This is a genomic window from Verrucomicrobiota bacterium (assembly GCA_037139415.1).
Lineage (GTDB): Bacteria > Verrucomicrobiota > Verrucomicrobiia > Limisphaerales > Fontisphaeraceae > JBAXGN01.
The window spans coordinates 1-53,847 of the sequence record JBAXGN010000022.1 but is presented as its reverse complement, the minus strand read 5'-3'; the positions used below and the strand labels follow the sequence as shown (position 1 = coordinate 53,847).

Below are 53,847 nucleotides of genomic sequence, written 5' to 3'. Positions count from 1 at the left end.
TGGAAAGTGTTCTGGAAACTATGGAAAGTGTTCTGGAAACTATGGAAAGTGTTCTGGAAACTATGGAAAGTGTTCTTGAAAATGACCGTCACCAACCCTCAAAAAACCGCAAAAAACCTCAAAAACGGGGGTATGGCGGCAATTGCAGACCCTGCAGCCTGTTTTTGGGGATGCCGGAAACCGCTTCCGCGTTTACTTGGCGGCGCCGGTCTTGGGGGTGGCACCTTCTGCGAAGGCAAAGAGGTGCGTCTGGCTGGAAATGTAGAGCACGCCATTGGCCACCACGGGCGTCGAGTAGAGCGGCGCGCCGAAGTTGACTTCACAGAGCACTTTCTTTTCCTTGCTGGCGGCCAGGATGCAGAGGTCGCCGTCTTCGTCGCCGACATACACCTTGCCATCCGCGACCATGGTGGAGCCCCAGGCATGGGCTTTGAGGTCGTGTACCCAATACACTTTGCCCGTCGCGGCATCGAGGCAATGGACAAATCCGGCGAAGTCCGCCACGAACAGCAGTCCGGTGTCCGGATCAATGGAGACCGTGGAGAGGCAGCGGTGAATCGCCCGGTAATCCCACACGATGCCGCCCTGGGCCTGGTCGCCGGTTTTCGTGGCGTCCACGCAGATCAGCCGGCCCACGCCGTCCCCGTTTTCCGGGTCCTGCCCGATGGAGGCATAGACGCGGTTGTTGTAGAAGACGGGGGTGGCGTTGATTTCGCTGGGGCCTTCGGCGGCGGGATATTTGATGGGCTGCCCGTCCTTCATCTTATATTCGGGCGGGTTGCAATCCACCCACCAAACTTTGCGAAAATACCGGTGGCCATTCTCCTCAACCGGGAGGGCGTCGAACGCGTACAGGACGCCGTCGCCGCCGCCGAAGAACACCAATTGACGGTCGCCGACCTTGCCCGCCGAGGGGGAACTCCATTGCCCGTGAAAGAGGCGTTCGCCGATCAACTCGCGGTCTTCGCCGGCCAGCGCGCCCGTCTTTTTATTGAGCGCAATCAGGCTGGGCACGTACGGCGCCGGGGTGTTGGCGTGCGTCCAATCCTGGCCGTTGGAGGTGCAGGCATAGACAAGGTCGCCGAGCACGAGGACGGAGCAATTGGCCGCGTTGTGCGGCAGCGAGCCGAGTTCGTCGAACATGCTGTATTGCCAAACGATGTCGGCGTCTGCCGGGCCGGGCTCGACTTTGGGTTTGCCGGGGCCGGCCATGTACTGGGCTTCATCCTTGAACGGCCCGACGTTTTCGCGCCCCAGGCCGTCCATCGTCAGGCAGAGCACTTCGCACCGGCTGGAGACCAGATAGACACGGTTGTCGTCAATGGCGGCGGCGCTGAGGATGCCCAAGGCCTCCCAGTCATTCGCCTTGCCGGTGGCCAGCTTGGGTGTAGTCAGTTGCCAGAGATAGTTGCCGGTGGCTTCCTCGAAGCAGAGCAGCAGGCTGCGGTCGCCCGCGTAGCGGTTGTGTCGGGGCGACTCGTTATTGGTGCCGATGAAAACCTTGCCGCCGGCGACGGTGACGTTGCCGTAGCTTTGCGAGCCCAGCTTGGCCGTCCAACGCAGGTTGACGGCGGTGGTGGAATCAAAGCCATCCGAGCCCGGCTTGGGCTTGCCTGGATCAACGCGTGTCGGCAGGCCCTTGGCCGTGGCGTACATGTTGCGCCCGGGATTGGCGCCGCCCCATTGCGGCCAATCCTGCCCCGTCACGCTCAGGCCGAGCCCCGAAATTGCGAGGGCCGCGCCGAGCAACCCGAGTCTGCTGCAAAACATCATGATCCATAGACGATAGAAAATGGGTGGTATTCGCAAGACAATTTCTGTTAGTGTGGCTCCATGAAACACACCTTGGCACTTTTGGCGACGGCGTGGCTCCCTTGGTTGGCGGGGGCGGCGACGGACCCAGCAATCATTGATTCCTGCCAGTACGCCAGCGAGGCGGCGGCGAAGGCGGCGTGGCAACCCATGCGCGGCAGTGCCGCCGTGGCGCCGGGGGAGGCGGGCGGCGAGCGGGGTGTCCGCATGCCCTGCAACTTTACCGGCACCACGATGGAGCGCGCCTCGTGGGACCGCGCGGTCAATGTGGATCTGAGCACCAGCCGCGGCATTCAATTCCAGATTTGGTGCCGCGATACGGCGCCCATCTCCGGTTTCTCTGTGTATTTCCAGAGCGGCGAGGGGTGGTACAGCACCACGTTCTTTCCCGAAACCACCAATGGCTGGAGCACCGTCACGATCGAAAAGGCCGCCGCCCGCAGCGAGGGCAAGCCGGCGGGCTGGAGCAAAATCCGCACACTGCGCATCTCCGCCTGGCACGGCAAGGATGCCAACACGGAGTTCTTCCTGCGTGATATCCGGCGCACGGGCGTGCTGGGCACGGATAGCCTGGTCGCGGTGCTGCGCGCGGATTCCGCCGTGCATGCCGACCGCGCGGAAGCCAAGTCCATCGAGGAATTCAGCGAGCAGATGGCCACCACCTTCCAAGGGCTGGGGTTGCCCAGCGCGATGGTCAGCGATTTGGATGTCACCCTGGAACAGTTGCGCGCGGCCAAGCTGGTGGTGCTGCCGCATAACCCAAGGTTGCCGGACAGCGTGGCGGACGCCCTGGTTCAATATGTGCAGCAGGGTGGCAAGCTGATGGTGTTTTACAGCGTGCCCGCGAAGCTGCTCGCGGTGCTCGGTGTGCAGGCTGGAGCCCATGTCCGGGAACCGTCGCCCGGATATTTCTCGACCATTCGCTTTGCCGCAGATGCGGTGCCCGGCGCGCCGCCGCACGTGGCGCAGCATTCCTGGAATGTGCATAGCTACAAGCCCGTGGCAGGGCAGGGGCGGGTGCTCGCGGATTGGCTGGATGCTCAGGGGAAACCCACGGGGCACGCGGCCATTCTTGGTTCTGCCCATGGCATCGTGATGACGCATGTGCTGTTGCAGGACGGTGGCGCGGCCAAACGGCGCATGCTGCTGGCCATGGCCGGTTCCCTGGTGCCCGAGCTGTGGCAACGGACGGCGGCGAATGCGCTGGCGCAGGCTGGGAATTTTGCGGGATACCAGGGCATGGACGATGCCATCAGTCGGATCACCGCGATCTCCGGCGACCGTGCCGCCGTGAATACCGCGCTGGCGGCGGCGAAGAGTGCGCGCCAGGCCCATGCGCAATTATGCAGCCAGGCCAAGTATGGCGAAGCGCTGGACCAGGCCGAGATCGTCCGGCACTCCCTGCTGGAGGCGTATTGCCGCGCGCAAACGGCGCAGCTAGCGGAGTTCCGCGCCTTCTGGTGCCACAGCGCGTTTGGGGTTAATGGCATGGAATGGGATGAGGCCATCCGCCGCCTGGCGGAGAGCGGTTTCACGGCCATCCTGCCCAACATGCTTTGGGGCGGCTCGGCGTTTTATCCCAGCGACCTGCTGCCGGTTGTTCCCGAGGTGGCGACGCGCGGCGACCAGATCGCGAAATGCCTCGTAGCCTGCCGGAAGTACGGCGTGCAGATTCACGTGTGGAAAGTGAATTGGAACACCGGTCATCACGTGCCGAAGTCGTTCCTCGATAAGATGCGCCAGGAGCAGCGCTTGCAGGCGGATGCCCAGGGCAAAGAGGAACCGTGGCTGTGCCCCTCGCATCCGGAGAATCAAAAGCTGGAGATCGCCACCATGGTGGAAGTTGCGCGCAAGTACCCGGTGGACGGCATTCACTTCGATTACATCCGTTATCCGGACGGCAGCCATTGCTTCTGCGCCGGTTGCCGGGAACGGTTTGAGAAGGTGCTGGGCGCGTCGCTGAAGAACTGGCCGCGCGCCGTGCAGGCGGATGGCGCGCAGCGCGCCCGCTGGCTGGATTGGCGGCGCGAGAACATCACCACGGTGGTCAAGGCCGTGAGCGAACAGGCCCGGCAAATCCGGCCCGGCATCAAGATTTCCGCCGCCGTGTTCCGTCATTGGACGACTGACCGCGACTCCGTCGGGCAGGACTGGAAACTGTGGTGCGACCGCGGCTACGTGGATTTCCTTTGCCCGATGGATTACACGCCCAGCAACACCAGCTTCGAAAACATGGTCCGTCAGCAGGTGGAGTGGGCGGGGAAAGTGCCGATCTATCCCGGCATCGGCATCAGCACCTTCCACCAGATGATGCCGGACCGCGTCATCGAGCAAATCCAGATCAGCCGGAAGAATCATACTGGCGGGTTCACCATCTTTAATTATGGAGAAACCGAGGCGCGGGATCTGATCCCGCTGTTAGGGATGGGAATCACGGCTCCGGCGGGACGCGGGACGCGTTAGCGGAAACCCGAATTCCGAATTCCGAATCCCGAAAGCGGAATTCCCTGTTTCAGCCTGAAAATTTTTCTGCAAAATCGTTTTTCCCACAAAAACACCACAACCATGTGGCTGCGCACCGGCGCTAGTGGTTCAAGGCCGTTGGCTTACGGCTTGAGGATTCGCAAATCAAACAGGCCGCCTGCGGTTTGGCCGGGTTGTCCTCGGAATTTGATCGTGACTTTGGATTGGCCGGCGATGACCGCTGGCGGCAGATCGTATTCGACGTCAAAAAATTCTCCCGGATGCTCGCGATTGAGTTTCTGGGTGGCCAAAAAGGTGCCGTTCACGGTGAGATCAAACGTGCGGACGCCATCATTGCCCCAATAGGTGCAGAGCAGTTTGGCCGGTTGGTCGGGTGTCACCTTCAGATCATACGCAAACCAGCCGCCGTTGAGGGCGTGGCGGTAGGTGCGGCTGGAAAAGGGGCCGGAACTGGTGTTTTCGCCCTTGAGGTTGTGTGCCTTCTCCGAGGTGTCATCGCCAATTTTCACCGAATCCACTGTGCGCGCCGCCCAAGCCTGTGCGCGTCGGGCCTCATTTTCTTCGTCGGTCAGGCGTGCTTGATATTGTTCGGCGGTAAGCATGTCCCAGTAGATGCTGTAGCGTTGCGGCGTCATGGCATAAAAGGCGGTCAGAGTGAGGTCGGACGGACGCCCAACGCCCTTGGTCTGAAAGGTGAGCGGTTTGCCAGGCACGGGTTGCACCCAATCCGTCACCGGGCGATTCTGGGTCAGCAATACCGGGGCGGCCGGTGGTTTGACTTTGAAGAAATCGCTCTGGCTATTGGCGTAGGGCATGGGGGGAACGATTCCGTTGGTGCCCAGTTCACCCGCGAGGACGACCGGCCCGTAGCAGATGGCGGCGCGGGTCGGATTGTCCGGCATGGGTTCGAGCCGCAGCGTCATGGGGAGCTTGACCTCCACCCGATCCCCGCTTTTCCACGTGCGGCGAAGGGTGGCAAAACTGGCGGGTGCGGCTTGATGCGGCACAATCTCGCCGTTCACGGTAATGGTCATGCCGCGCTGCGCCCAGGCCGGGTACCGAATGCGCAGCGCCAGGGTGCAAGGCTGGGCGCACTTGAATTCCAGCCGCGTGGTGTCTTCCTCGGGATAACGGGTTTCCTGGCGCACCACCAGACCCTTGGTCCGCCAGTTGAGTTCGGAGGGAATGAAGAGGTTGACGAAGAGGCCGTCGTTGTCGTGCCAGTAAATACTATCCCCGTATTTGGCGTGGTTCTCGAAGCCGGTGCCGGTGCAGCACCAGCAGGAATCATTGGGGGTGTTGTACGGCATGAACCATGCACCATGAACCGGGATGTGATAGGCCATCAGGCCGGTGCGCGGGTCCTGGCTGGCGAGGATGTGGTTATACAGGGCGCGCTCGTAGTAATCCGCTTGGGCGGCTGATGCATCCCAGGAAAATACCTGGCGGGTGAGCTTGAGCATGTTGTAAGTGTTGCAGCTCTCCGCCGTCCATGGGCTGATGCGGGTGTTGAGTTGATCGGGTGGGCCAAAGTGTTCATGGTCGCTGTTGCCGCCAATAACGTAGCTGTGATGGTTCACCACGCGATCCCAAAAGAATTCCGCGCTGGTATGATAGCGCTCCTCACCGGTGAGTTCATAGAGGCGTGCCAGGCCGATGACTTTGGGGAACTGGGTATTGGCGTGCAGGCCGGACAGTTTGTCTTCCCGGGCGGCTAATGGCTCCAACACGGCTTTATGATAAAGTCGGCGCGCAGTCTGGAGATGCCTCAGGTCACCCGTCAGGGCGTACAAGTTGGCCATGGATTCGTTGATGCCGCCGTGTTCCACGCCCAGCATTTTCTCGACTTGAGCGTCGCTGAGTTTGTCCGTGCGCGTTTTGACCCAGCCGCCGAATTTCCCCGCCACCTCCAGCGCCTGTGAGTTACCGCAAAGCGTATGGGCATCGAGCAGGCCAGCCAGGACTTTGTGCAGGGTATAGTAGGGAGCCCAAACCTTTCCGGTAGTCTCCACCCGATCAAAGTACGTTTCCGGAAAAGCGCTTAAATAGCCGGAGTCACCCAGGGCTGCCTGGCATTTGGCCAGCTCGCGGACCAGCAGGTTCACCCGGTCGTTGAAGCGTTCATCCCCGGTGCTGGCATACATCAGCGCGCAGGCGCTCAGGTAGTGGCCGGTCAAATGACCGCGCAGCTCGGACTTGGGTTTCTCCCAATGGCCCAGCGGTTCGGCGGTGGATGGCAACCCGGCATTGACGCGAAAATTGTGTAGAAATCGGTCGGGATCAAGACTCAGCATGTATTTGCTGTCCCGTTCCATGGCGGTTTTGAACGGGCCGTCAAGCAGGCGCACATCCTGCATGGCAAACGGCGACGCCTTGAAGGATACCACCGGTGCCACTTCACCGGCAAACGCCGATGGTGTCACGGTGCCGAGGGTGGCCAATACGGCTATCAAACCCAATTGTGGCAAACGATGTACCCGCATTAAATGCATCATCATGGCTGCACTATACGGGCGGGCGGAAAACAGTTAAAGTCGCATATTATAGTGACAAGGGATATTCCCGCCGACTTGCCACCCCGCTGGTGTGAATCCCGATCCCGACCGGCTAAAGCCATTTCGCGTCAACCAGAGCGGCCCGAGCCACCGAGCCTGGGGAAGCCAAAGATGGAGCGCGGACCTCCGGTGCGCCGGGGGCGCGGGAGCGGTTCTGGTTATTCAATCAGCGGTGCGAGCGGAAAATTCCAAACCGAGCTGGATGCAGCCCTGGGTGAAATTCCCCAATATCGGCAACTGATTGACAGTATTGGTATATGGTAATATGGTGTTTGCATGTCGAAACGATCCGCACATCCCGTTCTTTCCGATCAGGCGCTTGAACTCATCGCCGCCCGCTTCAAGCTCCTAAGCGAACCGAGCCGTTTGAAACTCATTAACGCCCTCGAAGCCGGTGAGAAGAACGTCACCGAGTTGATGGCCGCCACCGACCTGAACCAGGCCAATGTCTCCCGGCATCTCCAGGCCCTGACCGATGCTGGCATCCTCAGCCGCCGCAAGGAGGGGCTGAAGGTGTTTTACCGGATCGCTGATCCGGGCATCTTTACCCTGTGCGAACACGTGTGTGGCAGCCTGCAAAAACGCCTGGCAGAACATGCGAAGGCGTTTGGTGGTATTTAATCCGAGTGTCTGATGCCTGCCTATGAATCCTGAATCACCACGCCCGCCGCTCATGCCGGGCACGCTGTACCTGGTTGCCACGCCCATTGGCAATCTGGAAGACATCACTTTGCGCGCGTTGCGCGTGCTCAAGGAGTGCGATGTCATCGCCGCCGAGGATACCCGGCACACCGGACGTCTGCTGCAATACTTCGAGATCAGCAAACCCATGTTGAGTTATTTCGCCTTTAACGAGGCCAAACGCAGCGAGGAAATCCTGGCGCGATTGGCCCAGGGCACCAAAGTGGCACTGGTTACTGACGCCGGTTCCCCCGGCATCAGCGATCCCGGCGAGCGGGTGGTGCGCGCCGCGCTCGCGGCCGGGTTCCGCGTGGAATCCGTGCCCGGTGCCTGCGCGCTGGTGGCTGCACTCACTGCCAGCGGCTTGCCGGCGGATGAATTTCACTTTATCGGCTTCCTGCCGCATAAATCCGGTCAGCGCCGCAAGGCCCTCGAAGCCTTGCGTGCCGTGCCGGGAACCTTGATCCTGTACGAGTCGCCGTTCCGGATTGAAAAGCTTTTGGGCGAGTTGCAGTCCATTTATCCCAAGCGGCAGATCGTCCTGGCGCGCGAGCTGACCAAGAAGTTCGAGGAATACCTACGCGGCACCCCGGAGCAATTACTGGCCCAGTCGCAACAGAAACCGCTGAAAGGCGAATTTGTGGTACTGATTGGCGCAGGGGAAGAAGCGGACGCCGAGCCGACAGAAAAACAGGCAGAAACTGACGATGACACGAATTGACAACGGATGGAACAGTAACAGCCTTTGGGTGAAGCACGGTCCTCCCCGTGCTCTTTCATCCGTGCAATCCGTGTAATCCGTGTTCAATTTCAACGCGTGCTTTCGGTAACAAATCCACTGGCAAATTATTCCGGGGTGGTTTACGTTCACCGCGCGTGCGGGAGGCTTGGGCCATCGGTCGAGACCGGCTCTTCCGCGTGTCACAATTGTAATGGAACAACGCGAAAGTAAATTTAAGTTTTTTTACCAGACCGGCTGGATTGCGGTCGCCACGGCGCTCGGTGGCGCGTTCATGTACGCCGTTCACATGGTGGCCAAGGACATGCCGAAATCCGAGTACGGCGTTTTCACCGCGCTGTTGCAGGTGTTGAACCTGATGGGTATTCCCGCCATTGGTTTGCAGAGTGTGTTTGCCCAGCAGGCGGCGTCTGCCGTGGGCGATGCCGCCCACCAGCAATTGGTGGGCACGGTTCGTTCCGTCATGAAGGGCATCTTGTGGATTTGGCTGGTGATGGTAGGCGTGCTGGTGGTGGCGCAACAGTATGTCATTGATTCGCTGCAAGTCGCCAACCCCGCCGCGTTATGGATGACCGCCGTGGTGGGTTTGTTTGCCATGTGGATGCCGATCATGTCGGGTCTGCTGCAAGGCCAGCAATCGTTTTTCTGGTATGGCTTGGTGTCCATCGCGGGTGGCTTTGCGCGATTCCTCGGCGTGGTGATCATTGTGCGTTTGCTGGGCGGTTGGGCGGCGGGTGGCATGACGGCGGTATTGTTCGGCCTCATCATCAGCCTGGGAATTGGCGCCTGGCAGAACCGCGCATGCTGGATAGGGGCGGCACAATCCATCAACTGGCGGGAATGGCTGGGCCGGGTGGTGCCCCTGACATTGGGGGCGGGTGCCACGCTGTTCATGATGAGCGCCGACATGATCTTTGTGCAGAAATACTTCGACCGCAATGAAACCGGCTTTTATGCGGCGGCGGGCATGATCGGACGCGCGTTGGTGTTTTTCACTGCGCCGGTGGCGGCCGTCATGTTCCCCAAAATCGTGCGCCAGGCGGCGACTGGTGAGAAATCCACCGTGCTGTTGCAAGCCTTGGGGGTTACCGCTTTGCTTGGCATGGGGGCCGCTTTATTTTGCACCGTGCTGCCGGAATTTCCTTTGCGTCTGGTGTACGACAAGACGTTTCTTAAAGTGGCGCCGGTGGTGCCCTGGTTTGTGTGGTGTGTGGTGCCGTTGACCGTGGCGAACGTGCTGGTGAACAACCTGCTGGCCCGCAAACAATTCAAGGTGGTGCCCTGGTTGATCCTGCTGGCCGGCGGCTACGCGCTCGCCCTGCAATGGCGCGCTTCCACGGCGGATAAAACCGACTTGATCCATGGTTTCTCGCAAGTCGTGCAAATGCTCGGTCTCTTCAGCCTGGGCATGGTGGCCATCTGCCTCTGGTTTTCATTGAAAAACAAACAAAACTCTGCCGCAGACCAAGCACGCTAAACGGCGGATTCAATCAGCGCAGAAACAGTTCCACCACCCAGTCGGCGTAGCGCAAACCGCGCGCCGCGCGCTTGACATTATGTGGATTATAGGACTAACTTCCGTCATGAAGTCGCTGCTATCGCGTATAACAATCAACCCGGAAATCTGTCATGGGAAGCCGGTGGTGCGCAATCTGCGGTACCCCGTCGAGTCCCTGCTTGAATATATGGCCGCCGGCGACACGATTGACGATTTGTTAAAGGAATTTCCGGATTTGGAACGGGAAGATTTTTTGGCCTGCCTGGAATTCGCAACGCGGTCGCTTCAGGTTAAAAGCCAGCATCTTGTTCTGGCATGATGTTTTTGGTGGAGTTGGATCGCGGCAGCATAAAAATTGTGATCTGAAAACATTTTTTTCATTACCGGTCAATCAGCGCAGAAACAGTTCCACCACCCAGTCGGCGTAGCGCAAACCGCGCGCGGTCAGCCGAAAACCGAGGTCATCCTGTCGCGCATACTCCAGCGATACCAGCCGGCTCATTTCTTCGGTCCAATGCTCTCGTAAATCGAAGCCGGTGACGGCTTGAAACTCATCGAAATACCAGCCTGCCGTCATACGCAGTCCAAAACCCGCAATTTCTCCCGCGCGTGCCAGTGGCGGCAGTTCATCGCGCGATTCGATGGCGCGCCGTCCGCCCGCGAGTTCCTGACAGTAGAGGGTGGTATTGGCATGGTTGCGGGTGCGTACTTGGTCCACAAAACTGCTGGCAGATGGCCCCAGTCCGTAAAACGTCCCTCCCCGCCAGTAATTGACATTGTGCCGGCAGGCGCGGTCGGGAATCCGAAAGCCGCCACCACCGAGATGCCGGGCGAAGTTGGCCACTTCATATTGATGAAACCCATGTTCGGCGGAACGGGTGATTAACTCTTCGTACATATCGCAGGCCCGGTCCTCATCCATGCTGAATTGCTCGGCCTGCAATTGGGCATACAGTGGGGTGTCCTCCTCGTAGATGACTTCGTAGCAACTCAGGTGTTCACTTTGCAGCGCGAGCACTTCATCCAGCGTGCGTCGCCAGATTTCCATGGTCTGACTGGGAATGGCGAACATCAGGTCCACGTTCACATTGTCAAACCCGGCTTTACGGAAAACCTCGAAGGACTGAAACACCATCTCGCGGGCGTGAACGCGCCCCAACCGTTCCAAAAGCTGTTCGTCAAGGGACTGTACGCCCAAGGAAATACGGTTGACGCCGTAATCGCGAAACAGGCGTGCCTTATCCGGGGAAACCGTGGCGGGATTGCATTCCACCGTCCACTCGGCGGCTCCGTGCAAGTCCAGCCGACGCATGGCTTCAAAAATGGTTGTCCATTGCCGCAAGTTCAGCAGGGAAGGGGTGCCGCCGCCAAAATAGACGGTGTCGGGCTGCAATTGCGGGGCCACCAGTTCCAGTTCCCGGGTGAGGGCGGTAACATACTCGTTGATCTGATCGCCTTGCGGGGGAGCGGAGAAAAAGGCGCAATACTCACATTTGTGCGCGCAGAACGGCACATGAACATATAGGCTCCTGACCGGTGGCGGGGAGGAACCGGGCGCTGTGGTGGATGCCGCCGTCACGAGGCGGCCATCCTTTGACGGGTTTGATCAGAACTGGCGGTCATTCGCTTGTACGGTCGGGCGTGGTGCGGGCTTGGCCATAAGCCGTTGTACTTGATTGGCCTTGGGGCCTTTGCCGGAGTCTTCGAGTTCATAGCGCACCTCTTCTCCCTCCTGAAGGGTATGAAACCCTTCGCCTTGGATCGAGGTGTGATGCACGAATACATCTTTGCCCGATTCGTTAACGATAAAACCGTAGCCTCGCCGGTTATCAAACCATTTTACTTTGCCGCTTGCCATAGTGTACTCCGATACTACGGACACGCAGGGCTCATGCATGTGACAAACCACAACCCCGCGTACACAAGGGCGACAAACTGGTTCATGCCAGACCTGCTACATCCAATGCTCTGATATACTATAACGAAACGGTATCACCCCGTCAAGCGGTTCTTACAAGTAATTAATGATGCTGACCACGACGGTGGCGTTTGACGTGCAATTGGGCAGTGATGCGCACCAGCGACGCTTGCACGGCGGCCAGTTCTTCCTCGGAGATTTTCTCTTGGAGACGTCCTTCGGCACGTCGCCTGGCTTCCTCGGCGGCGGCTTCATCAATGGAATCCGCCTCGATCGCCATATCCGTCATGATCGCCACATGTTCGCCGGTGATTTCCACAAAGCCTTCGCCCACGGCGAGCAAATGCTCCTGGCCATTCTTGATCCACGTCAGTTCGCCCGGCTCGATCTGGGTCATCAGCGGCACGTGCATGGGGTAAATCCCCATCTCGCCCTCGACGCCAGGCAGGGTGAGCATTTCCACCTGCTCGGAGCAGATCACGCCTTCCGGCGTCACAATTTCCAATTTAAAGGTGTCTGGCATGGAAATCAGTGCGGATTATTGACGAATTTCGTCAATGCCGCCCTTCATGTAGAAGTTGCCTTCGTTCACATCGTCATGCTTGCCTTCGAGGATTTCCTTGAAGCCGCGCACGGTTTCCGCCACGGGCACCTGTTTGCCCGCATGACCGGTGAACACTTCGGCCACGGAGAACGGCTGGCTGAGGAAACGCTGAATTTTGCGCGCCCGGAACACGGTGAGCTTGTCGTCCGGCGACAATTCATCCATGCCCAAAATGGCGATGATGTCCTGGAGATCCTTGTATCGTTGCAGCACGCGCTGTACGCCGCGGGCCACATCGTAATGTTCCTGTCCCACGATTTCCGGCGCGAGCGCCCGGGAGGTCGAGGACAGGGGATCCACGGCCGGGTAAATGCCCAGTTCCGCAATGGAACGTTCCAGCACGATGGTTGCGTCCAAGTGGGCGAACGTGGTCGCCGGGGCGGGGTCGGTCAAGTCGTCCGCCGGCACATACACCGCCTGGAAGGAGGTGATCGAACCCTTCTTGGTCGAGGTGATGCGCTCCTGGAGGTCGCCCATTTCCGCCGCGAGGGTGGGTTGATAACCCACCGCGCTGGGCGTGCGCCCGAGCAGCGCCGATACTTCCGAGCCCGCTTGCGAGAACCGGAAAATGTTGTCAATGAACAGCAACACGTCCTGGTTCTTCTCATCGCGGAAATACTCGGTGACGGCGAGACCGGAGAGCGCCACGCGCAAACGGGCTCCGGGTGGCTCGTTCATCTGGCCGTACACCAGCGCCACCTTGGATTTTTCGAGATTCTTCTGGTTGATGACGCCCGCCTCGGACATTTCGTGATAGAGGTCGTTGCCTTCACGGGTGCGCTCCCCCACGCCCGCAAACACGGAATAGCCACCGTGCTGCTTGGCGATGTTGTTGATGAGTTCCATGATCACCACGGTCTTGCCGACGCCGGCGCCGCCGAACGCGCCGACCTTGCCGCCTTTAAGGAAGGGGCAGATGAGGTCAATAACCTTGATGCCGGTGGTCAAAATCTGCGGGCTGGTGGATTGATCCATCAGTGGCGGCGCGGCGCGGTGAATGGGATAATACTTTTCCGCCTTGACCGGTCCGCGTTCATCCACGGGCTCGCCCACGACGTTAAAGACGCGGCCCATGACGGCGTCGCCGACGGGCATGGAGATGTAGCTGCCGGTGTCGGTGACTTCGAGGCCGCGTTTGAGCCCCTCGGTGGAGCCCATGGCGACGGCGCGCACCCAGTTGTTGCCGAGGTGCTGTTCGATTTCGAGCGTGAGCTTCTGCTTCTGCCCCCACACGGTGCATTCGACGGTCAGGGCGTTGTAGAGCGCGGGCAGGCTGCCCGCCGGAAACTCGACGTCCACGACCGGACCGATGATTTGAACGATTTTGCCTTTGTTCATGCGTGTTAAAATGTTTGAGGTCAGCCCAACGACATGGCGGCGCTGCTGATTTCCAGCAGTTCCCGGGTGATGTTGGACTGGCGCAATTTGTTGTACTGGAGCGTGAGCGCCTTGATGAGCTGTTTGGCGTTGTCGGTGGCATTTTTCATGGCCACCATGCGTGCGCTGTGCTCGCTTGCCTTGGCTTCCAGCAAATACTGATAAATCTGGTAATTCAAATAGTGCGGCAGAATGCTTTCGAACACCTTTTCCGCCGAGGGTTCAAACATAAATTCCAAGTCGCTCTTGGCGGGTTGAACCTTGGCGATCTCCCCGTGAAAATCGGAGGATACGACCGTCACTGCGCCCGCTGGCAGCAGGGTGTGCGCTTCCGGGCGCTGGTTCAGCGTGCTGATATAATTGGTGAACAACACTTCCACCCGGTCCACCTCGCGTTTGAGGAACAGTTCAGTCGCGAATTTGGCGATGGCTCGGGCTTCGCCAAACAACGGAGTGTCCTTGTACGTGAATTCTCCGACTAGGTTGCGGCGGGTGCGCCCGATGAATTGCGCCCCTTTGCGTCCGGCGGCGATGAATACCGTTTTGGACTGATCGTATTTGGCCAACTCCCGCAGCAGGTTGCCGTTCAGCGCGCCGCAAAGCCCGCGATCACTGGTGACCACAATGACGGCGGTTTTATGCACCGGACGCTCCTCCATGAGCGGATGCTGGAAATCACTGCAATGATGGTTGACCTCGGCCATCACGCGGTTCATCAACTCGGCGTAGGGGCGCCCGGCCAGCGCGGATTGCTGGGCCTTGCGCATCTTGGAGGCCGCCACCATTTGCATGGCTTTGGTGATCTGCGCCGTGTTCTTGACCGACTTGATTCGTCGGCGTATGTCGCGAGTGCTGGGCATGAATCAGCTTAGCGGTAGGTTTGCTTGAATTCGGTGACTGCCGCCTTGAGGTCGGTCACCAGCACATCGCTCATGGCCTTTTCTTTGGCGATCCGGGCGAGCAATTCGCTCTTGCGGTTGGTCAGAGTCTCGGTCAGTTTGAGCTGGAAATCCTTAATTTTTTCCACTGGTACATCATCCATCAGTCCGTTCTGCACCGTCCACAACACCGCCACTTGGACTTCCTCCGGGATGGGGTTGTACTGCCTCTGCTTGAACACTTCAACGATCCGTTTGCCGCGTTCGAGTTGCGCCTGGGTTTTGGCATCGAGGTCCGAACCGAACTGGGCGAACGCCGCCAGTTCACGGTACTGGGCCAGCTCCAGCTTGATGCGGCCAGCTACCTGTTTCATCGCCTTGATCTGCGCGGCGGAACCGACGCGCGAGACCGAGATGCCGACGTTGATTGCTGGGCGCACGCCTTGATAGAATAGGTCGGTTTCCAGGAAGATCTGACCGTCCGTAATCGAAATTACGTTGGTGGGGATGTACGCCGAAACGTCACCCGCCTGGGTTTCAATGATGGGCAGCGCGGTCAACGAACCGTTGCCGTTTTTCTCACTCAGCCGCGCGGAACGTTCGAGCAGGCGGCTATGCAGATAAAACACGTCGCCGGGATAGGCCTCGCGGCCGGAGGGACGCTTGAGCACCAGCGACACTTGACGGTAGGCCACCGCGTGTTTGGACAAATCATCAAAAATGATTAGCGCGTCCATCCCGTTGTCCATGAACCATTCACCCATCGCGCAACCCGCAAACGGCGCGATGTACTGGTTGGTGGCCGAGTCGGAGGCGGCGGCGCACATCACAATGGTGTAGGGCAGGGCACCGTGTTCTTCCAGTGTGGCGATGACCCGGGCAATGTTGGATTGCTTCTGGCCGATGGCCACGTAGATGCTGTACAACGGACGGAAGGCGGGATCGTTCTTCGCTTCCGCCAACTTGTTGAGGCGGGCGTTGTTGATGATGGCGTCCACGCAAACCGTGGTCTTGCCGGTGGAACGGTCGCCAATGATCAATTCGCGCTGGCCGCGCCCGATGGGGATCATCGCGTCCACGCCCATGATGCCGGTCTGCACGGGTTGACTCACCGAGCGGCGCTTGATGATGCCAGGGGCGATCTTCTCGACTGGGTAGGCGACATTGGTCGAGATCGGGCCTTTGCCATCCAGCGGACGCCCCAGCGAATCCACTACCCGGCCCAGCATGGCTTTACCCACGGGGACTTGTAGCAGCTTGCCGGTGGTACGGACTTCCTGGCCTTCCCGGACGCGGGTGTAATCGCCGAGGATGATGGCGCCGACTTCGGTCTCTTCGAGGTTGAGGGCCAGGCCCATGACGCCATCGCCGAAATCAAGCATCTCGTTCAACATCACGTCATCCAGGCCTTCCAATTTGGCCACGCCGTCGCTGACTTCGCGCACGACGCCCACATTTTGACGAGCCGCCGTGGTTTTCAGGCCGGCGATTTGAGCTTCGATCTCTTGGACTAAGTTACTCATAGGGTTCAGAAATTCTCGGTCAATTGGGCCAACCTGGCCCGGATGCTGCCGTCATAGACGTCGCTGCCCACCTTCACCCGCAACCCGCCGATCAATTCCGGGTTGGTGGCAAACGCCAAACTCAGGCCAGGGCCATACACTCGGGTCAGGTTGCCAGTCACGCTGGTTTGCAGGGCAGGGGTGAGCGGAATCGCGCTCTCGACGAGGGCCGTACGGCGTGCGACATCCAGTCGCACCAACCGTTGGAAATGGGTGAGGATGCCATAATAGCCACGCGGCTTTTTGGCAATTACCGCCGTGACCACCTGCCGGACACGCGTCTCATCCAGCAAGCCGTTCACTTTGCAGTCATAAAACAACTGCTTGGCGTCGCGACGGGCTTGTTTGGTAATTTTCATTCAGCGGGCGTGAGCGTCAGGCGGCCAATTGTTTGTTGGTCTCCTCCACGAGACGCTGTTGGTCTTCCGCCGTCAGGATTTTGCTGGTGACCGCGGCCGTGGTTTGGGCCACCAAACGGACCATTTCGCGGCGCAACTCCAGTTTAAGCCGGGCCAGTTCTACATCGTTGGCCTCGCGGGCCTTGACGATGATCTGATTGGCGGTGGCAATGGCCTTTTGAGTCTCCGCCTCCAATACCTTGGCGGCTTGCAGGCGTGCCTCTTCAATCATTTTGTTGGCCGCAGTGTTGGCCTGGGTCAGGACTTCTTGACGGGAGGCCTCGGCCTTGGCCAGTTCCTGTTTGATCTTGTCCGCGTTCTGCAAACTCTCGGCGATGCGCTGCTTGCGATCCGCCAGGGTCGTCAGGATGGGTTTGTACGCAAACCGGTGCAGGCAGAAGGCCACCACCGAGAAACTGATCATTTGCGCGATCAGGTGCGGCCAATCCACGCCAAACTCCCGGGCGGTATCCCCGACTATGTTGGCAAAAAATAAACCGTTCATAAATTAACTCGCTGGATGTGGATGCCCGGCGCGGCGTCCGTAAGGCGCACCGCGCCGGTAACAACGTTCCATCAGTTTACTGCGCCGGCCAGGCCTTGGTGGCCAGGAACAGCGCGTAGAACACAATGGCTTCCGCCAGGGCGATGGCAATAATGGCCAGGGCCAGGACTTTGCCGAACGCGCCGGGATTGCGTCCCACCGCTTCGGATGCCTTGGCACCGATCATACCTACGCCGATGGCTGCGCCCAGCGCCGCCAACCCGACGTGAATATTACCGGCAATTTCGCCTAACATTGGTGTCAACATACTCAGTTTTCCTTTCGCTTTTCCCGGTGCCTCCCGCGTGTGCCACGGTCAAGGCGCCGAAATCGTTATCGGTTAATGACTGCCTTTTTCATGCCCTTCCTCATGCGTACACATCAGCATGGTAAATACCGCCGTCAACAACATGAAGACCAGGGCCTGCACAAATCCCACCAACACTTCCAGAAAATAAAACGGAATCGGAATCAGGCTGCTGCCCAGAAACTGCGCCCAAGCCGGTCCGCCGATCAGGTTCGACATCGCCTCCAGCATGTTTTCACCTCCATAGATGTTGCCGAACAAGCGGAAGGTGAGCGAGACCGGGCGGAACATGATAGAAACCAGCTCCAGCACGCCCACAAACAAAAACACAAAGATCATCAGGAATCCGAGCACGCCCTTCATATCCCCCTTGGGACCGAAAATATGGAGGATGAACCCGACCATGCCATTTTCCTGAATGGACCAGACCAGCCAGAGCGCGAAGAAAAGCAACGCCATGGCCAAGGTCATGTTCAAATCGGCGTTGCCACCGCGCAGCAGCGGGGTGGTCACCTGAAAACCATGCTCGGTGGCATGCCCCCAACCAATGGTGCCAAAACCTGGCAGGAGGCCCAGCCAGTTACAGGAGAGAATGAAAATGAAGATCGTGGCAAAGAACCAGAAGCTTTTTTGGATCATCTTGGGTCCGATGATGCTTTCCAGCAGGTCGTGCAGCGATTCCACCATCCACTCCCAGAAGTTCTGCGCGCCGTCCGGGATTGCCTTCATCTGGCGGGTGGCCCGTTGGGCGAAGAAGATCACCAGCAGCGCCACCACCCAGGTTACCAGCATAGAATTGGAGATAAACGAATCCTGAAGGCGCGGGGCGACGAGCGGCAACCCGTGATGCTCTCCCGTGTGGCTGTCAGGTGCGGCCTTGTCGGTCGCGTGGACCGCCGTGCTCCTGGAGTGCGTGGGGACGCTCGCCGCCGTCCCTTCCCGGTGGGCGGTCGGAGCCGCCGCCAACAGCATTGTCAGCGGCAACAGCAACCAGCAACCGATCATTAGTTTCTTTAAATAACCCATGCTAATTATAAACATTAGGCAACCAAAATTTGTTCACTCACCACACAAGCACGATAAAGTGAAGAGAGAAAATGTCTCATCTCCCGTTTTTGCACAAGTATTTTTTTCTAAATTTGATTGAAAATCCCAGCCGGCGAAAAACGACCAGCGATGCGAATGGAGAAAAGTGCAAAAAAAAGGGAACGGGGCTGGCGCGCGAAGACCTTCAAATTCACGCGAATGACGGCAGCCTGAAACTGTTGGCCGAGGCCATCCGATTGGCGAAGGACGACCACGGGAATGGTCGCGCGAAGGTGAAAATCCGTTAATCCGTTTTTACTTTTTCGCCGTGCGGCGGTCGTTCTTTTTGGTATCAATGTCGAGGATTCGGGTGGCCAGTTCCATGTACGCCTCGTCCATTTGGGTCTGAATTTCTTCTTTGTCCACCCCTTCCTGCTTCAGCGCGGACGCCCAATTGCGTTTGGCATACGTATTCAGGATTTCCTCCTGGGCTTTGCCGCTTTTGGCGGCGATGACCTTGATATAGACCAGGTCGCTGACTTTGTACCGCTTGGTGACCAGCACTTGCTCCACAAACCTCCGTTCGACCTTCACCGATTCGGTCACCGGGTCAATGATGATTTGCATGTCCATTTTTTTGACACAGTCGTCCAAAGCTTCCACAGTGGCGGCGAGGTTCTGGGCGGAGGCACCGAGCGGGAAGAGGACCGCCAAGCCAAGTAATACGAGGATATTCGGCCAGTTGTTCGCGTGTTTCCGTGATATATTTTTCATAGTGACATACGAGGAAGCAAGCGCCATGCCATTTGGTAACAACCGCGATCAGCAAAAAACGACAGCCCGAAAACCACTATTGCTCCCAGCCAACTTTTACTTTAGATTAGGGGCTGGTATGCGAAAATTGCTAATAGCCTTGAACGTTGTCGGTTTGTTGGTTTGGTTGGCGCTGATGTTGGCCAACCGGAGCAGCAAAACGAATTCGACGGCGGCGGTGACGCCGCCGGGCTCGCCCGCCGGGCAGCCAGCCGTTGTTACCACCAAGTCCAATGCCCCGGCCCCAACGCCCACCGAGCTGGCGATGGCCAAAAAGCGGCGCGAGTTTGAACGGTTGTCGGGGCCCGCCTTGCCACTGCAAAGCTACGAGGATCGGCGGGATGAAATTCTGCGGGCGACCATTCCCACCGAACTCAAGGCCGAACAATTTCTCGAAATGGTGCCCCAACTCAAGGGGGAAGAACAGGAGGAGGCGGTGAAACATCTGGCCAATCTGCTCAGTGACGAAATGTTTCCCGCCGCTGCTGGTTTCCTGACCAATGCGGATACGCCGGAGAAAGTGCGGGAGGTATTGATGGCGGATTTGTTGAACCGCAACGAGAAATTGAAGTTGCCGCTGTGCCTGGCCATTGCCCGCACGCCGGACCATCCGCAGGCGGAAGACGCGATGAAGGTCCTGACCACCTATTTTCCGGAGGATTACGGCTCCAACTGGACAGCGTGGGAAACCAATGTTTCCAACCGCCTGACCAATGACTCCCAGTAACGAGCACGGGCACGGGTAAATACCATCATGAATAACCGATACTGTCTTATTTTATGCATCTGCCTGGCAGGTGGCCTGTCACGGCTCTCGGCGGCGGATTATGCCACGAATTTTACGGCCCTGGTGGATGGCTGCGGACGGGGCGCGATCTCATTTACCCCGGCCATTACCAATGGCATGGTTGAAATCGGGCGCAGCTATACCTTAAAAGCCGTTGCGCGCGCTGGATCGGTGTTTTCGCAGTGGGAAATTCTGAGGAACGCGGCGCTCATCACGAACAAAGCTCCATCCTTCGTGCTGTCCGCCAGCAACGCCATGACGGTGCGAGCGATCTTCAAAGACACCACGAAACCCACGCTCACCCTTTCCGCGCCCGTCAATAACTCCCGGCTGACCAATGGTCTGGTGAGCGTGCAGGGCAAGGCGGGCGACGCTAATCTGGCGGGAGTGTATGTGGTGTTGAACGACGGTGTGCCGACGGCGGCGGGGGCGATGAGCAACTGGCAGACCCAGGTAACCGTCAAGCTTGGGACGAATAGCGTGAAAGCTTACAGCGTGGACACCTGCAACAACACCTCCCCAGTCAGCCGCGTGAGTTTTGTCTATGCACCCAAAGCACCTTTGACGGTGACGGTTGGCAGCGGAGGCACCGTGATGCCCAATCTCAACAACACTTGGCAGGAGGTGGGCAAAAGCCTCACGCTCACCGCCAAACCGGCTGCTGGCATGGTGGTCTCCAACTGGACCGATACGGATGGCAACCTGTTGGCCACGGGCAACGCTTGCACGTTGGTGATGGCATCCAACCTGGCGGTAACCGTTTCGTTTGCGCCAAATCCATGGACGCCATTCAAAGGCGATTACCATGGCTTGTTCATGCCGCAACAAGCACCGTTGGATCCCAACAGCACTAACACTTCGTTTCATACCGTCGCGTCCACGAATGCCGGAATGATCAAATTGACGTTGACCACCCAGGGCGCGGTGAGCGGGCAATTGTTGATGATGGGCGGCACCTACCCGTTAAGCGGCGGATTTGGCGCGGATGGGCAGGCAAAGATTTTGGTGCCGCGTACCGGCAAGCCGCCAATTTTGGCGACGCTGGCCTTTGACTTTAACCAAGGGATCATCGCTGGCGGGGTGGCGGAAGCGACCGCATGGGAGTCCGTGGTCAACCTGCAACCCAAACCGGCGGTGGTCAATAGCCCATTGGCCGCCACTTACACGATGGACATTGAGCCGGATCTCAATTTTTCAACCAATCATTTGGGCAGCGGAGCGGCGAGCTTCACCGTCAGCAAAACGGGTACGGTTCAATTGACTGGCACGCTGCCCGATGGCTCCGCGTTCAGTCAGGGGGCGGCTTTGCTGACCAATGGGTGGTGGCCGGTCTTTGCGCCACTGTACGGTGGCAAAGGACTGTTGCTGGGCTGGATGGACCACGCCCAGTGGAACGGCAACTTTTATTGGCAAAAACCTCCCAATGCCAAAGACGCAATTCTGCCTGGTGGGGTGAGCGAAATTACCTACGCCTGGTTTTCGCCGTATTTTCCGCCCGCCCCCAAGACGAGTGTGACCGGTTGGGAGTTGGGAACCATCTGCTTTTTCTTTGGCAACCTGCCCGTCCCGAATGGACCGCGGGAGGCTGATAATGCCTGGACGTATTCAATCCAAGTGACCAACAGCCTGGTACGCGTTCTGGCCGGGCCGACCAATAAACTCACGTTGACGATCAATGCCGCCAGCGGACAGCTTAACGGAACCATCCTCCATCCCGTCACCGGAAAATCCACGCCGTATAAAGGGACCCTTGTGAAATTCGGCACCGATGCCTATGGTGCCGGCTGGTTCCTGGGGCCCAGCGAGTCCGGTGGGGTCAGCATTGATCCTCAATAGTTCGGGAACGTAATCGCCTTTCATGGCTGAAACATTGACGATCATTCACACGGAAGCCTCGGACGGCTGGGGCGGACAGGAAATCCGGATTTTTAGCGAAGCCGGTTGGTTTCGCGAACAAGGTCATCGGGTAATCCTGATCACGCCTGCTCACGCGCAGCTCCAGCAGCGGGCGCGTGAGGCGGGGTTTGAAACCTTCCAACTGTCGTTCACGAAAGCCTCGCAAGCGGGAGATTTCTTTCGTCTGGGGCGCATCCTCCAACAGATGCGTCCGCACGTGCTTGGCACTCATAGTAGCACGGATAGTTGGGTGGGGATGCTGGCTGGACGCCGGCAACGGGTGCCGGTCTTGTTGCGCTACCGCCATGTGAGTACGCCGGTCAAACCCAACTGGCTAAACCGCTTTTTCTACCGCACCCTCTGTCATCACACGTTGACTACAGGGGAATGCATCCGCCAGCCCTTGATCGAAACCCTTGGCGTGGACCCCTTGAAGGTAACTTCCGCGCCCACTGGCATTGAGCCGCCGCCGTTCCCATCTGATCGTGAGACAGCGCGTGTGAGTCTCTGCCAGGAGTTGAAACTGCCGCCAACCAGCCGGTTTGTGGGGTGCGTGGCCGTGCTGCGCAGTTGGAAGGGGCAGGCCCTTTTGATGGACGCCTTTCAAAGTGTGGCGGCGCGTTTTCCCCACCACCATTTGTTGTTGGTGGGCAATGGGCCCGGCTGGCCGGGCTTGAATGAGCACCGTGATTCCCTGACGGTGCGCGAGCGAATACTGTTCACCGGGCACCAGGCTGATCCCTGGCGCTATTTCCGCGCCTTGGACGCTGCGCTTCTGCCCAGCACGAAAAATGAAGGTATCCCGCAATCGCTGTTACAGGCGATGTTTGCCGGTTGTCCGGCGTTGGGCAGTCGTGTGGGCGGAATTCCAGAAATCATCCAGCATAATGCCACCGGCCTGCTATTTGAACCGGCTTCCGCCGAGGCCATCGCGACCGTGTTGGTGCAGGTCTTGAGCCAGCCGGAAGCCGCCCAGGCACGCGCCCTCAAAGCCCTGGAATATGTGCAACAACATCACACCCGGCAGCGCATGGGCGAACAGGTGCTGGCGGTCATCCAGCGGCAACTGGCCTTCAAATTGTAAAAAAGGCCGCATCGGAGGATGCGGCCTTTTGATTGGAATATTTGGCTTCAGGACTGGGCTGGCGGATTTTCCGTCGAAGCCACGACTGGCTCGGCCACCGGTGCCGCTGGAGCTTCAACTATCGGAGCCACCGGTGTTTCGGTTACCACCGCCGTGGGTGAAACCGGGGCGGATTCGGCGGACGGTTGAACGGTTCTCTCCGCGGGCACCGCGGGTGCGGGCGCCGGTTTGGCCTGCGGTTTTGGCTCGGGTTTGACCGGCTTCGGCAGCGGTCGCTTGGCTGTTTCCAAAGTCCCGTTGGCGAACTCAATGACGTGCCCTTGATGAATCAACCAGTGCAGGTCGCTGACCACTTGGGATTGCTCCGGGGTCAACTCCGGCGCGGGTGCGGGAGATGGAGCTGCGCCTTCTGCCGGAGCGGGCGCTGGGACCGGCGGTTTTGCGGAGACGGGGCTGGGAGCCAGGGCTTCGACCAGTTTTTGACGCGTACACTTGGCAGTCGCGTTGATGAAATTGATGATGCTCTTCACGCCGTCGGAAACCGGTTCCAATTCCAGGTCTAGGAAATGCGGACGGGCGACAGATACGTGGGTGATGCTCTTTTCGCGCTTGAAGAATTGCAGGCCGCGCCCTGCAAACAGCGCGCTGAGACCCGCCACCATTTTTAACGGGAACCGTTTTTGCTCTTCCCAGGCGGCGCGCACCAGCCGTTGCATGCCGGGTGAGCGCAACTGGCGAGCAATCACGCCGGAGAGGGTGTACGTCTCTACCGGGCGGATGATATTTGCCAGGTGAGTTTCACGGAAATGCTTTTCCACCGCCTCGCGGTTCGGCAGTTTAAGGGCGTCTGGCACATTGAGGCAGAGGAACTCCGTCTTCCAACTCTGGTCGTCAATCCACTTCTTCACCACCGCTTCATCGCGCACGATTTTCACGCGGCTTTTGAACATGTCAAACGGCATGCGCGAAAACCGCTCGGTGTGCAGTCGGTGCAGGCGCGCCTGGTAGTCGTGGTTGTTCGGTGGCCCCAGAATGATGCCACTCATGCCGCATTGCGCCACAAAGGTATAAACTCCCTTGGGCGGATCGGTGGGGGTGCGGTCCACCTGGTAAAAGGTGTTGAAATGGCGGTCCAGCACGTGGGCCACAGCCTCGTCTTCCGCGAGCCACAGCGTATCATCCAACATGCAGTGAAACATTGGCTGCGCCGGGGTCCCATCCGGCTTCTTGATCACGGTAAACACGAATTGATGCCGCTCCGGCTTTTGCAGCAGCAGTTGGGCGATATCGAACATGGGGTAGGCCCGGCCCGTCACGCGGATTTGCCGTGCCAGCGAGTCAACACCCTTGTCATCCACGCTCACCAACACTTCGAGTTCCGGCAACGGCGTTTCCGGCGGACGGTCCCGGTGCTCAAACCGGTCATCCCGCCGGTCGGGTCCGCCGCCGCCACGGCGGGGTCCGCGATCATCACGAAAATCCCGGCGTCCTTGGGGAGCGCCACTACCGCCCGGGCCACGGGCTTGACCGCGGGGTGGACCACCCGCTCCCGGGCCTCCCGGCCCATCACGGCGGGGTCCGCGATCATTGCGATCCCGCGAGGGGCGTCGCTCCGAGCGCGATTCTTCCCGCCCGGTATAATTTTCGTAACGGTTAGCAGAAGGTGTTTCCGTGGCCCACGCGGGCAGGAACAGCTTCTCCAGATTCAGATCAGCATCGAGACTCATGTTCAACGGCAGGCGATTTTCACCGCCTCGGTATTTTCATTATGTTATTTATGCGCGGCCTTTTCAGGCCCGTGTTGCGCGGCGGAACCGGTCCACCGCAAGGTAAACGGCGCACCCAGCGCGCCGGTGTCACAGGCTCGCCCTGTCACCATGGCAGGGCAAGCCACGGCAGCATGAATAAGGCCAAGGCGGAAAGCAAGCCCCACAATGCGGTTTTTATGAAACCTATTTTTGCGCCTCCTCCGGGGCATCGGCAGATTCCAGCTCCTGTAAATATTCGCGGTGGTTGGAAGTGATCCGCACTGCCAGCGTGCCCGGGTGATCCCCATGGAGCTGGCGGGCGGCCACCTTGATCAGGATGTGGTTCCAACCTTTTTTCAGAGGCAGTCCCGCGAACGTCAGACGGGTCCGATAATCGGCGGGCTCACTGTGGACGGGAGGCAAGGCCTGGCCATTGACCCACATACTGCATTGATCCGCCACATAGCAGAACGTGGTGAGCTGCGGCGCATCCGGGCCGCCGCTCAGCAAGTCATCCAAAGCGCGGGGACTTTTAATCCAGTAACTAAAATACACCGTATAATTGGTTTGCGGCCCTGTTTGGCCGAGTTGGTTGAAGACGAAGCGATCCCGGCTTGGGCACGTCACTGGCTTCCAGGTCAATCCACCCGCTGGCGCGTCTTTTTTTGGGCGGGTGCTGGCGTCGCCCAGAAAGTCTTTGGTCAGGGCGGTCTCCAAATCAGGCCCACCAAACCGGCCAAGGCTCAGTGCGTTGATTAGGGTGCCCTTTTCATCGAAGGCGGCCAGCCCGACGCTGCGCGGCAACCGGAGTTTGACACTCAGGTTGGCGAACAGTTTGCGCCATAGCGCATCCGTGGCTCGGGAACTTATGCGCCAATCCAGGGAGCAAAGCGCCAGTTTTCCCGGTCCTTGCGGATGCACGATCAGCGCCGCGCCGCCCGGTTTGACAAGCTGTTCGTACAAGACCACGGCGGCGCATTTTACGGTCTCGGGCCGGTGATTGAACAGCGACCAATCGGTGTCACTCGCCTGGAGCAGCACCTGGCTTTGCTCCACGAGGGGACCAGCCAGTCCATGTTTGAGGATATGGCGATCCGCCGATTCTTCCGCAAAATAGAGATCGGGCAGATTCAAGCCGGCCATCCATGGATGTTCGCGCGCGCGCTCCAGCGCGGTTGCCCGGCGGGTCGTGAGCTGCACTGGCGCGGGTAATAGATGGTTGACGAATTCGGTATTGGTGCTTTCCTGCCCCAGCATTAGGAGCACTACGCCCCCACGATCCAGCCAGGCATTCACGCTGACTTTGGCGGTTTCGAGCGTGGCGGTTTCCAACCCATCGCCGGCGACAAGGAGCAATCCGGGTGCCGCTGCCGTGTTGGTGAACGGCACCCCCAGCGCTTCCAATCGCCGAAACAGCGCGCTATTGTGATTGCCGAGGAAACCGACCTGTTCCAGCGTTGGCGCGGCGGTGGTTGGGACGGGCGGTTTGTTTTCAGCGCGGCGGCTCCATAGTCCTGGTTGTGGGTTGTCGGCCAGCGCGGCCTTCTGCGCGTCGAACATCGCCAGCGGCTTGTAGAGTGGCAGGGCGGGGTCCCAGCCCGGATTAAGCGTGGTCACATAAGGCGGCAGGCGCTCGGGTTGAATACCGGGCCGGCCCTCCTGGAACGGTTGGGTGAAAAAGACGCCATCCCGTTCATTGGGCAGGCGGGTGAAATCATGGTAGCCGATATTGAGATGCTCGATGCCGAACCAGGCGGTTTCACTGGCCGAGTAATACACCAGGCGCGGACGGGCCATCCGCGTGAGGTTATCAAATACATCCATGGCCAGCGCTTCGTTGCGGCCCGCGTAATTTTTATACGCGCGCTCGCCGTTAAAGGTGGCGAGTTGGGCAGGCGTGGCGTAATACGTGCCGCCGGATTCGCCGACCATCAGTGGCTGGTTGAGACTAGGCAAGCGATCCAACGGGGTACCGAGGCCGAAGTGCTTGCTCCACACTGGCAACGTGCCGCGCAAATCCTCATCGCCATCGCACGAAATCCATTCGCGGGTCGGGTCCAATTTACGGGCACGTGCGCCCAGCTCCGCCAATTGCGCATACCAACGATCCGTATCCTCCCGGGAAACCTGGTTGAGATTGAAGATGCGAAGAGTTCGTTCCCAAAGCTCCAACCGACCACGCTGGGATGATTGCGGTCGCGCAAGACCAGACCGTCGTAATGCTCGGCGAACCGCTGCCAGGCCACCGGGGCCTCGAAGTTCAATTGGATGGAGCTGCCAAACAGCGCGGTTTCGTCCAACACCACCAGCCCCATCTCATCCGCAAGCTCCAGATAATGGCGCGGATGAATCTGGGCGTGCGGGCGCACGGCGTTGCCGCCAAAATCCTTAATCATCTGGTACCACGCCCATACATACCGGCGTGACAGGGTGTATGGCCCGAAGGGATGCAGCAGATCGCCCACCAGTTGGAGCGGACGCCCATTGAGCAACAGGGAATTCCCCGATAACTTGAACTGCCGCCAGCCAAACCGGGTGGACTGGCGATCCAGCGTCTGACCGCCTTGGACCACTGATAATACAGCGGCGTAGAGATTCGGCGCGGCGGGCGACCAGGTTTGCAGCCGACCACCGGCTTTTTCCCGCAACGTCAGCGTTGTCCTGGCACCCGGCGGAAGACTGCGCGCGATCGCGGGCAGCGTCATGGCCGCACCGCCCAGTTTCCATTTCGGTTCGGGAGCGGACAAAATGTCTTTGCCAGCGAGGTTCTGCCACGGAGCAATTTCCCCGCTCACGGTTACCTCCTGCGCGCGGTCACTAGCGTTGCGCAACGTGACTTCCAGTTCCAACGAATCCTGATCCACCAACGGTTTGACAAACACCTCATCCACCCGGACAGACGGCAGCCCCAGCAGGAACACATCCTGCCAAATGCCGGTCAACCGCTCGGTTTCCGATCCGCATGGGTACGGCGCGCGCATCTTGGGATACCGCGCACTTCGCAGATTGAACAGCGCATGAGCGCGCACCCCCACGAGCAACTCGTTCTCCTCTGCCCGCTTGACCAGCCGGGTGATGTCGAGTTCAAACGGGAGGTACTTGTCGAAATGCGTGCCCGCAACCTGGCCGTTGACCAGCACCTGGCATTCGCCGGCCACCGCCTCAAAGCGCAACACGAGGCGGCGATCCCCCCAATCCGCCGGCACTCGGAACGAACGCCGCAACCAGCCCATCTCCACACCGTCCCAAGCGGCGGGATAACTGGGGAAATACAGCGCCCCCGGATCGTAGGGATGCTCCGTGCCTTCACCCGCCGTCCGCCGGCCACCCCACGTGTTCACGTTCCACGGGGACGGAATTTTGATGCGGGTCGAGTCCCAACCGCCGGGGGTGGGCGCGGACAACCCGGGCGGTTCGCCGGTGTCGCGTTTAAAACCCAGCGGCAAGGCGACCGGCTGAAACTGCCAACTGCCGTTCAGACAAAGCTCCCGCCGATACGGCTGTTCCACCGGTTTTACCCAACCATCCGCCGGCGCAAAGTCACGCGTGAATTGCACGGGTTCCGATCCCGCCGCCCAAGCCGGACTGGTCAACCCGGCCAACCCGAGCACGAGGCCCAACCACCAGCGCCAAATTTGCGACGTTGGTTGCCGGTTCCGGTTTCCATAATGCGGCCTTTGAATTAGCGTGAACACCGTGCAACTGTAGCAGTTTTTGATTTTCACGCACGTCCAAAAAACGCCACGCCCGGTTCAGGAGTGGGGGTGAATACCAGATTGTCCATGGGAGGGAATTGCCAGCTAGGCTTCATCAAAGGTGACACCCTGGTGAAGCTCTTGGGCAGTCATAACGTAAGTTTAAAATGAGCGATGGATAAGGAGAAAATTTGGAAACCATGGTCTGGAAAACCAAGCTAAATTTAATCCAGCGCCACCTGCCCATTGGCCACCCGCGCATAATACCCTCCGGGCCGCTGTAATAATTCAGACGGGCTGCCATTTTCAGAAAGACATCCGGCTTCCAATACCAGAATGCGGTCCACCCGGCGGATGGTGGTGAGACGGTGCGCCACCATCAAGGTGGTGCGGTTTTTCATGAGTTCATACAGGCTGGCCACCACCGTGTTTTCACTTTCGGTATCGAGCGCGCTGGTGGGTTCGTCCAGCAGCAGGATGGGGGCGTCCTTGAGGAAGGCGCGGGCAATGTTGATGCGCTGGCGTTCGCCGACGCTCAGGCGCGTGGCGCCGTCCCCCACGCGCGTCAGGTATTGTTGCGGCAACTTCTCAATAAACCCATGCGCATTGGCGGCGCGGGCGGCGGCCTCGATCTCCGCCAGGGTGGCACCCGGTTTGCCGTAAGCGATATTATCCGCGATGGAACTGGGCAGCAAAATCGGCTCTTGCTGCACCACGGCGATTTGCGAGCGCAAATCCCGCAGCTTCAGTTCCCGCAGGTCCACACCCTCCACCTTCACCGCGCCGGATACGGGATCGTAGAAGCGCGGCAGGAGATTCATGAGGGTGCTTTTGCCGACGCCGCTCGGGCCGATGATCGCCGCGCATTCCCCCACGCGCAGTTGAAAGGAAATGTCCCGCAACACGGATTGTCCGGGTTGGTAGCCAAAGGAAACCCGGTCAAACTCCAAGTTGCCCAAGGCGATGACCGGCGGGCGAACGTTGGCCGGGCCAGTTTCCGTGCCGCTGGGGCTCGCCGGTTTGGCCTTGGGGCCGAGCACCCGGCGGGCATCCGGTGCGTCTTTTACATCCTCCGGCGTGTCCAGTAATTCAAAGACGCGCCCGGTCGCGGCGCTGGCGGTGGAAATCGTGGCCCCGACATGCGAGAGTTGATTTAGCGGATCGTACAATTGTGAGAGGTACGCCAGGAATATCCAGAGATCGCCCACGCTTAGCCGGCCTGCCATCACCTGCTTGCTGCCCACCCAGACCGTGGCGGCTGTACCCAGTGAAAACACGATGGTAATGCCCAGCCAGTACAATAACTCCCAGCTATGCTGCGACAGGCGTTGGACCTGGGCGGCGGCGGTTTGCGTCGTGAATACCTCCTGTTCCTGATCCTCCCGCGTGTAACTTTGCACCAAGGGCAGGGTGGCGATGTTCTGCTGCACCAGGGTGGTGACGGCGCTATCCGCCTGTTGGGCGGCGGTGCCGCGCTCGGTCATCTTCTTGCCAAACACTCGGATGGACAACGCCAGCAATGGAATTGTGCCCAGAGCCACCAGCGTCAGCGGCCAATTGATGCGCAGCATCACTACCACCATCATTAACAGCGAGAGCAGCGCGATCAGCGTCGTCACCAACCCTTGCTGAAACAACGTCTGGAACGAATACGTGTCCCACGAGGCGCGGTAAATCAGATCCCCGACTTTGCTGCCCTGGTGGAACCGCATGGATAACCGTTGCAGGCAGGCGAACACCTCATTGCGCACCCTGCACAAGCCGCGCAGCCCGATGCTGATGGCCAGGTAGTTTTGCCCGGCGGAAATCAACCCATGCAGCACGTGTAACACTAGGATGGAGACAACTAAACAGATAAACAACGGGGCCGTGGGATCATGCGGGCGATGCTCAAAGCCCAGGTGCTGGAGCCAGGCCGGCGGCGGCTTGGTGCCGAGGATGGAATCCACGATGATCGCAATCGGCCATGGTTTGAGGAGGTTGGCGCCGATAACCAGCAACAGCAATGCCATCACCGCCGCCAGGCGCGGGGTGTCCGAACGGAAGAACCGCATGGCCCGCCATAAATTTCGCATCGCGGCGGTATTAAAGCGAAGTTTGGCCGCCGAATCCAGTATGAAAGTTTTCCATGGTCACCAGGGTTGGCGTAACCAGACGCTAATCCGTGATGCGAACCGCGTATTCCCGGCGGCAAACCTTGTGCAGGGCGGCCTTGACGATCCAGCCGGATTGCTCCAAGGCCAGTTGGGCTTGTTCACGCGGGCAAGCTTGGAGTTCGCAGAGGATTCGGATGGCGCGGTCGCGCAGTTTGGTGTTTGAAGGGTTCAGGTCCACCATCAGGTTGCCGACCACTTTGCCCAGCTTGACCATGGACAGGGTGGTGAGCATGTTTAAAATCATCTTGGTGGCGGTGCCGGATTTCAAACGGGTCGAACCGGTCAAGACTTCGGGACCGGTGTTGGGGAGAATGCACACGGTGGGCTTTAAGGTGCGCGGAATGTGCAGGTGTGGATTAAAGGCCAGGAGGACGGTTTTGGCACCGCACTTTTTGGCCTCGTTCAACGCGCCCCACACGAAGGGGGTTCGACCACTGGCCGCAATGCCCACCACGACGTCGTGCTGGGAGACCACCCGAAAGGTGATGGCGCGCGCTCCCGCAGTCAGATCATCTTCGGCGCCTTCGACGGATTCCCAAAGCGCAGTTTGGCCGCCGGCGATGATGCCTTGAACCATTTCCGGCGCAGTGCGGAAGGTGGGCGGGCATTCGCTGGCGTCGAGTACACCCAAGCGGCCACTGGTCCCGGCCCCGACATAGAAGAGGCGGCCACCGTGTTTCAGGGCGTGAATGATCAGGCGGATGGCTTGGGTAATCGGCTTGGCTTGGGCCAGAATGGCCATAGGCAATTGGGCGTCTTCGCTGGCCATCAACTGGATGGCCGCGCGGAGCGGCATCCGATCCAGGTGCCGGGAGCGCGGGTGGCGTTCTTCGGTGGGTGATAATCCGGTAGCCACCGGCAGGAGGGGCAGGGCGGCTTTAGTCCGCGCGGAAGCGGCGGCGGGCGGTGCAGGCGATGATTCGGCGAGGGCTTGCTCCGCCAGTTTCACGGCACCCCAGACGCTTTCCTGCCGCAACGGTTCCACGATGGCGAGGGGCATCTGTTTGCGGATGGCGGTTCTGACCCGCATCGCCAGACCGGGTTGCTTGAGCAGCATGCCACCGGTCAGCACAAACCGGGCCCGGGCATTTTTCCACGCGATTCGCCGGGCGCAAGTCATGGCATCGCCCGCTAAAATTCCGGCGGCGTCATTTAAGATCCGGGTGGCAATCGGGTCCTTTTGACTGGCGGCAGTCAGGACCTCCAGGGCGAGTGCGGCGACGTCTTCCTTGCCGGCCCGTTGTGCCCACCCGATCAGTTGCTCCGGCTCATTGAGATTGAGATGCCGTAAAAAACGGGCCCCGAGGCGCGGCCATTGTCCCTGCGAATCAAAGGTAGCAATGACTTGTTTCAAGGCTTGCAAGGCGATGTCGTATCCACTGCCGCGATCGCCCAGAATATGTCCCCATCCGCCGACTTTGACCTCCTTGCCGTCACGGGTACGCCCGTAACAGCAGGAACCGGTGCCGCTTAAGACCAGGACTGTCACGGTGCCAACGGTAGCAGATGATTCGCCGGGCTCGACCGTGGCGAGGGCAGTCTCGAGATCATTGGCGGCGTGGCACGGCACGCCGGGCCAAACCTGGGCCGCGAGCGCGCAAATGCGCGCGCGGTCCTGCGGGGTGCGCGCGCCGGCGAGGCCGAGGCCCAGCGCGTCAGGGCAGGGGAACTGGCCGGCGATTTCCCGGAGGTGAGCAACCCATTGGGCGTCCGTCAGCAGACGCAGGTTACCCGGACCGTTCACGTAGCGTTGTGTGGTCTGGCCGTCATGGAACAGCGCCACCGTGCGGGTGCCGCCGCCTTCAATCCCCAGGAGTTTCATGATCTTATTTCAATGTTTCGGGCGAAAGTGTTCCGCATCATGGCCGGAGCGTCAATCTTTGAAAAACCGCAATAAAAAAGGCACGGTTGCCCGTGCCTGGTAATTCGGTGAGGACAGCGTGGTCCACTATTCCTTTTTCTTGCCGCGCCCCTGGCCTTGGAACATTTGCTGGCGGATTTCTTTCCACTTCGTAATCTGTTCATCGGTCAGGATTTTCTGTTCCTTGATTTTGGCGATGGTATCTTCCGCCAGCTTTAGCATGGCTTCTTTCCGTTGCTCCGGCGTGACATCGCCCTTGGCGCGGAGTTCCTGCATTTTTTCCATCATCTTTTGGCGTTCCTCTTGCAGGACGACCTTGAATTTTTCCTTTTGCTCGTCGGTAAGGCCCAGCTTTTCCATCATTTCCTTCTGGCGCTGCTCCATTTGTGCCCGGCGGTCCACGGCTCCTTCTTTTTTCTGGGCGTCCTGGGCATTGGCCACACTCAGCAGCAAGGAGCCGCAGGTGGCGAATATTGCTAATTCTTTCAGTTTCATGTTCGTATCAAACCTTTCATCAATCACTCTATTATTGTTCGCTCGTCCGGTCCATTCAGACCGGCGTTTCATCAACTATTGCTAATAGACTGTCGGTCGGGGAGTTAGGTTACAACTTAATTTCTCAAGCCATGCTGAGGCGTGTTGAATGAGGGCGGAATCACATGAGTTTGAGTGGTTGTTCGAGGGGGCCACACGAAGGCGGAGTGCGGAACTTTGCAGAAATAGTTTCAGGCAAAAATGGAAAGAAGAAGATAGGAGATGGACAATTTTGAATGGAATAGGGGGCTAGCTAAATCCGAAGTCCGAGGGCCGAAAACCGAAAGAATCCCGAATCCGAAATTCGATGGCAGGCGCGAGGTTTGTGGCCGGTTCGCTTTTCACGTTGAAACGCGGCATTTTTCCAGCCCGGCGGCGGCCAGGGGAGTTGGTGGTTTTCCTCGTGGATTTGGCGTGTTTTCGGACTTCGGATTTCTTTTGGAATTCGTCCTTCGGTTTTCGGAGTTTACTTAGTGCAATTCCAACTGGTCCTTGGCGGGCAGTTTCGGGAATTTCTTGTGCGGCTCGGTCTGGTACCAGTACGCCACGGAGGCAATGTCATCCTGCAACGGCAGGTAACGTCCTCCAGACTGCCAGCCCAGGGCCTGGATGGTGACTTTTAAGTCTTTGCCAAACCGGACCGGGTCGGGAATATGCCAGCGATAGAGGCCAAAGCGCGTTTGCGAATCGTATAACCCATCCGGGCGGATCACCTGCGGCAGGCCGGAGTACGGCGTACAGAATTCCTGGTATTGTTTGGTGGCTTTGTTTTCAAAATTGTACGAGCCGCAGAAGTAATCTTCCGTGCCGGTGCCGCAAATGGTGGGGAATTGCGCGTCGCCATCCAGGAAGAATTTGATTTCGCCTTCGCCCCACCAGCCGGTGCTGTGAACTTCCCAAGCCAGGTAGGTGCCCACGTATTGGCCCGCGCCCTCGACGCCATCCAGAATGGTATATACGCTCTTGAAGGGCAGGGGATCCACCCGCCGGAATTGTGCATGGAAATAGGCCGCGTCCTCCGGCACTTCCGTCAGCGTGTAATTGATCTGATAATAGACGGTCATCTCCTTGTCATCCAAGTTTTCCATGGTGATCCGCGCTTTTTTGTGAAACGGCATCTGCCAATAACAATTGAAGGCGCTGCCGGGATTCACGCAGACGGCCAGCGAATTGAGCGGCGCAAATTTTCCCCAGCCACAGGCGAAGAAGTCGCCCACCGGGCATTCAATGGACGGCTCGGTTTCGTCATCCCAATAGAAGCGGAGGATGGACCAGCGCCAATTGCCCGTGGGCGTCATCCAGATGCTTTGGATGGCACCGGGGCCGGCGATGTCCGCCAGGGTAAAGGTGGTCTTGCCTTTGATGCGCACGGAAGGGGAGACTTTCCACCCTTGCCCGAGGTCCCGCGAGGCGCCAGCGCCGGTGCCCTCGGTGGCCATGCCGCCCATGCCTTTTTCGCCGGTGAAGTTTTCCGGGCTGACCGAGCGGGATTTGGCGTTGGAGAGCCGGTAAAGGTTGCCCATATTCAGGTCCAAACCGTTGAAGGTGGAGGGGGCCGCCGCCAGCCCCGTGACCAGGGTCAGCGCCAATACACTGCCAGGGATGAATGATCTCATAATCGTGTTTTATTTGATTCGTGAACCGATATTAATCCGCCCACACCAAGACTCTCATGGGAACTCCCGCGATCCGCCAAGACCTCAACCTAACGCCGCTCTTTCTCGAACTTCTTCTGATATTTGGCGTACGCTTCGTCCCCCAGAACCTGCCGCAAGGCACCTTCCATCTGCTCTCTCGCCAACATGACCGCCACCGTTTTTTGCTCGGGGGTCAGGTCCTGGTCCTTTTGGATGGCCGCTTCTTCCTGCGCCAGGGAATTGCGCAACTCAACCACCGCACCGGCCACTTTGGGGTCGGCTCCGGTTTCCGCAGTCAGCGCTTTGGCATCCCGGTATGCCGGGTTCTGGTTCTGCTGGAATTCCTGGAAACGTTGCAAGCCGATGACTTGTTTGATGGCCACGGCGGCCTGGTCATCCATCTGATCGGCCACGCGCACCATGCCCTCTGCCGAGGTGTAGCCGCCAAAGAGAAGTTGGCGTTCCACGCCGTCGCGCGCCCGGAAGATGGCGCGGAATTCCTCCGGCGTCACGTTGAGGCCGTGCAATTGATCGCGCAGTTGCTCGCTGATCCGGGAGTTGCGCAGCAAATATTCTTCCAACTGTTCCGGGGTCAGCAACTTTTCCAGTTGAGCCCGGTATTCCCGCCGCATTTTGGCCACTGCCAGCGGGTCTTCCTCCCGGCCGGCTTTATCCCGTTCCTTGAGATGTGCCAGGTAATCCGCTTGCAATTTCTCGAAACCTTCGCGCACGGCGGAGACCACGTTGGCAGGCAACTGCGCCAGAACGGCTCCGGAAAGGTAAGGTTTGGCGAGGGCTTTGTTGACGATGTCCTGATCGGACCCTTGTTCCCAATCGGGGCCGAGTAGTTTGGCCAGCAAAGCGGATTTTTCCTGGTGCAAGGCCTCGAACTGTTGGTTCATGCGCTCCTCGGCCTTCGTGTCCAAGGACGACTGCCACCATTGATCTTGTCTCAGCAACGCAAGTTGGGCGCGTTTCCGGGCGTACACGTGATCCACGTCGGCAATGATGATGTCGCGGATGGTTTCTTCCGGGCAACCGATGGACCGTAAATTGGCGATGTACTGCACGTAATCGTCGGCTTCGATTTGCTTCCAGGAAAGCAGTTGCACATTCAGGCTCATGTTCGTCCGCTGCAAGCGCATCGGCATCCGCATTTGCTGCGTGCGCACCAGGGAAAATTTATTGGTGGTGGGCGGGACGGAGGCAGCATGGTGACCTTGCTGTAACAATAGCAAGAGCAACGCCACATTAATGGCGCCTGACAAAACGAGCAACGCCGTTGACCGCATGACCGGAACGATGCCGCAAACCGGGCGGGAAGCCAATGGAAAATTGAACTTCATTTTCCATTCTTGCCTTATTCCGCCCATCAGGCATAAGCTGGGGCTATGAAAAATACTGAATCTTATTCCATGCCCCGCAGGAGTTTTGTGGCCACCCTTGGGACCCTCGGCGCCTTCTCCATTTTGGGGACTGCCGTTCCCTCGGCTCACGCGGAGCCGCGCAAAGGTCGTCTGAAACAAGCCGTCTGCCGCGGCGTGTTCAGTTCCAAAGCCAAGAAGATGGACCTGGACGCCATGTGCCGCGAGGCGGCCAGGCTTGGCGCGTGGGGGATTGATTTGGTGCAGCCCGGCGATTTCCCCATTTTGAAGCAGCATGGGCTGATTCCCACGATGGTTTCGGGCGGCGGGTCTGGCATTAAGAACGGCATCAACGACCGCAAGAATCATGCCGAGATTGACCGCAAGATGCGCGAGACCATCAAGGCTGCCGCTGACGCTGGCGCACCCAACGTGATCGTGCTCGCAGGAGACCGTCAGGGTCTTACCGACGAACAGGGTATGGAGAACTGCGCGATCTTTCTCAACCAGATCAAGAGCTTTGCCGAGGAACAGAAAATCACCCTTTGCATGGAACTGTTGAACAGCAAGGTGAATCATCCCGGCTACATGTGCGATCACACCGCCTGGGGCGTCCAGCTTTGCAAGCGGGTCAACTCGCCGCGGGTCAAACTGCTTTACGATATTTACCACATGCAGATCATGGAGGGGGATATCATCCGCACCATCCAGCAGAACATTGAGTATATCGGGCATTTCCACACCGCTGGCAATCCGGGGCGGCACGAGTTCGATGAGACTCAGGAAATGAATTACCGCCCCATCTGCAAGGCCATTGCCGACCTGAATTATCAGGGCTTCATCGCCCACGAATACAGCCCCATCAATGAGCCGCTCGAAACGCTCGATAAAATGATGCGGATTTGCGAGGTGTAGGGCTCAATTCACCGGCACGCGCGCCAGGGGCTGAAGGGTGACGGGGCCCAGGAGGCCGGAGGGGACAAGCGGATCGGATTTCTTCCAGAGCCGCCAACTGGTGAAGGTGAAGCGGCCGCTGGGGTTGGGTTTGTCTTCCTGCAACCATTGCGGCCATTCTTTGAGGGTGCCGTTGGCGTTGCGCTGGCTGTCTTCGGGAAGTTGTTCGTCGCCGATCTGGCGGTTGATCCAGAGGTTTACCACTTTGATTTCCAGCACGTTCTCGCCCGGCTTCACGGCGGCGGCGGGGAGGTCCACGCGGTACGGCGGCTTCCAGAGGATGCCCAGATCCTGGCCGTTGAGTTTGACTTCCGCCATGACTTCCACGCGGCCAAGGTCCAGCCGCAGCGCGGAAGTGGTGGCGGCGGGACGCTGGAAGGTGGTGCGGTAGGTGGCCGCGCCGGAGAAGTATTTGACGCCGGTCTCCGCGTGATCGCTCCAGGAAATAAGTTGCGGCAGGGTGATGCGCTCGGGCGCACCCCAACCGGGCGCGAAGCGGACTTCCCACGGCCCCTCCACGGTTTGGACGGGCGGCAGGTCCGGGACTTGCACGGTGGCGGTTTTGCCGCCGGCGCGCGCGATTTCATAAGCGCCCGAATGCGCGGTCTCCAGCCAGAGCTGGCCATCCGGTGCGCGCGTCACATTCACGGCGGGGAGGACGTTGGATTCGGTTTGCCGCTTCATGGTCTGCATGAGCTGATTGACTTCGGCGGCGTCCAATGCGCGGTCTACTTGCTTGAGTTCGCCGAGTTCGCCGTTGAAGGACGCAAGCGGCCGGTCGTGCGGCACGCCGACGCCGGGGTGCACGAGCCACGCGCTTTTCAAGCCTTGGCGGGCGAGTTTCCCGTTCAGGTACAGGCTGGGCACGCGGTCGCGATAGACAATGGCCACGTGCGTCCAGTCGGTGAGCGGCGCGGCGTGAACGAGCAGCGGGGCGAAGTAGCTGTCGCCATGTTCATAGATGGCGACGCCGTTTTGTCCCACGGCAAAGCCGCACCCGGAATGGCCGGGCTCGGGATACACCTCATGACCGGGCGGCGGATAAAGCACGTCGTTGCGCGCTGCGTTCAAGTTGACGACGCCCGCCGCCGCTTCTTTGGGCAGCAACGTATTCATCGCCGGTTTGACCCAGGCGGCCATGGTAAAAGAATTTGTTATGCCCGCATTGTTCCCGCCGGCGGCGGTGGCGGCGGTTCCCGCCGGGGCAATGTCCAGGATAGTTTTGCCGTCGCGTTTGACGGCGGTGATTCCGGCGGGCACGGTGCCGGGCCGAAACACCACGAAGACGGAGCCGCTGGGGTCGAACGATAGGCGCACCCGCGTGCAGCAGTCCTCGGCCTCATACAGCGCGGCAGGTTCCATGCGTCCGGTATCGGGCCACCAGAGTTCCGGGCGCTTGCCGCTGATATGGAACTTGCAGACTTCGTCGAGCGCGCGCGGGAACGGATTGGCCACGAAGTACACGTCCGCATCGCCGATGACGCGGTGAATGTAGCGCAGGCGGCTCTTGGCGGTGAAGTCCGGTTGTTGCCCCATCCAATTCAGCACCTCATCCGGCGTGACGCCGCAGGCGATGTAGCCTTTGCCGTGCTTGCGCTTGGTAACGTTCTTGCCATCGCAATCGCCCCAAAGCTCGGCGGCGAGTTGCTGCACTTCCGCGTCGCACTGCGGGTAGTTGGCCAGGCTGGGGGATTTCACCGGGCGCGGCCCCAGGACGGTGGCGCCGGCCTCGACCAGCTCCCTGATTTTGCGCAGCAGCTTGGGCGTCATGGTCTCCACGGCGGGCAGGACGAGCAGCCGGTAACTCATGCCGTCCGGCAGCACCAATTGGCCGTCGCTCACCTTCATGCGGGTGAGGACCACTTCCGGCGGGCAGCCGTCGAAGTTATAGCCCGGACGCGTGTAGCCGGTGGCCTTGGCGTTGACGGGCGGCGCCCAGCGCTGCGGCGAACGCTCGGGCGCGAGGTAGCAGATATCCGCAACGAACAACCCTTGCTGCAAGAGGAACTGGCAGCGTGCGAGGTACTCGTGCCAGGCGCGGGATTGTTCCCACCAGGTTTGCGAGCGCTCGTAATGCAGCCCCCACGGCCCCATGGACATTCCGGGGCGGCGGTCCGGCCACGGCTGGAGCGCATAGCGATGGAAGACGAAGCGGTTAATCCCTTCGCAGAAAGCCCAGTCGCCGATGTCCTTCACGTTCGCGGGATGCCCCTGCCATTTCTCCTGATCCGTGGCGGTGAACGCCTCTGCGCCGACGATTGGCCGGCCATAGACGTGCGCGGCCGACGCCATCTCCGTGGAACTGTACGCCGCGCCGAAGCGGCCCCACGACCAGAATTCCCCCATCGGCTCATCGGCGCGCCCGGCGTAGGTGAGGTCGTCGCAGGGGACGCCGTCGTACGCCTCGATGGAAAGTCGCATGCCATATTTGTGCGCCAGCTCGCGGAAATGCCCGGCGTAATTGTCCACGAGCAAATCGGAGACCGTCTGCCGCACATCCCAGAGGAACCGCTCGGAAACCTCCAGGCTATCCAGCACGCGCCCGGTGAACACCGGCAGATAGGGCAGGGGATCATACCCGCGCAACCGTTGGAACTCCTCGCGGAAACGCGGCGTCCAATTCTGCGAGCCGACCTCCCAGCTATCAATATGCGTCGAGATCAGCGTCTTGGGCACGCGCGGGCGGCTGTCGCTGATCAGATTGCCCATCAGCCCGTTGAACATGGCCTCGGCGGCCTCCTTGCTGAGCTTGTCGCATTCCAGGCCGCGGCCCGGGAGCGGGGCGGGGTGATTATCCTTGCCGGTTGAGGTATGCCCGACGCGCAGAATCGTCCATTTCCCGGCGGGCACGTCCCATGTCAACTTCCCATCCTTATCCAACTGCGCGGTCAGGTTCTGGACGCGCTCGCTCGCGACGACGGCGGTCTCCGGAAGCGCGGGCCAGGTGGATTGCAGCGGAATCTCCTGCTTCGTGAACGCCGCTTTGCCGCTGATCCCCTCGATGCGGTAACGCGGGCTCAACTCCAGGCCGCTCAGCGTCAGCTTCTCCAACTTCGCATCGGCGCGTGGGCAGTGCAGGCGGTAAAACCGGGCGGAAGTCTCCGGGAACGTGAATTCCACCGCGCCCGCTTTGACATCCAATGCCCGGAGCGTCGTGAACTTACTGCCGTCTTCCGAAGATTGCAGCGCCAGATGCAAGCCCAGCCGCGCCGAACCGGCGACCGACACGCGCAATTCGCGGGCGCGGAACGGCTGGGGGAACTCCACCAGCACCCAGGCGGGCTGCCCGGTCTTGGGCAACGCCAGCGTGATCGCGGCCTTGGGTTTGTCGCTCAACCATTTGCCGGCTTCCTCCGCTTTCAACCCGCTGGCGGTCACTTTTGGCGAGAACTCCCGCATGTGTACCTCATCCCCGGCGGGCGTGGGCAGCGCGAACACTGCAATATCCCGGTAATAATTCGCCACCATGGCGGGCTGCGGCAACACCTCCGCCAGGCGGCGCGGACCTTCCACCGCCAGCTCCGCCACGGTGATCTTCTGCATGGAAAGCTCGGGCGTGATCCACGGACCGCCGCTGCCGCACCAGCCGGCGTCGTTGTTCATATTCACCTCCAGCCCCAGCCGCTCCGCCTCCGCGCAGACGTGCTTGAACAACTCGCGCCAGAGCGGCCCGCCGAAATCCGCCGGACCCTTGGGCGCGCCCTGGTCCACCTCCATGATCAGCACCCCGCCAATGCCGGTGCGCTTCATCGCCTCCAGATCGGCGGTGATTCCGTTGCTGCTGAGATTGCCGCTCAGCCAGAACCAATACACCCAGGGCCGGGCGGCCTCCGGCGGCTGCGCGAACCCGCGCGCCAGCGGGTCCGCCCCCGCCGGGACAGCAGCGACGGCGGCCGCTGCCGGATATGCCAGCAACAAAGCGAAGACCGCCCACAACGACACCCGCGCAGAAGCCTGGCGGCGAAAGCTCCGCCACAGAACCAATCCAATACTTTCCATACGAGCCATATTTTTGTAGCCGCACAACGCCACATCAAGGGCGAGCAGCGCCGCGCGGACCAGCAAAGTTTTCGTCCTGGTTTTCATGCGCCGGATGCTGCTCCGAAATTGCCCCGTTGACCATCAAAAAAAGCGCAACCATAAATGTAGGTGACGAGTCATTGAATTTCTTCGTCGCCAAGAGCCAGAGATTCGTGATGTCAAACTCGACTTCTACATGCTTAATGTTTCCGACGAATGCCATCGAGGAGATTTTACGTTTCAGTTCGTGGATCGCAAAGACGATTCACTGGTATGGCGGGGCAAGTTTGCCAACGGAGAACCAATGCATACAGGATTTGACGATTGAGATCATAACACCTGACAAGTTTATTGGAACAAACAAATCACGGTGAATGATGTCACCAGGGGGGCTGTGCCGCAATTGTTGTCGTGTACACTATTCTGGGATGGCATGGCAGACCGAATGCGAAATTGATGCCACCTCGGAAATGCACTTGTCTTTTGCCGTCAGGTGCGCTTATTTAAAGCCCATGAATCGCCGTCAATTTCTTCAAGTAAGTGGAGTCAGCGCCGCCGGCCTGGCTCTGAGCAAGTTTCCCGCGTTTGCCGCCGAATTCGATGGCGTCAAGAAACGCGTCGGGCTGATTGGCACCGGCTGGTACGGTAAATGCGATCTCTGGCGCCTGTTGCAGGTCGCGCCAGTTGAAGTGGTTTCCCTATGCGATGTGGATAAGCGGATGGTGGCCGAAGCGGCGGATATCGCCGCCGCCAAACAGATCTCCAGGAAGCGTCCGCGCATCTATGGGGATTACCGGGAGATGCTCAAGGAAAAGGATTTGGACATTGTCCTGATTGCCACGCCCGATCATTGGCACGCGCTGCCGGCCATCGCCGCCATCCAAGCGGGCGCTGATCTGTATCTGCAAAAGCCCATCAGCGTGGATGTGGTCGAGGGGCAGTCCATCCTGGCGGCCGCCCGCAAGTACAATCGCGTGGTGCAGGTGGGCACGCAGCGCCGCAGTACGCCCCATCTGATCGAGGCGCGGGATGAATTTATCAAGAGCGGCAAACTCGGCAAGATCGGGCTGGTGGAGATCTACTGTTATTACCGGATGCGCGCCCGGGAAAACCCGCCGGATACCGCGCCGCCGGAGTATCTCGATTACGAGATGTGGACGGGCCCGGCCCCGATGCGGCCCTACAACAAGCTGATCCACCCGCGCAGTTGGCGTGCATATATGGAATACGGCAACGGGATTGTGGGCGACATGTGCATCCACATGCATGATGCCGTGCGCTGGATGATGGGCCTGAGCTGGCCCAAGCGCATCAGTTCCACGGGGGGCATTATGATGGACCGGGAGAGCCGGGCGAACATCTCCGATACGCAGACCGCCACGTTTGATCATGGGGATGTCCAGGTCATCTGGCAGCACCGCACCTGGGGTGATCCGCCCGATCCGAAGTATCCTTGGGGGATGACCTTCTACGGGGAAAAGGGAACGCTGAAAGCCAGCGTGATGAGTTACGACTTTATTCCCTGCAACAAGGATGAACCCTCGGCGCATAAGGACGTCACCTACGAATATGAGCAGTTCCCGGAGGACAAAACGGAAAAAGGACTGGAACGGCATGTGGCCCCGGCAATTCGCGGGCACATGAAAGATTTGCTGCGCTGCACCGACAACCGCGGGCGGCCCGTGGCTGACATTGAGGAAGGGCACATCTCCAGCGCATCGAGCATTCTGGCGAATCTCTCGATGAAGGTAAACCGCACGCTGGCTTGGGACCCGGTCAAACACCAGGTGGTGGGGGACGAGGAGGCCAACCGCCTGCTGCAGCGCCCATACCGTGCGCCGTGGGTACACCCGGATCCAACGCGGGTGTAAAGCCGCTGCCGCTTATTCCATCCAATCCCCCGCGCCGGACATGCCGCCCGGAGTATCGCTGGAGTCGGTGTCCACGCGTGGCTTGATGAGATTGAATTGAAGGGAGCTGAAGGCCGAGGGCTGAAAGCGGGCGGTGCCAAAAACAGGACTGGACCCTACCACCTGGCGTTCATCCCAGCTCTCCAGTTGAACCGTCAGGCGTCCACGCCCGCCAAAGACCAGGCGCACGTCGGTGGGGCGCGGCGGGGTTTTCTCGGTTTTTTCCGAATTGAAATCAATGCGGTAAATCCGTTCGAGGGGAATATCCAGCGTGGCAAACTGGGTGGTGAATTTGAGTTTGCCATCTTTAATGCCGCTGAGGGTGCCGGACACTTTGTCACGGTTGGCCAGATAGACCAGGTCCTCCTTGGCGTTGGAAAGGGCGGTGGTCGCTTCATCAATCACCCCATTCCATTCGGTGACGCGGAGGTTGCTCAAGCGGATCGGGATGGCACTTTGAGATTGGAACAGAATGGCGGTGCCGGCCCCACCGAGTTCCCCGGTATCCATCCATTGCTTGACCAGTTGGTCATCCACCAGCAGCGCGATGGTTTTCTGTTCCCGATTGGTGCGGACGGAAATGCGTGCCTTGCCTTTGGCAGTGATACTGGAGAGTTCAATGCTGCCGAAGTTTTGTCCGCCACCACCGCCGCCTTGCCGGCGGAGGTACACGTTCTTGGCGGCGAATTGCAGAATGTAGGCGTTCCCATTAAACCCCTCTAAAAAGTCGCTGTAAAAATAGAGGCTGAACTGCGGGTAGCGGGAGAAGGCCACGTCAAACTCGATGTTGGACGTGGGGGGCAAATTCACTTGGCGCGCGATGGTGGCACCACTGCCGGTGCTGGCAAAGCAACCGTCCTTAAACTGCCAGACGCCTTGCTGCCGGGAATTGTTGGCGGTGATGACCCGTCCGTTTTGGATCAGGACGCCCCCATTGATGATGATCTGGCCACCGCCGAAGCCGCCACCGAACACCGTGACTGCTCCCGAGCTTTTGGCCAGCCAGCCGTCCAGACTGGTGGGACCTTCATACAGCGTATTGGCGGCATTGGCGCTGATGCGCGCGGTCTGCACCGCGCTGCGGGGAATCAGCAAGCGTCCGGCATACCAGGTTTCCACCGCGAATTTACCATCGTCATACGCTGAAAGGGAACCCGTCAGTTCGTCGCCGTTAGCCAGGCTGAGGGTGCAGTTGACGCGCTCCGGGTGGTTGGTGCGAGGATGGTTCAAGCGGATTTGCGAAATACCGCTCGGGTTGACCGTGAGCACTTGCTTGATGGCCGGGTGCTGCCAGCGCACGCCGTTCTTCAGATCATGCGTCAGGAAGACACCTTTGAGCTGATCGCCGTTCAGAAATTCCAAGTTATCAACCGGCGCGGGCGCAGGCGGTTCGGGTGGCGCATTGGTGGTTTGTGCCGCCATGGGCAGAGCCGAGGCAACCAATAGCGATCCCCCCACCCAGGCGGAAATCCAGGGCGGCGATTGCTGACGATACTGATGCGCAAGCCAGTTCATGGTCGTGTCACGGGGATACTATAGCCTCTGCTGACGTTGTTGTCTCTCCCAAACATTTGGCCGGTTCCATACGATTCCGTGCTTGAACCGCCTGAAACAATTCTGTAACATTCGTCCATGTCGTCGAATCGCAGAGCCTTTCTTCAACACCTTGGCTATGGGGTGGCCGGGTTCACTTTGATTTCCACCTTTTCTGGTTGTCGCTCCACCGGGCGCTCCATCACCCAACGACTCCCGCGCAGCTCGCCCGAGGCGCAAGGGGTATCGTCGCCGGGGGTATTAGCCTTTCTGGCCGCGCTCGCGAAAAGCAAACACGAGTTCCACAGCTTCATGATGGTTCGCCATGGCCAAGTGGTGGCCGAAGGCTGGTGGACACCCTACCAACCGGATTTGACGCACACCCTGTATTCGATGAGCAAGAGTTTCACCTCAACCTCAGTTGGCTTGGCCGTCGCGGAGGGCAGGTTAAAGGTCAGCGACCGGGTCGTGTCCTTTTTCCCGGAGGAATTGCCGGCTACCGTAAGCGATCACCTGGCAGCGTTGCGGGTGAAAGATTTGCTGACCATGTCCGTGGGCCACGCCAAGGACCCCACCAGGACTTTGACGGAGGAGGTAAACTGGGTGAAAGCCTTTCTGGCGTTGCCCATCGCCAACCCTCCAGGCAGCGTTTTTCTTTATAACAGCCTGGCGACGTATATGCAGTCGGCCATCGTGCAAAAGGTCACGGGCCAGCCAATCCTGGAGTATTTGAAGCCGCGTTTATTCGAGCCGCTGGGAATCGAAGGCGTGACATGGGAAATGTGTCCGCGCGGGATCAATACTGGCGGCTGGGGGTTGAATATTCAGACCGAGGGGTTGGCCAAATTTGGGCAACTGCACCTGCAACAAGGCGTCTGGCAGGGGCGGCAGATCTTGCCGGCGCAATGGGTGGAAGAAGCCACCACGTTCAAGATTCAGCAGCCAGTGATTGCGAATCCCAGCCGACCGAAAGAACAGAATGACTGGCAGCAGGGATATTGCTACCAGTTCTGGCGCTGCCAGCATAACGCGTTTCGTGGGGACGGCGCGTATGGGCAATTCACCATCGTCATGCCGGAGCAGGATGCGGTGATTGCCATCACCAGTGAAAGCCCCAACATGCAGGGCGAGTTGGACCTGGTTTGGGAACACCTGCTGCCCGCCATGAAAAACCAAGCGCTGCCACCCGACCCGGCGTCCGCCACGCAATTGCGGCAGACCCTGGCTTCACTGGTCCTGCAACCGCCCCACGGCCAGCCGGTGCCTCCCATCGCCAGCGACATTTCAGGCAAAACGTTCCAGATCGAACCCAACGACCTCCCGGCGCGCAGTGTCACGTTCAATTTTCAACTTGGCGCCTGCCGATTCACCTTGCAGAACGATCAGGGCGACTATTCCATCGTGTGCGGCTTGGAAAACTGGGTGCAAGGGGAAACCGATATGCCCGGAACACCGCCCAAGTTGATTGCCACGGGGCATCTCAAAGGCAAGACCAAGTACAAAGTGGCGGCGGCTGGCGCTTGGAAAGATGCCAACACCTTCGTGATGATCTGGCGTTATAATGAGACCCCGCACCACGATCAGGTGACATGTCGGTTTGAGGGGGATAAAGTCAAAGTGGAATTTTTGAACAGCATCGCCAAAATGAGCGCGAAACCGACGGATAAGCGACCGGTGCTGCAAGGCAAGCTGGCGTAGTGCGCCTTGACACCCTCGCCCGCTTCAACCTCGAATGGCTCACCGATGGCAAGGATGCCTTGAAATAACCATCGCCCAGCGGCTAAACGAACAAGGTGTCGGTGGTTTGGTTATTGGTTGACCCGTTTTTGGCAAACCTCCTCCCAACTAACTCTGCCGTCCTCATTCGTGATCTCGGCATTGCATTGTTCCCATTCCGAAGCCTCGACTCCGGCAATGGCGTGGGCTTGGTCCAAGGCAATAGCCAGTGTGTCATACTGTACCCAATCAATAACAAAGCCATCAAAGCGAAAAAAAACGAGATTAAAAGAATCGCGTTGGTTGCTCGTGGCATGTGTGACGGCAAGCCAATCCACCTCAACGAGCTGCCCGATGTGAATCTCGAACGGTCTGTGCTCGTCTTTAAGTCGAACCCGGCGAATCACGATTTCCTTAATGGGATCGTCCATAATGCAGGTGGTACGGTCCTAACAATATTATTGAACGCCCTTTTCGTTCATGGTTTCCGGTGGCCAGTTGGTTTTCATGGTGCCGACCATCCCTAAAAAGGCCCCTCGGGTCAATTTAATAATCCACCGCCGCGCATTGCGAGGGACGCGCGGCGGTGGTTGGTTGTCGAGCGGTGTTTCCCAGGCTTAGCCCACGTTGATGGTGACGGGCTTGCTCCATTGGCCGACTTGTTGGTCTTTGGCCATGTACACGGCGCGGTAGGTCCACTTGGCGGGCGTGGCCGGGAACGGGGTGGTGTCCAGGTAACCGGCGGTGTTGTCGATCGTCAGCAGGACTTCGCCTTTGCCGTCGCCGCGATCCACGACGATTTTGCATTGGTCCAGGAACGCGCCGTAGTGGCCAAAGTTCCAATGGACGTACACACCGTTGCTGCGCAGGCTCAGTTTGAAGTCCGGCTGCAGGGTGTCGTAATCGGGCGGGGTGATCTCGGAGCCTTCGATGCCCAGGACTTTGCCGATGGCTTCGTTATAGCCGGGATGGTTCGTGATGTTCTGGACCAGGACGCGGAAACGGCCCTTGATATTTAGGTCCACGACGGGCGCGGCGGCGGGGAAGAGCGGCGGGGTCGGCACGGCGGCGGGTGACGGGGTGCCGCCGTCGGACACGAGGTCTTTCCACGTGGTCCATTGTGCGGCACAAGCGCGGGCGACGCTCAACGAGCCCAGCACGTACTCAAAGTAGAGGGTGTCGTTGTGGTGCGCGGTCATTTGCGCGGTCGTGACGCCCAGCGCGGCGGCATGGGCGGCGATGTTGTTGTCGAAGGTGACGAGTTGGTGTAAAAACTCATCACTGTTTTGTTTGATGCGATCTCCTTTAACCATATTTTTATGGGTTGTTTTTTTGTTGGATGGGTTAACGGGCAAAGGGGTCGGGTAAGGCACGTAGCCGGGGTCCCCCGGTTCGAGTTGGTAGCTGGGGTCGCCCCAATAAATATTGGGGTCGTCTGCATGAAAGCCGGAATCGAAATAGACAGTTCTCATAAAAATAGGTCTCAAAGCCGCCAACCGGGCAAAACACGTCCAATTTGCCCCGTTTTGGCAGTTTTTGTTGTAAACTAGCCTTTTTGAACGGGTTATGGGCGTTTACGAACCATTTAATAAGCCCAATAAATGATTTATTGGCCCCAATAAACGGTTTATTGGGCTGGCTGGCGGTGGTATTATGCCCTCTGGCGGTGTTATTGGACCCGGTAAACCGTTTATTATGCCCTGTGCTGGCATTATTTGGCCCTGTGACGGTGGTATTATGCTCTCTGACGGCGTCATTGGACCCAATAAACGGTTTATTATGCCCTGTGCTGGTGGTATTATGTCCTGTGCGACCGTCATTATGTTCTCTGACGGTGTTATTGGACCCAATAAACGGTTTATTATGTCCTGTGGCGGTGGTATTATGTCCTGTACGACCATCATTATGCCCAAAGAATGGTTTGGAGAGCAGCCTGGGAGAGTTAGCGAGCCCAAGGAATGATTTGCCGGGGTGGGTGGATTGGCCCGAGGCACCCACCCGCGCCCGCGCCAGCGTTTGGCGGGGGGCAAGGGAAATGGCGGGGCTCGCGCTTTGCAGCGCGCCGAGTTTCCGGGTCGGAGTTTGCCCGGAATACGCAACCAATGTTTGTAAACGTGCCATCGCGTCTCAATTAGTCAGCCTGCGGATCGCCTGAAGACTACCCTTATCCGCTAATGATGCAATAGAAATTATTAAAAATCTAATCACCGCGCGGACGACCACTTTAACGGCTGGCGTTTGCCCCATAAATCCTGAGGTTTGACGATGTCGGCCGGGGTGAGGATGCCGGTGAAAAAACTGCTTGCATGAATATGCTTTGTGTAGCAAAGTGACTGCATGAAGAATGATTGGGCGATGGAACAATTGCAGACGATTCGGACGTTGATGGAACGTGCCGCCCTGTATCGCCGGGCGCTGGCCCCCATCTACACGCTGACCGGCGGCATTGGGCTGGCGGCTGGCTTGGTGGCCTGGAAATTGCAGTGGGCCGATACCCGGCATTTCGGCCTGTTCTGGCTGGGCGTCAGCGTGGTGTCGCTGGGATTGGCGATGCTCCTTATCCGCCAGCAAGCGCTCAAGGCCGACGAGGTATTCTGGTCGCCACCGACCCGCCGCGTGGCCGCCACGGTCTCACTGCCGTTGTTGCTCGGGGCGGTGATTGGGGTGGCGGCCTGCTTCATGGTGGAAGCGGAAAATGATACGTGGCCGCTGGTGATGATCTGGTTGCTGTTATACGGTTGCGCGCTGAATGCCGCCGGCTTTTTCATGCGGCGGGGCATCCGCCTGTTGGGATGGATTTTCGCGTTTTGCGGATTGGGCGTCATGTTGCTGCCCGCCCTGGCGGATGACCTGGCCCCCGCTTGGCCCAACCTGGTCATGGCCGGCACGTTTGGCGGGCTGCACCTGGCATACGGAATCTACCTGTATTTCACGGAAAAACCGGACAAAACAGCGTGAATCCCGAGCCGTTTTTATTGCTGGATCGCGTGATCCATGAGAAAGGGCGTCTGGCAATCATGTCGCTGCTGGCCGCCACGCCTGAGTTATCCTTCACGGAATTACGCGGCACCCTCCAGATGACCGATGGCAATCTCACCACGCACATCCGCACGCTGCAAGAGGCCGGTTACGTCTCCGTCACCAAGTCGTACGCGCAGAACCGCCCGTTGACCACCTGCGCCCTAACCGCGAACGGCAAAACGGCGTTTGCCACATACCTGAACCTGCTGGAACAAATCATCGCGGCGGCGAAAAACGGGAAATGAAACTATTTTGAACAAAAACGAAGAACCATGGTCATAAGCTTTGTGTTACAAAGTATGAGTAATCATAAGAACAGTCTTGAACCCAACCGGCCACGGCCAACGTTTCGCGGCCCCATCCCTTTCATGCTATGAAAATAATCCGTGCTGCTCATTACGGCATGTGCTTTGGCGTGCGAGACGCCATCACCCTGGCCAAACAACACGCCGCCCAGGCGCCGCTCTCCATTCTGGGCGACCTCGTCCATAATGAAACCGTCCTGAATGATTTGCGCGGACGCGGTGTCCGGATCGTCAATCTGGGAGACGATCTGCCCACGGCGCAGGTGATGATCACCGCGCATGGCACCTCGCAGCGGGTGGTTGGCGCAGTGGTGGCGCGCGGCCACCGGGTGATTGAAGCGACGTGCCCACTGGTGCGGCACGCGCACCTTGCGGTTGCCCAGTTGGTGCGGGAGGGCCATCACCCGGTCATCATCGGCCAGCGCCAGCACGTGGAAGTGCGCGGCATTACCGGAGATCTGGAGGCGTATGATGTCATCCTGACGGAAGCGGATGTGGATGAACTGCGGGAGCGCCCGCGCTTTGGGGTGATCGCGCAGACCACGCAACGGTTGGACCGGGCGCGTTTCCTTGTGGCGATGATCCAACGGCGTTTTCCGCAATCGGAAGTCAAATTTGTGGATACGGTCTGCCGACCCACCAAACAGCGCCAAGGCGCAGCGATGGACCTGGCCCGGCAATGCACCACGGTCATTGTGATCGGCGGTGCGCACAGCAATAACACCCGGGAATTGGTGGCTGCCTGTGAACAATGGTGTCCCCGCGTGCATCATGTCCAAACGGCGCAGGAATTACGGCAGGAGTGGTTCAATCAAGATGATTTAGTGGGCATCACCGCCGGCACTTCAACCCCGGATGAAGTCATAGACGCGGTGGAGATGCAGTTGCACAGTTGGAACCACGATGCAGCGACACCAGCCAGTGTGACGGCTAATCACCATGCGGTTGCGGTCGGCTGACAGCCTAGTTTTTACATCACGTCAGTAAAACGCGCTCACTTAGCGCAACGCCATGGTTTTGTCGTGATGCAAAGCCGAATTATCGGATCAAGCTATGAAAAACATATTCCCAACGCATTGGCAGAGCCTTGCCGAAAGTATATGGAACCGGGTTCCGGAGGATCCATATTATCAACCGCGTCAGCCATTATGGCAACCGTTGGAAATGCGTGAGGCACCCCCATTGCCGGATTGCAGTAATACCGGCCCGATGGTCAAACGGTACGTCCGATTGGTGCAACCCTTTTACCCCAAGGATCCCCACGCCAGTTACGGCAAACATGTGTTAACCCCGTCCCTGGCGCTGACCAGTCTCGCCGCTGCCACGCCGGAGCATTGGCGGGTGGATTGGTGGGACGAAAATTTGCTGCACGGCCCGCCTCCCATGGAGCCGTTGCCCGAAGTGGTGGGGATCACCGTGCATCTCACGTTTGCCGAACGCGCGTGCCAGTTAGCGGCGTGGTATCGCCAGCATGGGGTCAAAGTCATTTTGGGCGGTCTGCATGCCATGGCCTGCCCGGAGGAACTGATGCGGTACGCCGATGCCATTGTGATCGGGGATGGGGTGCGCGCCTGGCCGCAGGTGCTGGCCGATGTGGAGCGGCAAACTCTTCAACCCTGTTACCGCTGCGAGTTCGATGGGGATTATGGGCAGGAACCGGCTCCGCGACGGCAATTGATTTCGCCACATTCCTTCCTCACCCGGGCCAGCCTCATGGCGACGCGCGGATGTCATAACCGGTGCGAATTTTGTTTCCTGTCCACCGGCAACCTGCGGATGCCGTGCCGCGAACGTCCCCCGGAGGACATCGCCCGCCAGCTTGCGGAAAGCGGTGAACCGTATGCGGCATTTCTGGACAATAATCTCGGGGCCAAGCGTGGCTATCTACGGCAACTGTGCCGCGAATTGAAGCCACTTGGGAAAATCTGGAGCGCGGCGATTTCCCTGGATGTAAGCGATGATCACGCGCTCGTTCGCGAAATGTCGCTGGCGGGTTGCACAGGTGTGTTTGTGGGGTTTGAATCACTATCCGATGAAAACCTGATTGGCGCCCGCAAACGAACACCACGGGTGGCAGATTACGCGCGACGCATTCAGATCTTTCATGATCAGGGCATTCAGGTGAACGGCAGTTTCGTACTGGGATTTGATGGAGATCGGAAGGATGTCTTCCAGACCACCGCACAATGGATTGAACAGAACCGGTTGGAGTGCGCCACCTTTCATATCCTGACTCCGTATCCCGGGACACCATTGTTTCGGCAGATGGAAACCTCCGGGCGGCTGCGGCATCGCAATTGGAATTTATACGACACGGCGCATGCGGTATTTTATCCCAAGCACATGACGCCGGAAGAATTGGAGTTGGGGTACGACTGGTTGTATCGCCGGTTATTTTCCCCGGCCAGCATTTGGCGTCGGCGTCCCCGTCACGCGTCCGCGATTGCGCCATACTTGGCCATGTCGCTGCTCTATAAGCGGAGTAACCGTTTGTGGCACTTCTTAATCAAACATGACTTGGTTCATGCCGTCTGGTCACCGCTGGTGCACTGGAGTCGTCGTCGCCATTTGGCGTTTCGCCGACGTTTGGAAGCCCAACCCGTTCACTTGCCAGTCGCGAATCCCGCTCCGGCTGTGATTTCCGCCGGAGTGTAGCCATTGATCTTAATATCCGGTTTCCACCAGGCGATAGAAGCGAGATGTCTGCACGGCTTTGGCATCTTCGATGGACAACGTGGATGAGGTTGCCAGGCGAGGGATGCCCAGTGGCAGCCAGACAGGCGGTGTCAGGCTTTCCGTGTATTGGACCTGGTACGTTTTGCCGGGCTCCGTGGTGAAGGTAAGTGTGATCCGGGTGCTCGCACTGGTCGTCGTCAGGGAGATTGGTTGCGCAAGGCGGGACGCCGGTTTGGGGGGTGGCTTCACGGTCAGAATGGCCGTGGCACTTTGCACCCAGCCGACCAGGTTGGTCACCCGCAAATCGTACTTGCCCGCCTGATTGGTTTGGATGCCGGTGATAACCAGGCTAGCGTTGGTTTCTCCCGTCAGGGGTAGGCCATCTTTGCGCCACTGGCATATCAATGGATCAGAGCCGGTCACCAGTGCCATCAAGGTCACGTTGGTTCCCGCCAGGATGGTTTGGTTTTTTGGTTGGGTGATGATGGCCGGCTTTTGATGCACCAGCAACTGCGTGACCGCGCTGGTGGCGGAGCCGACGAGATTGGTCACCACGACCGAATATCCGGCGGATTTGTTCGTGGTGATGGCCGCAAGGCTCATGGTAGCGGCAGCTTGTCCGCGGATCGGGACCCCGTTCGAGAGCCATTGGTATTTCAATGGTGCGGTGCCGGTGGCGAGCACTTTGAATGTCACCGTAGTACCGGCGGCCACCGGTTGGTTGCTGGCCGACAGGGTGACTTGCGTAATCACCGGCGGAATCTGGACCGCGAGGCTGGCTGGCAAGCTTAATGCATTCCCCACCGCGTTCGTGATGCGCACGCTGTATTTGGCCGCATCAGCCGCTTGCAGGTTGGTCAGGGTTAGCACGGGCAGGGTGGCCCCGGGAATGACAGCAGTGTTTTTCAACCACTGATAGAGGAACGGTGCCGAACCGCCCAGGCCAACCGTGAACGTCGCAGTGCCTCCTTGAACCGCCACCAGGTTCTTTGGTTGGATCAGCATGGTCGGTTTTAATAGCACATTCAAGGTGGCAACCTGGCTGGTCACGGTGCCCACGGCGTTACTAATCATCACGGTGTAATTGCCTGACTTATTGGTACTGCTGGCTATGACGGTCAGGTTGGACAGGGTTTGGCCGGTGAGGTTCAAGCCATTGAATTGCCACTGGAACCGTAATGGCGCATTTCCCGAAGCGCGGACGCTGAACTTGGCGGTTGTTCCCAGCAGCACAGATTGATTGGAAGGTTGCAGGGTAATGACGGGTTCGCCGATAAGGGTCAGATGGGCCAGGTCACTGGTGGCTACACCGTATGGATTGGTGACCACCACGTAATAGTCACCCGACTGGAAGACTTGTACCCGGTTCAGGGTCAAGGAGGAATTGGTTGCGCCAGACAACAAGGCACCTTGATTGAAATACCATTGGAACGATAGCGGATCGGAACCAGTGGCATTGACTTGGAATACGACGTTTGAACCGGCAGTCACTGTTTGGCTGACGGGTTGGCTCGTGATTTCGGGTGGGGGCGTGATTATAGTCAGATGAGCCAAATCACTGGTGGCTACACCGTATGGATTGGTAACTACCACGTAATAGTCACCCGACTGGAAGACTTGTATCCGACTAAGGGTCAAGGAGGAATTGGTCGCGCCAGACAACAAGGCACCTTGATTGAAATACCATTGGTACGATAGTGGATCGGAACCAGTGGCATTGACTTGGAATACGACGTTTGAACCGGCAGTCACTG

At 59.1% G+C, this 53,847-nt stretch carries 42 protein-coding genes; 16 read left to right on the top strand and 26 right to left on the bottom strand.

Features of this window, described 5'->3' with window-relative positions; translation table 11 throughout:
- Positions 1-192: 192 nt before the first annotated feature.
- On the bottom strand, positions 193-1,809 hold the full coding sequence (locus WCO56_05985) for a PQQ-binding-like beta-propeller repeat protein (protein MEI7729098.1): 1,617 nt from the start codon (positions 1,807-1,809) through the stop codon (positions 193-195).
- A 24-nt stretch (positions 1,810-1,833) separates the two neighbouring features.
- Between WCO56_05985 and WCO56_05980 the strand changes: the two genes are divergently transcribed.
- On the top strand, positions 1,834-4,275 hold the full coding sequence (locus WCO56_05980) for a family 10 glycosylhydrolase (GenBank protein ID MEI7729097.1): 2,442 nt from the start codon (positions 1,834-1,836) through the stop codon (positions 4,273-4,275).
- Positions 4,276-4,418: 143 nt separating this feature from the next.
- Here WCO56_05980 and WCO56_05975 read toward each other — a convergent pair whose 3' ends face one another.
- Entirely contained in the window at positions 4,419-6,794 is a 2,376-nt protein-coding gene (locus WCO56_05975; protein MEI7729096.1) for a beta-L-arabinofuranosidase domain-containing protein, read from the bottom strand.
- Between the two features lie 333 nt (positions 6,795-7,127).
- Here WCO56_05975 and WCO56_05970 point away from each other — a divergent pair, with 333 nt between their 5' ends.
- The 4 genes from WCO56_05970 to WCO56_05955 all read left to right on the top strand — a co-directional run bounded on the left by WCO56_05970 (position 7,128) and on the right by WCO56_05955 (position 10,088).
- The gene (locus WCO56_05970; GenBank protein ID MEI7729095.1) at positions 7,128-7,472 is read left to right on the top strand and encodes a metalloregulator ArsR/SmtB family transcription factor; all 345 of its coding nucleotides are present in this window, start codon (positions 7,128-7,130) and stop codon (positions 7,470-7,472) included.
- 22 nt (positions 7,473-7,494) lie between these two features.
- Positions 7,495-8,253, top strand: coding sequence for a 16S rRNA (cytidine(1402)-2'-O)-methyltransferase (gene rsmI / locus WCO56_05965; GenBank protein ID MEI7729094.1), 759 nt, complete (start codon positions 7,495-7,497; stop codon positions 8,251-8,253).
- Between the two features lie 211 nt (positions 8,254-8,464).
- Positions 8,465-9,748, top strand: coding sequence for a hypothetical protein (locus WCO56_05960; GenBank protein MEI7729093.1), 1,284 nt, complete (start codon positions 8,465-8,467; stop codon positions 9,746-9,748).
- 106 nt (positions 9,749-9,854) lie between these two features.
- Positions 9,855-10,088: a DUF433 domain-containing protein gene (locus tag WCO56_05955; protein ID MEI7729092.1), complete on the top strand. Its 234-nt coding sequence runs from the start codon at positions 9,855-9,857 to the stop codon at positions 10,086-10,088.
- A gap of 72 nt (positions 10,089-10,160) precedes the next feature.
- Here the strand turns inward: WCO56_05955 and hemW are convergent, their stop codons facing one another.
- The 10 genes from hemW to atpB all read right to left on the bottom strand — a co-directional run bounded on the left by hemW (position 10,161) and on the right by atpB (position 18,383).
- Positions 10,161-11,348: a radical SAM family heme chaperone HemW gene (hemW, locus tag WCO56_05950; protein ID MEI7729091.1), complete on the bottom strand. Its 1,188-nt coding sequence runs from the start codon at positions 11,346-11,348 to the stop codon at positions 10,161-10,163.
- A 27-nt stretch (positions 11,349-11,375) separates the two neighbouring features.
- Entirely contained in the window at positions 11,376-11,627 is a 252-nt protein-coding gene (locus WCO56_05945; protein MEI7729090.1) for a cold shock domain-containing protein, read from the bottom strand.
- 163 nt (positions 11,628-11,790) lie between these two features.
- Positions 11,791-12,210: an ATP synthase F1 subunit epsilon gene (gene atpC / locus WCO56_05940; GenBank protein MEI7729089.1), complete on the bottom strand. Its 420-nt coding sequence runs from the start codon at positions 12,208-12,210 to the stop codon at positions 11,791-11,793.
- A gap of 15 nt (positions 12,211-12,225) precedes the next feature.
- Positions 12,226-13,629, bottom strand: coding sequence for a F0F1 ATP synthase subunit beta (gene atpD / locus WCO56_05935; GenBank protein MEI7729088.1), 1,404 nt, complete (start codon positions 13,627-13,629; stop codon positions 12,226-12,228).
- Positions 13,630-13,649: 20 nt separating this feature from the next.
- Positions 13,650-14,528, bottom strand: a complete 879-nt coding sequence (gene atpG, locus WCO56_05930; protein MEI7729087.1) for an ATP synthase F1 subunit gamma — start codon at positions 14,526-14,528, stop codon at positions 13,650-13,652.
- An 8-nt stretch (positions 14,529-14,536) separates the two neighbouring features.
- Positions 14,537-16,069, bottom strand: coding sequence for a F0F1 ATP synthase subunit alpha (gene atpA / locus WCO56_05925; GenBank protein MEI7729086.1), 1,533 nt, complete (start codon positions 16,067-16,069; stop codon positions 14,537-14,539).
- 5 nt (positions 16,070-16,074) lie between these two features.
- Entirely contained in the window at positions 16,075-16,467 is a 393-nt protein-coding gene (locus WCO56_05920; GenBank protein MEI7729085.1) for a F0F1 ATP synthase subunit delta, read from the bottom strand.
- 16 nt (positions 16,468-16,483) lie between these two features.
- The gene (locus WCO56_05915; GenBank protein ID MEI7729084.1) at positions 16,484-17,011 is read right to left on the bottom strand and encodes an ATP synthase F0 subunit B; all 528 of its coding nucleotides are present in this window, start codon (positions 17,009-17,011) and stop codon (positions 16,484-16,486) included.
- 76 nt (positions 17,012-17,087) lie between these two features.
- Positions 17,088-17,318 (bottom strand): ATP synthase F0 subunit C, encoded by a 231-nt coding sequence (locus WCO56_05910; protein ID MEI7729083.1) that lies wholly within the window; start codon positions 17,316-17,318, stop codon positions 17,088-17,090.
- A 72-nt stretch (positions 17,319-17,390) separates the two neighbouring features.
- Complete coding sequence (gene atpB, locus WCO56_05905) at positions 17,391-18,383, bottom strand: F0F1 ATP synthase subunit A (protein MEI7729082.1); 993 nt, start codon at positions 18,381-18,383, stop codon at positions 17,391-17,393.
- Between the two features lie 113 nt (positions 18,384-18,496).
- Between atpB and WCO56_05900 the strand changes: the two genes are divergently transcribed.
- Positions 18,497-18,691 (top strand): hypothetical protein, encoded by a 195-nt coding sequence (locus WCO56_05900; protein MEI7729081.1) that lies wholly within the window; start codon positions 18,497-18,499, stop codon positions 18,689-18,691.
- A gap of 7 nt (positions 18,692-18,698) precedes the next feature.
- Here WCO56_05900 and WCO56_05895 read toward each other — a convergent pair whose 3' ends face one another.
- Positions 18,699-19,157, bottom strand: coding sequence for a hypothetical protein (locus tag WCO56_05895; protein ID MEI7729080.1), 459 nt, complete (start codon positions 19,155-19,157; stop codon positions 18,699-18,701).
- A 118-nt stretch (positions 19,158-19,275) separates the two neighbouring features.
- Between WCO56_05895 and WCO56_05890 the strand changes: the two genes are divergently transcribed.
- The 3 genes from WCO56_05890 to WCO56_05880 are packed head-to-tail and all read left to right on the top strand — an operon-like array spanning position 19,276 to position 22,963.
- Positions 19,276-19,923 (top strand): hypothetical protein, encoded by a 648-nt coding sequence (locus tag WCO56_05890; protein ID MEI7729079.1) that lies wholly within the window; start codon positions 19,276-19,278, stop codon positions 19,921-19,923.
- Positions 19,924-19,950: 27 nt separating this feature from the next.
- On the top strand, positions 19,951-21,819 hold the full coding sequence (locus WCO56_05885) for a hypothetical protein (protein ID MEI7729078.1): 1,869 nt from the start codon (positions 19,951-19,953) through the stop codon (positions 21,817-21,819).
- Between the two features lie 22 nt (positions 21,820-21,841).
- Entirely contained in the window at positions 21,842-22,963 is a 1,122-nt protein-coding gene (locus WCO56_05880; GenBank protein MEI7729077.1) for a glycosyltransferase family 4 protein, read from the top strand.
- Between the two features lie 47 nt (positions 22,964-23,010).
- Here the strand turns inward: WCO56_05880 and WCO56_05875 are convergent, their stop codons facing one another.
- From WCO56_05875 to WCO56_05845, 7 genes are all read right to left on the bottom strand, one after another.
- Complete coding sequence (locus tag WCO56_05875) at positions 23,011-24,690, bottom strand: hypothetical protein (GenBank protein MEI7729076.1); 1,680 nt, start codon at positions 24,688-24,690, stop codon at positions 23,011-23,013.
- Between the two features lie 1,952 nt (positions 24,691-26,642).
- A complete protein-coding gene (locus WCO56_05870; GenBank protein MEI7729075.1) occupies positions 26,643-28,322 on the bottom strand; it encodes a sugar-binding domain-containing protein in 1,680 nt (559 codons plus the stop codon).
- Between the two features lie 308 nt (positions 28,323-28,630).
- Positions 28,631-30,481, bottom strand: coding sequence for an ABC transporter ATP-binding protein (locus WCO56_05865; protein ID MEI7729074.1), 1,851 nt, complete (start codon positions 30,479-30,481; stop codon positions 28,631-28,633).
- An 82-nt stretch (positions 30,482-30,563) separates the two neighbouring features.
- The gene (gene murQ / locus WCO56_05860) at positions 30,564-32,384 is read right to left on the bottom strand and encodes an N-acetylmuramic acid 6-phosphate etherase (protein ID MEI7729073.1); all 1,821 of its coding nucleotides are present in this window, start codon (positions 32,382-32,384) and stop codon (positions 30,564-30,566) included.
- 126 nt (positions 32,385-32,510) lie between these two features.
- Entirely contained in the window at positions 32,511-32,918 is a 408-nt protein-coding gene (locus WCO56_05855) for a hypothetical protein (protein MEI7729072.1), read from the bottom strand.
- A gap of 509 nt (positions 32,919-33,427) precedes the next feature.
- Entirely contained in the window at positions 33,428-34,480 is a 1,053-nt protein-coding gene (locus WCO56_05850) for a glycoside hydrolase family 172 protein (protein MEI7729071.1), read from the bottom strand.
- Between the two features lie 182 nt (positions 34,481-34,662).
- Positions 34,663-35,940 carry a hypothetical protein gene (locus tag WCO56_05845; protein MEI7729070.1) on the bottom strand — a complete coding sequence of 426 codons (1,278 nt, stop codon included), beginning with the start codon at positions 35,938-35,940 and terminating at the stop codon, positions 34,663-34,665.
- Between the two features lie 45 nt (positions 35,941-35,985).
- Between WCO56_05845 and WCO56_05840 the strand changes: the two genes are divergently transcribed.
- Positions 35,986-36,873 (top strand): TIM barrel protein, encoded by an 888-nt coding sequence (locus WCO56_05840; protein MEI7729069.1) that lies wholly within the window; start codon positions 35,986-35,988, stop codon positions 36,871-36,873.
- Between the two features lie 3 nt (positions 36,874-36,876).
- On the opposite strand, the gene WCO56_05835 is transcribed toward WCO56_05840, so the two are convergent.
- On the bottom strand, positions 36,877-40,998 hold the full coding sequence (locus WCO56_05835) for a glycosyl hydrolase (protein MEI7729068.1): 4,122 nt from the start codon (positions 40,996-40,998) through the stop codon (positions 36,877-36,879).
- A gap of 446 nt (positions 40,999-41,444) precedes the next feature.
- Between WCO56_05835 and WCO56_05830 the strand changes: the two genes are divergently transcribed.
- On the top strand, positions 41,445-42,803 hold the full coding sequence (locus tag WCO56_05830) for a Gfo/Idh/MocA family oxidoreductase (protein MEI7729067.1): 1,359 nt from the start codon (positions 41,445-41,447) through the stop codon (positions 42,801-42,803).
- Positions 42,804-42,815: 12 nt separating this feature from the next.
- Here WCO56_05830 and WCO56_05825 read toward each other — a convergent pair whose 3' ends face one another.
- Complete coding sequence (locus WCO56_05825; protein MEI7729066.1) at positions 42,816-44,357, bottom strand: hypothetical protein; 1,542 nt, start codon at positions 44,355-44,357, stop codon at positions 42,816-42,818.
- Between the two features lie 117 nt (positions 44,358-44,474).
- Between WCO56_05825 and WCO56_05820 the strand changes: the two genes are divergently transcribed.
- Positions 44,475-46,073, top strand: a complete 1,599-nt coding sequence (locus WCO56_05820) for a serine hydrolase (GenBank protein MEI7729065.1) — start codon at positions 44,475-44,477, stop codon at positions 46,071-46,073.
- 110 nt (positions 46,074-46,183) lie between these two features.
- Here the strand turns inward: WCO56_05820 and WCO56_05815 are convergent, their stop codons facing one another.
- The 3 genes from WCO56_05815 to WCO56_05805 form a co-directional block, all read right to left on the bottom strand.
- The gene (locus tag WCO56_05815; GenBank protein ID MEI7729064.1) at positions 46,184-46,522 is read right to left on the bottom strand and encodes a hypothetical protein; all 339 of its coding nucleotides are present in this window, start codon (positions 46,520-46,522) and stop codon (positions 46,184-46,186) included.
- 186 nt (positions 46,523-46,708) lie between these two features.
- Positions 46,709-47,404, bottom strand: coding sequence for a hypothetical protein (locus WCO56_05810; protein MEI7729063.1), 696 nt, complete (start codon positions 47,402-47,404; stop codon positions 46,709-46,711).
- A 31-nt stretch (positions 47,405-47,435) separates the two neighbouring features.
- Entirely contained in the window at positions 47,436-48,212 is a 777-nt protein-coding gene (locus WCO56_05805) for a hypothetical protein (protein ID MEI7729062.1), read from the bottom strand.
- A gap of 216 nt (positions 48,213-48,428) precedes the next feature.
- On the opposite strand from WCO56_05805, the gene WCO56_05800 reads away from it, so the two are divergent.
- The 4 genes from WCO56_05800 to WCO56_05785 all read left to right on the top strand — a co-directional run bounded on the left by WCO56_05800 (position 48,429) and on the right by WCO56_05785 (position 52,072).
- A complete protein-coding gene (locus WCO56_05800; protein ID MEI7729061.1) occupies positions 48,429-49,049 on the top strand; it encodes a hypothetical protein in 621 nt (206 codons plus the stop codon).
- Positions 49,046-49,357: a transcriptional regulator gene (locus WCO56_05795; protein ID MEI7729060.1), complete on the top strand. Its 312-nt coding sequence runs from the start codon at positions 49,046-49,048 to the stop codon at positions 49,355-49,357. Before WCO56_05800 ends, WCO56_05795 begins: the two co-directional genes overlap by 4 nt.
- A 128-nt stretch (positions 49,358-49,485) precedes the next feature.
- Positions 49,486-50,376, top strand: a complete 891-nt coding sequence (gene ispH, locus WCO56_05790; GenBank protein ID MEI7729059.1) for a 4-hydroxy-3-methylbut-2-enyl diphosphate reductase — start codon at positions 49,486-49,488, stop codon at positions 50,374-50,376.
- Between the two features lie 205 nt (positions 50,377-50,581).
- A complete protein-coding gene (locus WCO56_05785) occupies positions 50,582-52,072 on the top strand; it encodes a radical SAM protein (GenBank protein ID MEI7729058.1) in 1,491 nt (496 codons plus the stop codon).
- 9 nt (positions 52,073-52,081) lie between these two features.
- On the opposite strand, the gene WCO56_05780 is transcribed toward WCO56_05785, so the two are convergent.
- Positions 52,082-53,847, bottom strand: a 1,766-nt coding sequence (locus tag WCO56_05780; protein ID MEI7729057.1) for an immunoglobulin domain-containing protein, incomplete at its 5' end; no start/stop codon positions are given.

Coding starts and splice junctions, on each gene's coding strand:
- WCO56_05980 (MEI7729097.1), top strand. CDS start 1,834: ATGAAACACACCTTGGCACTTTTGGCGACGGCGTGGCTCCCTTGGTTG.
- WCO56_05975 (MEI7729096.1), bottom strand. CDS start 6,794: ATGATGATGCATTTAATGCGGGTACATCGTTTGCCACAATTGGGTTTG.
- WCO56_05970 (MEI7729095.1), top strand. CDS start 7,128: ATGTCGAAACGATCCGCACATCCCGTTCTTTCCGATCAGGCGCTTGAA.
- rsmI (MEI7729094.1), top strand. CDS start 7,495: ATGAATCCTGAATCACCACGCCCGCCGCTCATGCCGGGCACGCTGTAC.
- WCO56_05960 (MEI7729093.1), top strand. CDS start 8,465: ATGGAACAACGCGAAAGTAAATTTAAGTTTTTTTACCAGACCGGCTGG.
- WCO56_05955 (MEI7729092.1), top strand. CDS start 9,855: ATGAAGTCGCTGCTATCGCGTATAACAATCAACCCGGAAATCTGTCAT.
- WCO56_05945 (MEI7729090.1), bottom strand. CDS start 11,627: ATGGCAAGCGGCAAAGTAAAATGGTTTGATAACCGGCGAGGCTACGGT.
- atpC (MEI7729089.1), bottom strand. CDS start 12,210: ATGCCAGACACCTTTAAATTGGAAATTGTGACGCCGGAAGGCGTGATC.
- atpD (MEI7729088.1), bottom strand. CDS start 13,629: ATGAACAAAGGCAAAATCGTTCAAATCATCGGTCCGGTCGTGGACGTC.
- atpG (MEI7729087.1), bottom strand. CDS start 14,528: ATGCCCAGCACTCGCGACATACGCCGACGAATCAAGTCGGTCAAGAAC.
- atpA (MEI7729086.1), bottom strand. CDS start 16,069: ATGAGTAACTTAGTCCAAGAGATCGAAGCTCAAATCGCCGGCCTGAAA.
- WCO56_05920 (MEI7729085.1), bottom strand. CDS start 16,467: ATGAAAATTACCAAACAAGCCCGTCGCGACGCCAAGCAGTTGTTTTAT.
- WCO56_05915 (MEI7729084.1), bottom strand. CDS start 17,011: ATGAACGGTTTATTTTTTGCCAACATAGTCGGGGATACCGCCCGGGAG.
- WCO56_05910 (MEI7729083.1), bottom strand. CDS start 17,318: ATGTTGACACCAATGTTAGGCGAAATTGCCGGTAATATTCACGTCGGG.
- atpB (MEI7729082.1), bottom strand. CDS start 18,383: ATGGGTTATTTAAAGAAACTAATGATCGGTTGCTGGTTGCTGTTGCCG.
- WCO56_05895 (MEI7729080.1), bottom strand. CDS start 19,157: ATGAAAAATATATCACGGAAACACGCGAACAACTGGCCGAATATCCTC.
- WCO56_05890 (MEI7729079.1), top strand. CDS start 19,276: ATGCGAAAATTGCTAATAGCCTTGAACGTTGTCGGTTTGTTGGTTTGG.
- WCO56_05885 (MEI7729078.1), top strand. CDS start 19,951: ATGAATAACCGATACTGTCTTATTTTATGCATCTGCCTGGCAGGTGGC.
- WCO56_05880 (MEI7729077.1), top strand. CDS start 21,842: ATGGCTGAAACATTGACGATCATTCACACGGAAGCCTCGGACGGCTGG.
- WCO56_05875 (MEI7729076.1), bottom strand. CDS start 24,690: ATGAGTCTCGATGCTGATCTGAATCTGGAGAAGCTGTTCCTGCCCGCG.
- WCO56_05865 (MEI7729074.1), bottom strand. CDS start 30,481: ATGCGAAATTTATGGCGGGCCATGCGGTTCTTCCGTTCGGACACCCCG.
- murQ (MEI7729073.1), bottom strand. CDS start 32,384: ATGAAACTCCTGGGGATTGAAGGCGGCGGCACCCGCACGGTGGCGCTG.
- WCO56_05855 (MEI7729072.1), bottom strand. CDS start 32,918: ATGAAACTGAAAGAATTAGCAATATTCGCCACCTGCGGCTCCTTGCTG.
- WCO56_05850 (MEI7729071.1), bottom strand. CDS start 34,480: ATGGGCAACCTTTACCGGCTCTCCAACGCCAAATCCCGCTCGGTCAGC.
- WCO56_05845 (MEI7729070.1), bottom strand. CDS start 35,940: ATGAAGTTCAATTTTCCATTGGCTTCCCGCCCGGTTTGCGGCATCGTT.
- WCO56_05840 (MEI7729069.1), top strand. CDS start 35,986: ATGAAAAATACTGAATCTTATTCCATGCCCCGCAGGAGTTTTGTGGCC.
- WCO56_05835 (MEI7729068.1), bottom strand. CDS start 40,998: ATGAAAACCAGGACGAAAACTTTGCTGGTCCGCGCGGCGCTGCTCGCC.
- WCO56_05830 (MEI7729067.1), top strand. CDS start 41,445: ATGAATCGCCGTCAATTTCTTCAAGTAAGTGGAGTCAGCGCCGCCGGC.
- WCO56_05825 (MEI7729066.1), bottom strand. CDS start 44,357: ATGAACTGGCTTGCGCATCAGTATCGTCAGCAATCGCCGCCCTGGATT.
- WCO56_05820 (MEI7729065.1), top strand. CDS start 44,475: ATGTCGTCGAATCGCAGAGCCTTTCTTCAACACCTTGGCTATGGGGTG.
- WCO56_05815 (MEI7729064.1), bottom strand. CDS start 46,522: ATGGACGATCCCATTAAGGAAATCGTGATTCGCCGGGTTCGACTTAAA.
- WCO56_05810 (MEI7729063.1), bottom strand. CDS start 47,404: ATGGTTAAAGGAGATCGCATCAAACAAAACAGTGATGAGTTTTTACAC.
- WCO56_05805 (MEI7729062.1), bottom strand. CDS start 48,212: ATGGCACGTTTACAAACATTGGTTGCGTATTCCGGGCAAACTCCGACC.
- WCO56_05800 (MEI7729061.1), top strand. CDS start 48,429: ATGAAGAATGATTGGGCGATGGAACAATTGCAGACGATTCGGACGTTG.
- ispH (MEI7729059.1), top strand. CDS start 49,486: ATGAAAATAATCCGTGCTGCTCATTACGGCATGTGCTTTGGCGTGCGA.
- WCO56_05785 (MEI7729058.1), top strand. CDS start 50,582: ATGCGTGAGGCACCCCCATTGCCGGATTGCAGTAATACCGGCCCGATG.